Annotated in this window: 39 protein-coding genes and 1 pseudogene (1 of these 40 running past the window's edge); 16 read left to right on the forward strand and 24 right to left on the reverse strand. The window is 62.8% G+C overall.

Annotated features, from left to right (window positions below; genetic code table 11):
• Positions 1–100: 100 nt before the first annotated feature.
• From AT302_RS26825 to AT302_RS26855, 7 genes are all read right to left on the reverse strand, one after another.
• Positions 101–1111 carry a branched-chain amino acid ABC transporter permease gene (locus AT302_RS26825; protein WP_237172026.1) on the reverse strand — a complete coding sequence of 337 codons (1011 nt, stop codon included), beginning with the start codon at positions 1109–1111 and terminating at the stop codon, positions 101–103.
• Positions 1112–1122: 11 nt separating this feature from the next.
• The gene (locus tag AT302_RS26830; RefSeq protein ID WP_058376602.1) at positions 1123–2007 is read right to left on the reverse strand and encodes a branched-chain amino acid ABC transporter permease; all 885 of its coding nucleotides are present in this window, start codon (positions 2005–2007) and stop codon (positions 1123–1125) included.
• An 88-nt stretch (positions 2008–2095) separates the two neighbouring features.
• Complete coding sequence (locus AT302_RS26835) at positions 2096–3295, reverse strand: ABC transporter substrate-binding protein (RefSeq protein ID WP_058379977.1); 1200 nt, start codon at positions 3293–3295, stop codon at positions 2096–2098.
• Between the two features lie 95 nt (positions 3296–3390).
• A complete protein-coding gene (locus tag AT302_RS26840) occupies positions 3391–4140 on the reverse strand; it encodes an ABC transporter ATP-binding protein (RefSeq protein WP_058376603.1) in 750 nt (249 codons plus the stop codon).
• An 8-nt stretch (positions 4141–4148) separates the two neighbouring features.
• Positions 4149–4928: an ABC transporter ATP-binding protein gene (locus tag AT302_RS26845; protein ID WP_058376604.1), complete on the reverse strand. Its 780-nt coding sequence runs from the start codon at positions 4926–4928 to the stop codon at positions 4149–4151.
• Positions 4929–5460: 532 nt separating this feature from the next.
• The gene (locus AT302_RS26850) at positions 5461–7095 is read right to left on the reverse strand and encodes a GMC family oxidoreductase (RefSeq protein WP_058376605.1); all 1635 of its coding nucleotides are present in this window, start codon (positions 7093–7095) and stop codon (positions 5461–5463) included.
• Between the two features lie 140 nt (positions 7096–7235).
• On the reverse strand, positions 7236–8744 hold the full coding sequence (locus tag AT302_RS26855) for a CoA-acylating methylmalonate-semialdehyde dehydrogenase (protein WP_058376606.1): 1509 nt from the start codon (positions 8742–8744) through the stop codon (positions 7236–7238).
• Positions 8745–8982: 238 nt separating this feature from the next.
• Here AT302_RS26855 and AT302_RS26860 point away from each other — a divergent pair, with 238 nt between their 5' ends.
• From AT302_RS26860 to AT302_RS26880, 5 genes are all read left to right on the forward strand, one after another.
• Positions 8983–9858 carry a LysR family transcriptional regulator gene (locus AT302_RS26860; protein ID WP_058376607.1) on the forward strand — a complete coding sequence of 292 codons (876 nt, stop codon included), beginning with the start codon at positions 8983–8985 and terminating at the stop codon, positions 9856–9858.
• Positions 9859–10108: 250 nt separating this feature from the next.
• On the forward strand, positions 10109–11506 hold the full coding sequence (gene fumC / locus AT302_RS26865; protein WP_407668814.1) for a class II fumarate hydratase: 1398 nt from the start codon (positions 10109–10111) through the stop codon (positions 11504–11506).
• Positions 11507–11559: 53 nt separating this feature from the next.
• The gene (locus AT302_RS26870) at positions 11560–12462 is read left to right on the forward strand and encodes a LysR substrate-binding domain-containing protein (protein ID WP_058376609.1); all 903 of its coding nucleotides are present in this window, start codon (positions 11560–11562) and stop codon (positions 12460–12462) included.
• 215 nt (positions 12463–12677) lie between these two features.
• The gene (locus AT302_RS26875; RefSeq protein WP_058376610.1) at positions 12678–13967 is read left to right on the forward strand and encodes an MFS transporter; all 1290 of its coding nucleotides are present in this window, start codon (positions 12678–12680) and stop codon (positions 13965–13967) included.
• Between the two features lie 117 nt (positions 13968–14084).
• Positions 14085–15317 carry a metal-dependent hydrolase family protein gene (locus AT302_RS26880; RefSeq protein WP_058376611.1) on the forward strand — a complete coding sequence of 411 codons (1233 nt, stop codon included), beginning with the start codon at positions 14085–14087 and terminating at the stop codon, positions 15315–15317.
• Positions 15318–15417: 100 nt separating this feature from the next.
• Here AT302_RS26880 and AT302_RS26885 read toward each other — a convergent pair whose 3' ends face one another.
• Positions 15418–16797, reverse strand: a complete 1380-nt coding sequence (locus AT302_RS26885; protein WP_058376612.1) for a DASS family sodium-coupled anion symporter — start codon at positions 16795–16797, stop codon at positions 15418–15420.
• A gap of 378 nt (positions 16798–17175) precedes the next feature.
• Between AT302_RS26885 and AT302_RS26890 the strand changes: the two genes are divergently transcribed.
• Positions 17176–18309 carry a hypothetical protein gene (locus AT302_RS26890; RefSeq protein ID WP_157125885.1) on the forward strand — a complete coding sequence of 378 codons (1134 nt, stop codon included), beginning with the start codon at positions 17176–17178 and terminating at the stop codon, positions 18307–18309.
• A 106-nt stretch (positions 18310–18415) separates the two neighbouring features.
• Here AT302_RS26890 and trpS read toward each other — a convergent pair whose 3' ends face one another.
• A complete protein-coding gene (gene trpS / locus AT302_RS26895) occupies positions 18416–19444 on the reverse strand; it encodes a tryptophan--tRNA ligase (RefSeq protein WP_058376614.1) in 1029 nt (342 codons plus the stop codon).
• 314 nt (positions 19445–19758) lie between these two features.
• Complete coding sequence (locus tag AT302_RS26900; RefSeq protein ID WP_058379978.1) at positions 19759–23364, reverse strand: indolepyruvate ferredoxin oxidoreductase family protein; 3606 nt, start codon at positions 23362–23364, stop codon at positions 19759–19761.
• Between the two features lie 248 nt (positions 23365–23612).
• Here AT302_RS26900 and AT302_RS26905 point away from each other — a divergent pair, with 248 nt between their 5' ends.
• The 6 genes and pseudogenes from AT302_RS26905 to AT302_RS26930 form a co-directional block, all read left to right on the forward strand.
• Positions 23613–24074, forward strand: coding sequence for an Lrp/AsnC family transcriptional regulator (locus AT302_RS26905; RefSeq protein ID WP_058376615.1), 462 nt, complete (start codon positions 23613–23615; stop codon positions 24072–24074).
• A gap of 527 nt (positions 24075–24601) precedes the next feature.
• Positions 24602–26893 (forward strand): TonB-dependent hemoglobin/transferrin/lactoferrin family receptor, encoded by a 2292-nt coding sequence (locus AT302_RS26910; protein ID WP_058379979.1) that lies wholly within the window; start codon positions 24602–24604, stop codon positions 26891–26893.
• Positions 26894–27035: 142 nt separating this feature from the next.
• The gene (locus AT302_RS26915) at positions 27036–28142 is read left to right on the forward strand and encodes a hemin-degrading factor (protein WP_058376616.1); all 1107 of its coding nucleotides are present in this window, start codon (positions 27036–27038) and stop codon (positions 28140–28142) included.
• Between the two features lie 29 nt (positions 28143–28171).
• Positions 28172–29131, forward strand: a complete 960-nt coding sequence (locus AT302_RS26920; RefSeq protein ID WP_058379980.1) for a heme/hemin ABC transporter substrate-binding protein — start codon at positions 28172–28174, stop codon at positions 29129–29131.
• A 31-nt stretch (positions 29132–29162) separates the two neighbouring features.
• On the forward strand, positions 29163–30278 hold the full coding sequence (locus AT302_RS26925; protein WP_058376617.1) for a FecCD family ABC transporter permease: 1116 nt from the start codon (positions 29163–29165) through the stop codon (positions 30276–30278).
• A gap of 102 nt (positions 30279–30380) precedes the next feature.
• Positions 30381–31211, forward strand: a pseudogene (locus AT302_RS26930) (ATP-binding cassette domain-containing protein); the annotation flags it as partial.
• 11 nt (positions 31212–31222) lie between these two features.
• Here the strand turns inward: AT302_RS26930 and AT302_RS26935 are convergent.
• The 4 genes from AT302_RS26935 to AT302_RS26950 form a co-directional block, all read right to left on the reverse strand.
• Positions 31223–32194, reverse strand: coding sequence for a delta(1)-pyrroline-2-carboxylate reductase family protein (locus AT302_RS26935; RefSeq protein WP_058376619.1), 972 nt, complete (start codon positions 32192–32194; stop codon positions 31223–31225).
• Between the two features lie 230 nt (positions 32195–32424).
• Positions 32425–34842 carry a penicillin-binding protein 1C gene (pbpC, locus tag AT302_RS26940; RefSeq protein ID WP_084656493.1) on the reverse strand — a complete coding sequence of 806 codons (2418 nt, stop codon included), beginning with the start codon at positions 34840–34842 and terminating at the stop codon, positions 32425–32427.
• The gene (locus AT302_RS26945; protein WP_064675012.1) at positions 34730–35527 is read right to left on the reverse strand and encodes a lysoplasmalogenase; all 798 of its coding nucleotides are present in this window, start codon (positions 35525–35527) and stop codon (positions 34730–34732) included. The genes pbpC and AT302_RS26945 overlap by 113 nt, the downstream gene beginning before the upstream one ends.
• 19 nt (positions 35528–35546) lie before the next feature.
• Positions 35547–41591, reverse strand: coding sequence for an alpha-2-macroglobulin family protein (locus AT302_RS26950; RefSeq protein WP_058376620.1), 6045 nt, complete (start codon positions 41589–41591; stop codon positions 35547–35549).
• Positions 41592–41786: 195 nt separating this feature from the next.
• Between AT302_RS26950 and AT302_RS26955 the strand changes: the two genes are divergently transcribed.
• Positions 41787–42302, forward strand: a complete 516-nt coding sequence (locus tag AT302_RS26955) for an FUSC family protein (protein WP_058376621.1) — start codon at positions 41787–41789, stop codon at positions 42300–42302.
• Between the two features lie 102 nt (positions 42303–42404).
• On the opposite strand, the gene AT302_RS26960 is transcribed toward AT302_RS26955, so the two are convergent.
• Entirely contained in the window at positions 42405–42917 is a 513-nt protein-coding gene (locus tag AT302_RS26960) for an Lrp/AsnC family transcriptional regulator (RefSeq protein WP_058376622.1), read from the reverse strand.
• 141 nt (positions 42918–43058) lie between these two features.
• On the opposite strand from AT302_RS26960, the gene phhA reads away from it, so the two are divergent.
• Positions 43059–43904: a phenylalanine 4-monooxygenase gene (gene phhA, locus AT302_RS26965; RefSeq protein ID WP_058376623.1), complete on the forward strand. Its 846-nt coding sequence runs from the start codon at positions 43059–43061 to the stop codon at positions 43902–43904.
• A gap of 212 nt (positions 43905–44116) precedes the next feature.
• Entirely contained in the window at positions 44117–44422 is a 306-nt protein-coding gene (locus tag AT302_RS26970; protein ID WP_058376624.1) for a 4a-hydroxytetrahydrobiopterin dehydratase, read from the forward strand.
• A gap of 130 nt (positions 44423–44552) precedes the next feature.
• Here AT302_RS26970 and AT302_RS26975 read toward each other — a convergent pair whose 3' ends face one another.
• The 7 genes from AT302_RS26975 to AT302_RS27005 all read right to left on the reverse strand — a co-directional run bounded on the left by AT302_RS26975 (position 44553) and on the right by AT302_RS27005 (position 53837).
• Entirely contained in the window at positions 44553–45005 is a 453-nt protein-coding gene (locus tag AT302_RS26975; RefSeq protein WP_058376625.1) for an SET domain-containing protein, read from the reverse strand.
• Positions 45006–45164: 159 nt separating this feature from the next.
• The gene (locus AT302_RS26980) at positions 45165–45806 is read right to left on the reverse strand and encodes a MarR family winged helix-turn-helix transcriptional regulator (protein ID WP_058376626.1); all 642 of its coding nucleotides are present in this window, start codon (positions 45804–45806) and stop codon (positions 45165–45167) included.
• Positions 45807–46279: 473 nt separating this feature from the next.
• Complete coding sequence (locus AT302_RS26985) at positions 46280–46549, reverse strand: hypothetical protein (RefSeq protein WP_058376627.1); 270 nt, start codon at positions 46547–46549, stop codon at positions 46280–46282.
• 585 nt (positions 46550–47134) lie between these two features.
• On the reverse strand, positions 47135–48250 hold the full coding sequence (locus AT302_RS26990; RefSeq protein ID WP_058376628.1) for a YbdK family carboxylate-amine ligase: 1116 nt from the start codon (positions 48248–48250) through the stop codon (positions 47135–47137).
• Between the two features lie 3 nt (positions 48251–48253).
• Positions 48254–49459 (reverse strand): cation:proton antiporter, encoded by a 1206-nt coding sequence (locus AT302_RS26995; RefSeq protein ID WP_058376629.1) that lies wholly within the window; start codon positions 49457–49459, stop codon positions 48254–48256.
• A 512-nt stretch (positions 49460–49971) separates the two neighbouring features.
• Positions 49972–52056: a bifunctional tRNA (5-methylaminomethyl-2-thiouridine)(34)-methyltransferase MnmD/FAD-dependent 5-carboxymethylaminomethyl-2-thiouridine(34) oxidoreductase MnmC gene (gene mnmC / locus AT302_RS27000; protein ID WP_058376630.1), complete on the reverse strand. Its 2085-nt coding sequence runs from the start codon at positions 52054–52056 to the stop codon at positions 49972–49974.
• Positions 52053–53837: a ClcB-like voltage-gated chloride channel protein gene (locus AT302_RS27005; protein ID WP_407668815.1), complete on the reverse strand. Its 1785-nt coding sequence runs from the start codon at positions 53835–53837 to the stop codon at positions 52053–52055. Before AT302_RS27005 ends, mnmC begins: the two co-directional genes overlap by 4 nt.
• An 838-nt stretch (positions 53838–54675) precedes the next feature.
• Here AT302_RS27005 and AT302_RS27010 point away from each other — a divergent pair.
• Entirely contained in the window at positions 54676–55131 is a 456-nt protein-coding gene (locus AT302_RS27010) for a MarR family winged helix-turn-helix transcriptional regulator (protein WP_058379983.1), read from the forward strand.
• Positions 55132–55211: 80 nt separating this feature from the next.
• On the opposite strand, the gene AT302_RS27015 is transcribed toward AT302_RS27010, so the two are convergent.
• Positions 55212–56159: a DedA family protein/thiosulfate sulfurtransferase GlpE gene (locus AT302_RS27015; protein ID WP_058376631.1), complete on the reverse strand. Its 948-nt coding sequence runs from the start codon at positions 56157–56159 to the stop codon at positions 55212–55214.
• A 142-nt stretch (positions 56160–56301) separates the two neighbouring features.
• Positions 56302–57671 carry the 3' portion of a DHA2 family efflux MFS transporter permease subunit gene (locus AT302_RS27020; protein WP_058376632.1) on the reverse strand. 196 nt of this gene lie beyond the right edge of the window, so 1370 of the gene's 1566 nt are visible here — the last part of the coding sequence; its start codon lies beyond the right edge, outside the window; the stop codon is at positions 56302–56304.

The following is a 57671-nucleotide window of genomic DNA, read 5'->3' on the forward strand; positions in this document are numbered from 1 at the left end:
CCCCTACGGATGGGCATTTTTCCGACATTCGTGCGCCGGGGTGGCGCTGGGCACCGGTCAGACGCCCCAATTCGGTGCAATCCCCGGCATCCGTTGGCTGTCATGACTGTTGCGCCACACCCCGGAAGAACTTGCTGCGCGCGATCAATTCCCCCACCAACCCGCGCCGGAACGCCAGCACGCAGATGATGAAGATCGCGCCGATGACGATCGTCACCGACTCGCCGAGCGTCTGGAACCACGTCACGCCGGTAGCCGTCGCCAGCCAGTTGCCGATGTCGCCCAGCTTGTTCTCCAGCACGATGATCAGCACGGCACCGACCACCGGTCCGAGCATCGTGCCGAGGCCGCCGACGAGCGTCATCAGAATCACCATGCCCGACATCGTCCAGTGCACGTCGGTCAACGTCTCGAAGCCCAGCACCACCGTCTTGGTCGATCCCGCGAGTGCCGCCAGCGTGGCCGACAAAACAAACGCCAGCAGCTTGAACCGGTCGACGTCGTAACCCAGCGAGATGGCGCGCGGTTCGTTCTCCTTGATCGCCTTGAGCACCTGACCGAACGGCGAGTGCACCACGCGCATGATGAGCAGGAAACCGAGCGCGCAGATCGCCAACACCACGTAGTACAGCGTGAGGTCCGAGTCGAGCGGCAACACACCGAACAGGCTGCCGCGCGGCACGCCTTGCAGACCGTCTTCCCCGCCCGTGAACGGCGCTTGCAGACACAGGAAGTACAGCATCTGCGCGAGGGCCAGCGTGATCATCGCGAAGTAGATGCCCTGACGCCGGATCGCCAGCAAACCGATCACCAGCCCCAGTGCCGCACCCGCCACCATGCCGGCAAGAATGCCGACTTCCGGCGTGAAGCCGAGGTTGCGAATCGCGTAGCCCGTCACATACCCTGCGCTGCCGAAGAACGCGGCGTGCCCGAACGACAGCAGCCCGGTAAAGCCCAACAGCAGATTGAACGCACAGGCGAACAGCGCGAAGCACAACACCTTCATCACGAAGACCGGATACGCCCCGGCAAACGGTGCCGCGATCAGCGCCAGTAGCAGGAGCGCATAAAGCACCCGCTGATGCACCCGTTGTTTCATACGTTGTTGCATTGCTGTGCCCCTTACTTTTGTTTGCCGAACAGCCCTGCCGGGCGCAGCAGCAGCACGATCACCATGATCACGAACACCACGGTCGCCGACGCTTCCGGGTAGAACACCTTCGTGAAGCCTTCGATCACACCCAACATCAGACCGGTGATGATCGAGCCCATGATCGAGCCCATACCGCCGATCACGACCACTGCGAACACGGTGATGATCATCGACTGGCCCATCAGCGGCGAGATCTGGATGACCGGTGCGGCGAGCACGCCCGCAAATGCGGCCAGCCCGACACCGAAGCCGTACGTCAGCGTAATCATGAGCGGCACGTTCACACCGAACGCCTCAACGAGCTTCGGGTTTTCCGTGCCCGCGCGCAGATACGCGCCGATCTTCGTCTTCTCGATCACGAACCACGTGGCGAAGCACACGATCAGCGAAGCCACCACGACCCAGCCACGATAGTTCGGCATGAACATGAAGCCGAGATTGGTCGCGCCCGACAGAATTTCAGGCGCGTCGTAAGGCTGCCCGGACACGCCGAACATCGAACGGAACACACCTTCCAGAACGAGCGTGATACCAAACGTGAGCAACAGCCCGTAGAGGTGATCGAGCTTGTAAATCCAGCGCAGCATCGTGCGCTCGATGATGATGCCGATAATGCCCACCACGATCGGGGCGAGAATCAGCATGACCCAGTAATTGAGGCCAAGATAGTTGCCGCCCATCCAGGCGAGCATGGCACCCAGCATGAACAACGCGCCGTGCGCGAAGTTGATCACGTTGAGCAGACCGAAAATCACCGCCAGGCCAAGACTCAGCATGGCGTAAAACGAGCCATTCACCAGTCCCAGCAGCAGTTGGCTCAACAGCGCCGGCAGGGGGATGCCTAGTAATTCCATCGAAATCGATTCTCTGGGAGAAAGACCGCGACGGGACACACGTCCCGCCGCTTTTCAGTGCACTGTCAGATGACGATGCGAACCCGGCTTACTTCTTCATCAACGGGCAGGTCGATTCCGCCACGGTGGTGAACGCCTTGTCGCCCGGAATCGTCGCGACCACCTTGTAGTAGTCCCACGGCTCTTTCGATTCCTTCTTCGACTTCACTTGCATCAGGTACATGTCGTGGACCATCGTGCCGTCCTTGCGGATGTAGCCCTTGCTATACATGTCGTCGATCTTGATCTTGTGCAGCTCGTCCATCACCTTGTCGGCGTCGGTGCTGCCGGCGGCCTGCACCGCCTTCAGATACGTCATCGTGGCCGAGTAGTCACCCGCTTGCAGGCTCGACGGCATCTTGCGCATCTTGTCGAAGTAGCGCTTGGCGAAGGCACGGGTCTTGTCGTCCTTGTCCCAGTACCAGCTGTCCGTCAGGTACATGCCTTCGGTGTTGTCCAGACCGAGCGAGTGAATGTCGTTGATGAACACCAGCAGACCGGCGATCTGCATCTTGCCCTTGACGCCGAATTCCTTGGCGGCCTTGATCGCGTTAATGGTGTCGCCACCGGCATTGGCCAGACCCAGCACCTGTGCACCCGACGACTGCGCCTGCAACAGGTACGACGAGAAGTCCGACGCCGAGAGCGGGTGCTTGACCGCGCCCTTGACCGTGCCGCCATTGGCCTTGACCACGTCGGCCGTTGCCTTCTCCAGCGCATGACCGAACGCATAGTCGGCGGTCAGGAAGAACCACGACTTGCCGCCCGCCTTGACCACGGCCGAGCCGGTGCCGCGTGCGAGTGCGACGGTGTCATACGCGTAGTGCACGCCGTACGGCTGGCACTGATCGTTGGTGAGGGCGTCCGAGCCGGCACCCACGTTGATGTAGACCTTCTTCTTCTCGGCCGAGACCTTGTTCATCGCAAGGCCGGTACCCGAGTTGGTACCGCCGATGAGCATGTCGACGCCGCCGCGATCGAACCATTCGCGCGCTTTCGACGCGGCCACGTCGGCCTTGTTCTGGTGATCGGCCGTGACCAGTTCGATCGGCTTGCCGAGCACCTTGCCGCCGAAGTCGGAGATTGCCATCTTGATGGCTTCCGCACCGCCTTGTCCGTCGATATCGGTGTACAGACCCGACATGTCGGTAATGAAACCGATCTTCACCGTGTTGCCATCGGCCTGGGCCTGCGAGGCCATTGCCGCAAAACCGATCGCAGCCGCAACCGCCAACGCCTTCATCCGCATCGTCATCTTCGTCTCCTTCGTGGATTTATATCGCCTGGGTCCATCGCCCGGCGTGCGCGCCATGCAACGCACGGCAACGCGCCGGGTAGCTCACCTCATACGCCCAACAATTCGTGCAGCACCGGCATCTTCGTTTCCAGCTCGGGCGCGCCAAAGCGCTCCACGATCTTGCCGTGCTCCATCACATAGAAGCGATCGGCAAGCGGTGCTGCAAAACGGAAATTCTGTTCGACCATCACGATCGTGTAACCCCGCGATTTGAGCGTGGTAATCATGCGGGCAAGTGTCTGCACGATGACCGGTGCGAGACCTTCCGAAATCTCGTCGAGCAGCAGCAGATTCGCGCCCGTGCGCAGAATGCGCGCGACGGCCAGCATCTGTTGTTCGCCGCCCGAGAGTCGCGTGCCCTGACTATGACGACGCTCTTTCAAGTTGGGGAACATGTCGTAGATCTCTTCGATCGACATGCCCTTGCCGCCGTCTTCGCGCCGATTGCCGCGCATGCCGATATACGGCGGCAGCATCAGGTTCTCTTCGCACGACAGGCTCGCGAAGATGCCGCGCTCTTCAGGGCAGTAGCCCACGCCGTGATGCGCGACCTTATAGGTCGGCAGATGAATCGTTTCTTCGCCGGCCACACGAATCGAGCCCTGACGCTGACCGGTCAGGCCCATGATCGCGCGCAGCGTGGTGGTGCGGCCCGCACCGTTGCGACCGAGCAGCGTGACGACTTCGCCACGGCCCACGGTCAGATCCACGCCGTGCAGGATGTGCGATTCGCCGTACCAGGCTTGCAGTCCTTCGACTTCGAGTGCGGGCACATTGCCGCCGCCGTTACCGTACATAGCCGTCCTCACCCGTGGGCTCCCTGCAATTCGCTGTCCGCGGTGCCCATATAGGCTTCCATCACTTGCGGATTCTTCGAGACTTCGTGATACGGCCCTTCGGCCAGCACCTCACCGCGTTGCAGCACGGTGATGGTGTCGGAGATGCCGGCCACCACGTTCATGTTGTGTTCGACCATCAGAATCGTGCGGCCGACCGACACCTTCTTGATGAGTGCCGTCACACGATCCACGTCTTCGTGACCCATGCCTTGCGTGGGTTCATCGAGCAACATTAGTTCGGGTTCCATAGCAAGTGTGGTGGCGATTTCCAGCGCACGCTTGCGGCCGTAGGGCAACTCGACGGTGAGGGTGTGAGCGAATTCGGTGAGTCCGACTTCAGCGAGCAACTCCATGGCGCGCGCATCGAGCTGATGCAGCGAATCGCTGCTGCGCCAGAAGTGGAATGCCGTGCCGAGGTTGCGTTGCAGGCCGATGCGCACGTTCTCCAGCACCGACAGGTGCGGGAACACGGCAGAGATCTGGAACGAGCGGATGATGCCGCGCCGCGCGATCTGCGCAGGGGCTTCACGCGTGATGTCTTCGCCGTTGAACGTGATGGTGCCGGCGCTCGGCACTAGGAATTTGGTGAGCAGGTTGAAGCAGGTCGTCTTGCCTGCGCCATTCGGCCCGATGAGTGCGTGAATGGTGCCGCGCGCAACGCGCAGGTCGACCCCGTTCACGGCGGTGAAGCCACGAAACTCTTTGGTGAGTCCGCGGGTTTCGAGAATGTAATCGTTGTTCGCCATGTCTCCTGCCACATTCCTGGTTGGCGGTGTGAGGCGATTGGTTGGCCCCGGCACCATCGTCTGTGACAACCGCGAGGCACTCAGGTGACGCTGTCATTTGCGTTGCCCGACGAATCTCTCGCGTCCCTCGCGTCGCGCCGAATTCTTGGTTCGGTCGCACATAGGGAAACGTTATTGTGGGCGGATTGCTGCAACGCGATCATTGGGATTTGCACTAGGCTTCGCACCCCTTGAAACACGCATGTCTGCACGTGTTGCAGACCACTCGGTAACAATGCGCACGCACCTCTCCCGGCCTTGTGGCATAAGGCTTTTGCGGCACACGCAAATGCAGGTGCGATAGCTAAATTCGATGAGCGCGCAGCGGGGTGCGCGACCAACATTAGGTATTACTACGTAAGTTTTAGCGGCGAGCCGGAGAAATCCGGAAATCCGGAAAGACAGATAACGCGCTGACGTTCGCTCCACGGCGAACGATTCAGCGCGTCCAGACATCCCCACGACATCGACTTCATATCGATGTCCGGCACTGTCACCGCCCTGCTTTTCGCGCCGCGCGAATCATGTCGCTCGCGCGCTCGGCGATCATGATCGTCGGCGAATTGGTGTTACCTGAGGTGATCACCGGCATGACGGAGGCATCCACCACGCGCAGGTTCTGCACGCCGCGCACGCGAAGTTCGGCGTCGACCACCGCATTGCGATCGTCGGCGCGTCCCATGCGACACGTCCCTACCGGATGGAAGATCGTCGTGCCGATATCCCCCGCAGCGCGCTTCAGATCCTCATCGCTCTGATACGACGGCCCCGGCAGATACTCGCGCGGCTCGTAGCGCGCAAATGCCGGCGCGCCCACGATGCGGCGTGTGAGCTTGATGGCATCGGCGGCCACCGCAAGGTCGGCTTCCGTCGACAGGTAGTGCGGTGCGATGGCCGGCGCTACACGCGCGTCGGGCGACGTCAAATGCACATTGCCGCGCGACGTCGGTCGCAGGTTGCATACCGACGCCGTGAACGCATTGAACTTGTGCAGCGGCTCGCCGAACTTGTCGAGCGAGAGCGGCTGCACGTGGTATTCGAGATCGGGTCGCGCCACGTCTTCGCGGCTCTTCGCAAACGCGCCCAGTTGCGACGGTGCCATACTCATCGGCCCGCGCTGCGCGAACGCATACTGCATGCCGATCTTGAGCTTTCCCCACAGACTGTTTGCAGTGAGATTGAGCGTCGTGACGCCGCGCAACTTGTACACCGTGCGCAATTGCAGATGGTCCTGCAAGTTCTCGCCGACACCGGGCAGATCGGACACGACGTCGATACCGAAACCCCGCAGACGCTCGCCATCGCCAATGCCCGATACCTCAAGTAGATGCGGCGAATTCACCGCGCCCGCCGCGAGAATGACTTCGGCACGCGCGAGTGCCGTGTAGTCGTCATTACCACCGCGATACGCCACGCCCGTGCAACGCGTGCCTTCGAACAACAGCTTGCTCACGCTCGCGCCCGTAATCACCGTCAGATTCGGTCGCTCGCTGGCCGGTCGCAGAAAGCCCTTCGCCGCACTCCAGCGCACACCGCGCCGCTGATTCACTTCGAAGTAGCCGATGCCGAAGTTATCGCCGCGATTGAAGTCGTCGGTTTTGGGGATGCCCATTTGCTCGGCGGCATCGGCGAAAGAATCGAGCACGCGCCACGACAAGCGCTGCTTCTCGACGCGCCATTCGCCGCCGCTGCCGTGAAATTCCGAACCGCCTTTGTAGTGATCTTCGCTGCGCTTGAACAGCGGCAGCACGTTGTCCCAACGCCAGCCATCGTCGCCGGTCGCGTCGGCCCACACATCGTAATCTTCGCGCTGACCGCGCATGTAGATCATGCCGTTGATCGACGAACTGCCGCCCAGCACACGGCCGCGCGGATACGCGAGCGAGCGGCCATTCAGGCCCGCTTCGGCTTGCGTGCGATAGAGCCAGTCGGTGCGCGGATTGCCGATGCAATACAGATAGCCGACGGGAATGTGAATCCAGTGATAGTCGTCTTTGCCGCCCGCTTCGAGCAGCAGCACGTTGACGTCACGGTCCTGCGTCAGACGATTGGCCAACACGCAGCCGGCCGATCCTGCCCCCACGATCACGTAATCGAAGGTCTCTTCCTTTGCAGCCTGCTTGCTCATTCCCGCCTGTCTCCGTCGATGGCGCAGCGTTCGCCAGATAGCGACGCCGGCTCTGGTGCGGCGCCCGAGTGGGGTGGACTGCCGCCACCACCATCGGGTTCATTTTTATCGTGTCGTGTGACGCAGTCTATCCCGTCGCGCTACTTCGCCACCGGCATGGTGAATTCCGCGCCCTTCGCGATGCTGTCCGGCCAACGCTGCATCACGCTCTTGAAGCGCGTGTAAAAACGAACGCCTTCTTCACCATAAGCATGGTGGTCGCCAAACAACGAGCGCTTCCATCCGCCGAACGACTGCCACGCCATCGGCACCGGAATCGGCACGTTGATGCCGACCATGCCGATCTTCACCTGACGCGAGAACGCACGCGCCACGCCGCCATCGCTCGTGAAGCACGACACGCCGTTGCCGTACTCGTGCGCATTGACGAGGTCGATGGCCGCTGCGAGATCGGGCACACGCACCACCGCGAGCACCGGCCCGAAAATTTCTTCGCGATAAATCGTCATGTCGGACGTCACGTGATCGAACAGCGTGCCGCCGATGAAAAAGCCCTTCTCGTGTCCCGGCACCTGCAAGCCGCGACCGTCGACCAGCAACTCGGCCCCCGCTTTCACGCCCTCGGCGATATAGCCCTCGATCTTCGCCTTGTGCGCGCCCGTGACGACGGGGCCCATCTCCGACGCGTCGTCAGAACCCGGCCCGATGCGCAGCGCCTTCACGCGCGGCACCAGCGCCTCGACGAGGCGATCGGCCACCTGCCCCACCGCAACCGCGACCGAAATCGCCATGCACCGCTCGCCGGCCGAACCGTAGGCGGCACCGATCAACGCATCGACCGCCTGATCGAGATCGGCATCGGGCATCACCACGAGGTGGTTCTTCGCGCCGCCGAGCGCCTGCACGCGCTTGCCGCGTCGCGTGCCTTCCGTGTAGATGTATTCGGCAATCGGCGTGGAGCCCACGAACGACAGCGCTTCCACGTCGGGGTGCGCGAGCAGCGCATCGACCGCAACCTTGTCGCCCTGCACCACGTTGAACACACCATCGGGCAGGCCCGCTTCACGCAGCAATTCCGCCATCAACAGACTCGCCGACGGGTCGCGCTCGGACGGTTTGAGCACGAACGTATTGCCGCACGCGATCGCCACCGGGAACATCCACATCGGCACCATCGCGGGGAAGTTAAACGGGGTGATGCCGGCGCACACACCGACCGGCTGACGCAGATGCCAGTTGTCGATGCCGCCGCCGATGTTGTCGCTGTGCTTGCCCATCAGCAACTGCGGCGCGCCGCACGCGTATTCGACGATCTCGATGCCGCGCGTGACTTCGCCACGAGCGTCGGAAAACACCTTGCCGTGCTCGCGCGAGATGATCCGGGCGAGGTCGTCCTGATGTGCGTCGAGCAGCGCCTTGAACTTGAACAGCACGCGGGCGCGCTTGAGCGGCGCCGTTTCCGACCACGCGGGCAAGGCCGCCTTCGCTGCGGCGACCGCGGCGTCGACATCCGCCTCGCTTGCCAGCGCCACTCGGGCCGTCACGGCGCCTTCCGCGGGGTTGTACACATCGGCAAAGCGCTCGCTGCGGCCGGCCACCTGCTGGCCGCCAATGAAGTGCTGCACGGTTGCAATATCAGCGCTACTCATGTTGGTTTTCCCTGAATCCGGTCTCTGCGTGGAATGGCAAGATGGCGGGAGTTGACGTTGTGCCGCACCGCAACACAACGCTATTCGCCAAAGTGATTGCCTAGCGTACTGCCGGACGGCGGTGCGATCCAATGAGAAATTATGAAAAGCAATATAAGATGCCCTTATATTGCGGGGCATGAAGCGGTGGATTTCTGCGCTTCGCTGCCCCGTTTCAACGCTCTCTGCCTGCCGTCGCATGGAACTCGCTCATCTTCGCGCCTTCGTCGCCATCGCCCATGAGGGCAACCTCACGCGTGCCGCGCAGCGCCTGCATCTCACGCAGCCGGCCGTCAGCCTGCAAGTCAAAGCGCTTCAAGAGGCCCTGCGCCTCACGCTCTTCACACGCACCGCTCAAGGGCTGGCGCTGACGCGCGACGGACAGGCGTTGCTCCCGCTCGCCGAACGCATGCTGGCCGCGCTGGCCGATCTGCAACAAGCGGCGGGCGCGTTGCGTGAAACGGTGCGCGGCCGGTTGCGCATCGGCACGATCCTCGATCCGGAATTCACGCGGCTGGGCGCCTTTCTCAAGCGTCTGGTTGAGTCGTACCCACAGATTGAAACGGCGCTGCGCCACGGCATGTCCGGCTCGGTGTTGCAACAGATTGCTCGCGGCGAGCTGGACGTGGGCTTCTATCTAGGCCGTCCCGAGGGCGATCGCTTTCACACGATTACCCTCACGCCGTTCTCCTATCAGGTGCTCGCCCCGGCGGGCTGGCGCGAGCGCGTGGCCCGGCGCGGCTGGCGCGAGCTGGCCGCCCTGCCGTGGATCTGGACACCGCCCGAGTCCGCCCACAACCGCCTGCTCTCGGCGCTGTTCGGTGCATTGGGCGTCTCACCGGTGAAGGTGGCCGAGGTCGATCAGGAGCCGTCGATGCTCGATCTGGTGAAATCCGGCATCGGCCTGTCGCTCATGCGCGACTCGATTGCGCTGCGCGAAGCCCGCGCCCACGGGCTGGTCATTGCCGACGGCGTAGCCGTGCCCACTGAACTCACCTTCGTCACGCTGGCCGCCCGCCGGGAGGAACCCGCCATTGCCGCTGCGCTGCAACTGGTCGCGGCGGTCTGGGCGTGACAGAATACCGGCGGCTGGAAAGTGGCTGTAAAGCGGCTGAAAGATGGCTGAAATAGCAGCCGAATCACCACCAGACGTGGCCTCAGAGCCCGCAAAAGCCGCTACCCGAACACGCGAGGCCCCCGCAATTCATTCCCATGACACGGTTTTCCACCGGGATGCCTGTCATGTCGAATCGTCACTGAAGTTCTACAATTCAGAGTCCGCCCCTACCCATTTGAACGGGGCAGGCGCTTGTCTCTCTACAAGGATGTTGATCATGTCTGTGAGAATGGAACGCGATACTTTCGGCGAAATTGCAGTGCCTGCCGATCGTCTTTGGGGTGCGCAAACGCAGCGTTCGCTGCAAAACTTCAAGATTTCCTCGGAAAAGATGCCGCGCGAGCTCGTGCGCGCACTGGCTCGCGTCAAGCGCGCCGCCGCCGAAGTCAACAAGGGTCTGGGCGTGCTCGACGCCAAGAAGGCCGATGCCATCATCAAGGCCGCCGACGAAGTCGTCGCCGGTCAGCATGACGACGAATTCCCGCTGGCCGTGTGGCAGACCGGCTCGGGCACGCAGTCGAACATGAACATGAATGAAGTGCTCGCCAACCGTGCCAGCGAACTGCTCGGCGGCGTGCGCGGCGAAGAGCGTCTCGTGCACCCCAACGACGACGTGAACAAGGGCCAGTCGTCGAACGACGTGTTCCCGACCGCCATGAGCGTGGCCGCCCTCGACGCGCTGATCAACCACCTCAAGCCGAGCGTCGGCCAACTGCGCGACACGCTCGCCGCGAAGGCCCACGCGTACGACAACATCGTCAAGATCGGCCGCACCCACCTGCAAGACGCCACGCCGCTCACGCTCGGTCAGGAAATCTCAGGCTGGGTCGCGCAGATCGATCACGGCCTGAAGCACGTCGACGACGCCCTGCCCCACGTAGCAGAGCTCGCGCTCGGCGGCACCGCCGTGGGCACGGGCCTGAACGCCCATCCGGAATTCGCGCAGAAAGTGGCGGAAGCACTCGCCCGCGACACCGGCCTGCCGTTCATCACCGCCCCGAACAAGTTCGAAGCGCTCGCCGCCAACGACGCCATCGTCAATGCGCACGGCACGTTGAAGACGCTCGCTGCCAGTCTGATGAAGATTGCCAACGACGTGCGCTGGCTCGCCAGCGGCCCGCGCTGCGGCATCGGCGAATTGCAGATTCCGGAAAACGAGCCGGGCAGCTCGATCATGCCGGGCAAGGTCAACCCGACCCAATGCGAAGCGATGACCATGCTCTGCTGTCAGGTGCTGGGCAACGATGTGGCGATCAACATCGGCGGCTCGATGGGCAACTTCGAGCTGAACGTGTTCAAGCCGATGCTCATCCACAACTTCCTGCAAAGCGTGCGCGTGCTGGCCGACGGCTCGGTGAGCTTCAACGATAACTGCGCCATCGGTATCGAGCCTAACCGCGCCCGCATCGGCAACCTGCTCGAAGAGTCGCTCATGCTGGTGACGGCGCTCAATCCGCACATCGGCTACGACAAGGCGGCTGCCATCGCCAAGAAGGCGCACAAGGAAGGCACCACGCTCAAGGCAGCGGCACTGGCCTTGGGCCACGTCACGTCCGAGCAGTTCGACGCCTGGGTGCGCCCGGAGCAAATGGTTGGCAAGCGCTAAGCATTACGCTGATTAAGCTGCCACCCTAACGCTCACAGGAGACCCCGCCGCGCATGCCCATCTCGCCGTTGCCGCCACTGCACTGTCTCGTCGCGTTCGACGCTGCCGTGCGGCACGCGAGCTTCACCCGCGCGGCGGCGGAGCTCAATCTCACGCAAAGCGCGGTCAGCCGTCAGATCGCGCAGCTTGAAGAATTTCTCGGCCGCACGCTCTTTACCCGCGAACATCGCACGCTGCGCCTCACCGTCGCAGGCCAGCGCTACGCCGAGCAGATTCAACGCCTGCTCAACGAATGTGCCGAGGCTACCGCCGACCTGATGAAGCGTCGCGGCGACCTCGAATTGACCGTTGCCTGCTCATCCGGCGTCGCCGTGTTGTGGATGACCCCGCAACTCATGCGCTTTCGCGCGGCCCACCCCGACGTCAAGATTCGCGTGATCGTCAAAGACGGCCTCACCTCGCTCTCCGCGTCGGAGTTCGATCTCGGCGTCTATTACGTGCGAAACGATCTGCCGCCCGACTTCGCGGGCCGGCGGCTCTTCGACGAAGAAGTCTTTCCCGTCTGTTCCCCCGCCTATCTCGACGGCCGCACGCTCAAACCCGCCGATCTCGTCAACGAAACGCTGCTCTTCATCGAAGACGGTCAGCGCAAGTGGATGTCGTGGCAGGACTGGTTCGAGCTGCAAGGCGTGAGCGCGCCAAAATCGCCACGCATGGTCAGCGCCAATTACTATCCACTGCTCGTGCAGATGGCCATCGAAGGCGGCGGGCTGGTGATGGGCTGGCGTCACATGATCGACCCCTGCCTTGAGGCGGGCCTGCTCGTCCCGGCGTGCGACGCACGTGCGAGTCTGGGCGGCGGCTACTATCTCGTGTGGCCTGCCGAGCGCCATGAGCATGCGGCAGCCCGAATTTTCCGCAATTGGATTTACTCGCAAACCCGTTTGCCGTCATAGGGTTAGAGGGCATCTGACAAAGTTGCCATGCGCTGCACGCATGGCAACATGCGGAATTATCGTTTTTCCTGTCATTTTGTCTGACCTATGTTGTGGTTCATCCGCGCATGTTCGTGCCGTAGGGCGAACGTGATCCGACAAAAAAGCAGGCGTATTACCGGCATGACGTGACTTCTCGCACGCAACGGACGCCACCCATCCTCCGGGAGACCCAGATGCAGGCGACGTACGCAGTGCCTCAAGCCAACCTGGACCGCCAACGCCGTCACGCCATTGTGGCGACGGTGATCGGCAATGGTCTGGAATGGTTCGACTTCACCGTCTATAGCTTCTTCGCGGCGATTATCGCCAAGCAATTCTTCCCCACCGGCGACGACCTCTCGTCGTTCCTGCTGGCCGTGGCCACCTTCGGCGTGGGCTTCTTCATGCGCCCGGTCGGCGGCATCGTGCTCGGCGTGTATTCCGATCGCGTCGGCCGCAAGGCTGCGCTGTCGCTCACCATCCTGTTGATGGCAGCGGGCACGGCGATGATCGGTCTCGCACCGACCTACGACCAGATCGGTCTGGCCGCCCCCGTGATCATCGTGCTCGCACGTTTGCTGCAAGGCTTCTCGGCCGGCGGCGAAATGGGCGGTGCGACGGCGTTCCTCACCGAATATGCACCGGCGAATCAGCGCGCCTATTACTCCGCATGGATTCAGTCGAGCATCGGCTTTGCCGTGCTGCTCGGCGCGGCCGTGGGCACGTTCGTGACGACAGAACTCGACAAGGCGTCGCTCGAATCGTGGGGCTGGCGTGTGCCGTTCATCGTGGGCATGCTGATCGGCCCGGTCGGTTTCTACATCCGTAGCAAGGTCGATGAGACGCCGACGTTCCAGCACGCCGAGAAGTCGAATACGCCGCTGCGCGACGTGTTCTCGAAGTACCCGCGCGAAACGCTCGCAAGCTTCTCGATGGTCGTGCTGTGGACGATCTGCACCTACGTGCTGCTGTTCTACATGCCGACGTATGCCCAACGCGTGCTGAAGTTGCCGGCCGCCAATGGCTTCACCGCCGGCATGGTGGGCGGCGCCATGATTCTGGTGTTCGCACCGGTCGTGGGACGTCTGGCAGACCGCTACGGCCGCCGTCCGTTCCTGTCGGGCTCGGCGCTGATGATTCTGTTGCTCGCATGGCCGATGTTCACGTATCTGAACGTGGCCCCGGGTCTGCAATCGCTGCTGACGTTCCAGATCGTGTTCGGCCTGCTCATCGCCTGTTACACGGGCCCGATTCTCGCGGCATTCTCGGAGCTGTTCCCGCCCCAGGTGCTGTCGACCGGCCTGTCGGTGGCGTACAACTTCGCGGTCACGATCTTCGGCGGCTTCGCTGCGCTCATCATCACGTGGCTGATCGCCCGCACGGGCAGCAACATGGCCCCGGCGATCTACGTGATCATCGCGGCGGCCATCAGCTTCGTGGGTACCCGCTTCGTTAAGCCGCTGCCGTACAAAACGAAGGCCTGATCGTTTTATAGAAAAGGCGCGCCCTCACCGGCGCGCCTTTTTGTCATTTCGCTGAATTTCGCTGCAAATCGCTGCACCTCTGCACCAACACTCCAACAACGTCCAAGGAACTCCCCCATGTCCGTTACCCTGCTTCGCGGCGGCAATGTGCTCGACGCTGCCGCCGGCCGCTTGCTCGCGCGCCACGACGTCGCCATCGAGGGCAACCGCATCACCGCCGTCTCCGCGACGCCGCTCGACATCGATGGTGCGACCGTCATCGACGTGACCGGCAAGACCGTCATGCCCGGCCTGATCGACTGCCACGTGCACGTCCTCGCCTCGCATCCGAACCTCGGCACCAACGCCAGCCAGCCCAACGTGCTGACCGTGCTCAAGTCGCTGCCGATCATGCAAGGCATGCTCAATCGAGGCTTCACGACCGTGCGTGACGCGGGCGGTGCTGACTGGGCGCTGCAACAAGCCATCGAACAAGGCGTGATCCCGGGCCCGCGTATTTTCCCGTCGGGCAAGGCGCTTTCGCAGACCGGCGGTCACGGCGATTTCCGCCCGCGCAGCGACACGCTGGAGCCGTGTTCGTGTGCGTTCCGTGCGGGTGCGATCGGCCGTGTCGTTGATGGTGTCGATCCGATTCGTCTGGCCGTGCGCGAAGAAATCCAAATGGGCGCCACGCAGATCAAGCTGATGGCGTCGGGCGGTGTCGCGTCGCCGGTCGATCCGATTGCGAACACGCAATATTCGGAAGACGAAATCCGCGCAGCGGTGGCGGAAGCCGAAGCCGCGCAAACGTATGTGATGGCCCACGCGTACACGCCGAAGGCGATCGCACGCGCCGTGCGCTGCGGCGTGCGCACCATCGAGCACGGCAACCTGTGCGATGCCGAGACGGCCAAGCTCATGGCCGAGAAAGGCGCGTATGTAGTGCCCACGCTCGTGACGTATGACGCACTCGCCAAGGACGGCGAATCGCTGGGCCTGCCGCCTGAATCGGTAGCGAAGGTCGAGAGCGTGCAACGTGCGGGCCGCGAGTCGCTGTCGATCTATCGCGACGCGGGCGTGAAGATGGGCTTCGGCTCCGACCTGCTGGGCGACATGCACAAGTACCAGTCGGATGAACTGACGATTCGCGCCGACGTGCTTGGCGCTGCCGACACGCTGCGCTCGGCAACCGTCATCGGTGCCGAGATTCTGAATCGCGTGGGCGAGCTGGGCGTGATCGCCCCGGGCGCACTCGCCGACGTGCTCGTCGTCGACGGTAATCCGCTGGAGACCATCGGCGTGCTGACCGGTCAGGGCGTAGGCATTCAGTGGGTGTTCAAGGACGGCAAGGTCGCGAAGCAGCCGAAGTAATTGCCGCTGCGACATCGCTTTCGATGGCATGAAGAAAACGCCGTGACGTTCTACACGTCACGGCGTTTTGCATTGCGTGGCGACGCTGATGTGTTGTGACCTATCGCCACAACGTCCATGCAAATGCGGTGATAACGACCACGCAAATCAGATTGATGAAAAAGCCTGACTGCACCATCCGACGTTGTGGCACTTGCCCGGTGCCGAACACGATGGCGTTGGGTGGTGTCGCCACCGGCAGCATAAAGGCACACGACGCACCGATACCGATCACCATCGTGAGCAACGCCTCTGGAAATCCTAAGGATACCGAAATAGTTGCAAAGATCGGCACCAGAATTGCGGCGCTTGCGGTGTTACTGGTGAGTTCGGTCAGAAACACAATGAACGCCGCAGTGATCAACAGGACCGCCAGTGTGTGGCTCATCGCAAAGACGCTTGAAACGCCCTCCGCCATCACCACACTCGCGCCGGAATTTCGCAGCACCACGCTCAACGTTAAACCGCCACCGAACAACAACAGCACGCCCCAATCGGTGTGCTCCTGAATCTGCTTCCAGCTCGCCACGCCAGTCATGCCGATCAAGACCGCCGCTGACAACGCAATGAGCGTATCCAGTTGCTTTACGCCACCGAGTAACTGGCTGATCTGCTGACTGAAGATCCAGCTGAGTACCGTGCCGGAAAAGATCGTCACAGCGACGACGCGTTGTGTGGTCCAGACCATGGGTTCCGTTGTCGTCTCGATCCGATGGTCTAGTCGCGGACGCAGCACGACGTAGATCGTCACCACCATCAGCGGCAACAACACCGCCACCAGCGGCACACCAAATTTCGCCCACGTCAGAAAGTCGATACCCAGATGCGTGGCCACCATCGCATTGGGCACGCTGCCGACGATAGTGCCCAAGCCGCCGATGTTGGCGCTGTATGCGATACCGAGCAGCAGGAAGGTCACCGTGTTGCGGTCTTCACGCGTGTCGAGTTGCGCGAGGATGCCGAGTGCGAGCGGCAACATCATCGACGTCGTCGAGGTGTTGTTCACCCACATCGACATCGCAGCCGTCGCCCCGAACAACATCCACGCCGCGCGGCTCATGCGTCCGCCCGCCAGATGCAACAGACGGTTGGCGAGAAAGCGGTCGAGTCCCTGCACGCGCAGGGCCGTTGCCAGCGCGAAACCGCCGAAGAACAGAAACACGATGGGATGCGCAAACGACTGCAATGCCGCCGGTGTTTCCAGAATGCCCAGCAAAACCGCCAGCACAGGCACCATCAGCGCGGTCATGGTGAGATGCACCGCTTCTGAAAGCCACAGCACCGCGACGAACGCGGCCAATGCGAGACCTCGGTTGGTTTTGTCTTCGAACGGCAAGACAAGAATCATCGTCACCATCATCAGGGCACTGGCGGCCAGCACCCACATATCGCGTGTGGACACGGCCCAGGTGCGTGCCACCTTTCCAACAATATCGTTCATCTCCTGATACCTCGATCCCTATAGTCATTTTGGTTGGCGGCGCCCGGACCGCTTTGGGGGGGTGATCGAGGGCCACACGGCGAGCTCTCCAACCGCTTTACATCCAGCGAAGCAAAGCAGCAGTGACTCGCGCGCGTACGTTAGATGGCTATTTGCCGAAGTAACGCCAAGGGAAAAGGCCCAAACACGTTTTGGGCGGGGAATCAGGGTGGGAGCGCAGAGGGGACTGGCAATGTCCACTTGGCGAAACATGAACAGGGAAACCGAAAGCGCGTCGCTTCGAACGGCCGAAGAATTGGCCCCGCTACGTCAGATAGCGCAGGCACGTGACGAAGCATTTCCTGATACCGAGAACGCCGTCAGAGGACGCTACTCAACATGTCATCCGAATTTTCATTCACCCCATGGAAACCCTGGAGTTCAGATGTGTATTCACCGTTGGACGCGTCGCTGCTCGACGCCCAAGTCCATCCCCCCTCGGTCGCCGGAGGTCGATCGACCAATGCGCTCCATCGCGACATCGTCGCAAAGCTTGAGGGAATGAAAAACGTCGCATGGCAACTGGGCGAAAGCCGTTTCGAAGCAGTGCCGGCAGCGCAAATCGATGCGGCGATCGACGGTCTTGCCAAAGCGATGAGGAAGATCGATGAGACGGTATGGGACAAGACGAGCACGCCGGGACGTCATCTCAATCCGCTGCATTGCTTTCGTCGGTATGCGCGCAAACAGAGTGATGTACGCGACACGAAAGAATTATCAAAGTCTGCCCGCCATCTTCACGAGAGCCTGCAGCAGATCGACGGTGCTTTGAACGGTCTGTTGAATACCACGTCGACGTTGTGCGATGGCAAGGAAAGCGCGGACAACGTTGTGACGCAGGCCAATTTGATCAGTGACGTGCGAACGCATCTCGACGCCGCCCGCAGATGCCTGCCCTCGTCAAAGAATCGGTTCAACACAAAGGCCGTGGTGGTCGCATTGCTTGCGGCCGCGTCGATAGCCATCACGGTCTGCGCGTTTGTCGCATCCGGCGGGACCATCGCTGCCGCGCTCTTTGCAATCGGTATCGCAGTCACGTTAGCCAGTTCGATCAACACCATCCTCAACCAACGCTTTTACCAACGCGACACCGGCTGGAACGAGTTGTCCAAAGCCGTGGACAAGCTACACGATCTGACCATCACACAACTGGAGCAACGCATGAACACCGTAAATTCCTATCGCACGCTCAAAGGCATCGAACATCTCACACAAGAAACTGGAAACTTGCGCAATGACATCGGTCATGTCAGACGCGCAACGGATAGTATCGACAAACGAACGACAACGATGGGGAATGACATCGCGGGGCTTCGTGCCGCATTTACCGGTCACAGTAGTGACCTCGCCGACATTCGAACCACGCTCAATGGGCAGAGCAACGACATCAGCAACCTTCGTTCCTCAATGGACGCGATGAATGCCACGATGGAGCGCATGCGAAAAGATTTTGAAGCTGCCCGCTTGACGTAAATTTGATGGCATCAAGAAAAAGGGGCAGCCCTCGCGGACTGCCCCTCTCGACATCTGCAGCGCGTGCTTCACATGAATATCGCGCTTGTGTCTTGCTCGTAAGACGTTACTTCTTCCAGCCCGGTGTGACGAATACCGAGCGCACGTCATCCAGCGTTTGCGACACAGTTTCGCGGGCCCGTTCGGTGCCGGCGCGCAGCATATCCCACACGTATTCCGGGTTCTTCGCGAACTCCTCGCGGCGCTCACGCATCGGACGCAGCATCTCTTGCAGACGCTCTTCCAGACGCGCCTTCACCTTCGAGTCGCCCAGACCGCCACGCACGTAGTGGTCCTTCATCGCTTGCACGCCTTCCTTGTCTTCATCGAACGCATCGAGATACGCAAACGCGACGTTGCCTTCCAGATGGCCCGGGTCTTCCACGCGCAGGTGCAGCGGATCGGTGTAGCAGTTCTTCACGGCTTTGCGAATCTCGTCCGGCGACGACGAAATGTTGATCACATTGCCGAGCGACTTGCTCATCTTCGCCTTGCCGTCGATCCCCGGCAGACGGCCGATCGGCGGCACGAGGGCTTTCGTTTCAACCAGAATTTCGCGATCGGCCAGACGGTTCAGACGCCGCACGATTTCGTTCGTCTGCTCGATCATCGGCAGTTGGTCTTCGCCCACCGGCACCAGCGTTGCGCGGAATGCCGTGATGTCGGCGGCCTGGCTCACCGGATAGGTGAGGAAGCCGGCCGGAATATCGCGTTCGAAGTTACGCAGCCCGATTTCCTGCTTCACGGTCGGGTTGCGCTCGAGGCGCGCCACCGTGACGAGGTTCAGGTAATAGAAGGTGAGTTCGGTAAGCTCGGGCAGCCACGTCTGCACGCAGATGGTGGTCACGTCCGGGTCGATGCCGACGGCCAGATAATCGAGCGCCACTTCCGAGACATTGCGATGCACCTTGCCGCGATCATCCGTGTTGTCGGTGAGCGCCTGCGCGTCGGCCACGAGGACGAATTGCTTGTATTCGTGCTGATAAGCGACGCGGTTCTTCAGACTGCCGACGTAGTGACCCAGGTGCAGCGGGCCAGTCGGGCGGTCACCCGTGAGAATGACCTTGCGGTCCGCAGGCGACTTCGAAACACTCATTTTTCTCTCCATAATCAACCGCTTACTCAACCGGTTACTTAGCACATTGGTGGGCTGACCACACCCGCCAAGCCGCGCCAAAACCCTCCGTCGCATGCTCAGCGGGCATCGAGTCTACCCACTCGCGTAAACCGTAACTCCCGAATGGTAGCGCGTTGGCCGGATGCCGGTATGGAAACGGCGTTGTGGGGTGGCAATTCAGATCGCGCTGGAGGACCGCTTTGCGCGGCCCAATAAAAATGCCGTTCAGTCTTGCCACTGAACGGCATTTGCCAGCTTATCACCTGCGGATTGCAACGTCGGATGTCGCCCGCTTAGCGCGCCGTCACCACCGGAATGCCCTTGAGGGACTTGCCGCTGCTGCGCGCGTGGGCCAGTGCCTCGGTCACCGCGTCACCGGTGGCCGGTGTCACGTCGAGACGACCGGCAATGGTCGCCTCGACACGTTTCGCCATCACCAGATTCGCCAGCTTCACATGGCCGTAGCCGCGAATCTTTGCCGGGACTTCCGCCAATGCCGCCACATCCGCCAGCGTCTCGGCATTCAGACCTGCCAGCGCCTGACCGATGGTCGCACGGTAGTCCGCAATCAACTGACGCTCCATGCGGCGCTCCAGCGTGTAGCCGAACACATCGAGGGCACCGCCACGCAGGCCGCGCAGCTTCGCCATGCCGCGCAACACGGGCCACAACCACGGGCCGATCGTGACCTTCTTCGGGGCACCACCGTCCTTGCCGCGCGCGATGAGCGGCGGGGCCATGTGGAACTCCAGACGGAAGTCGCGCCCCGGCTTGCCGTCGAACGTCTCGCCCAGCGCATCGGTGAACGACGTCTCGGCATACAGACGCGCCACTTCATACTCGTCCTTGTACGCCATCAGACGCGAAAGCTGCTGCGCCACGGCGCGCGACACACGGCCCGGTGCACCCGCCACGCGCGTTTCCGCATCGGCGACCTGCTTCACAAAGCTCGCAAACTGCGCCGCATACGCCGCGCTCTGATACTTCGTCAGCAAATCGACGCGGTGTGCGACGAGTTCGTCGAACGACATGTCCGCCGCCACCGGCGCATGCACCGGCTGATTCACGGCCTTGGCCGTCGTTTGCGTCAGTGCCGTCGGATCACCCGCTGCGAGGCGGCCAATGGCCAGCGCCAACTGGTTCATCGGCACGGCAACGTTGTTCAGTTCGATCGCACGTTGCAGCGCGTCCAGCGACACCGGCACGAGACCCAGTTGCCACGCAAAGCCGAGCATGATGATGTTCGCGCCCATCGTGTCGCCGAGGAAGCGCTGCGCCAACGCCTGCGCGTCGCACGCGTCGAGCTTCTCGTTGCCGGCCGCATGACGCATCTTCGCGAGCAACGCGTCGGCATGCAGGTTGGCATCGGGGTTCTGCACGAACGTCGCGTTCGGAATGGCATGCGTGTTGACCACCACACGCGTGCGGTCGCGGCGCACGGTTTGCAGCGCATCGGCGCTCGCCCCCACGACCATGTCGCAGGCCAGCAGCACGTCGGCCTGCTGCGTGTCGATACGCACCTGATTGAGTGCCTGCGGCGTATTAGCAAAGCGCACGAACGACAGCACAGCGCCACCCTTCTGCGCAAAACCCATGAAGTCGAGCACCGAAGCGCTCTTGCCTTCGAGGTGCGCCGCCATCGTGATGAGCGCGCCAATCGTAACCACGCCCGTGCCACCCACACCCGTGACCATGATGTCGAACGGTGCATCGCCAGCAAGTGCAGCCGGCTGCGGCAGCGCGTTCAGACGCCCTTCAAACGCCGCCTGATCGAACGCCGCAGCGAGCGCCTTCTTCAGCGCCGCACCCTTGACCGAGACGAAGCTCGGGCAGAAGCCGTTCACGCACGAAAAGTCCTTGTTGCACGACGATTGATCGATGCGGCGCTTGCGGCCCATCGCCGTTTCCACCGGCTCGACCGACAGGCAGTTCGAGGCCACGCCGCAATCGCCGCAGCCTTCGCAAACGGCTTCGTTGATGAATAGACGGCGATCCGGATTCGGGAATTCGTTTTTCTTCCGACGACGGCGTTTTTCCGCCGCGCAAGTCTGGTCGTAGATGAGCACGGTCGCGCCCGCAATCTCGCGCAGCTCGCGCTGCACGGCGTCGAGTTCGCTGCGGTGATGGAACGTCGTGCCCTTCGGAAACTGACCTTCGTGTCCGACGTATTTCTCGGGCTCGTCGCTCACCACCACCAGCTTGGCGATCCCTTCGGCCTCGACCTGACGCGCAATCTGCGGCACCGAAATCGAACCGTCGACGGGTTGCCCGCCGGTCATCGCCACGGCGTCGTTGTAGAGAATCTTGTAGGTGATGTTCGCCTTCGAGGCGACCGCCTGACGAATGGCAAGCAGGCCCGAGTGGAAGTACGTGCCGTCGCCCAGATTCTGGAAAACGTGCGGACGTTTGGTGAAGTTCGAATGCGCGGCCCAGTCGACACCTTCGCCACCCATCTGAATCAGGCCCGTGGTGTCGCGGTCCATCCACGACGCCATGAAGTGGCAACCGATACCCGCCTGCGCAATGGAGCCGTCAGGCACCTTGGTCGACGTGTTGTGCGGGCAGCCCGAGCAGAAATACGGCACGCGGCGCACGCCATCGGCTTCGTTCGAGAGGATGTCGTGCGCCACGAGATCGACCACGCGCTCGCGACGATCGAGCGACGGGCGATGCTTCGCGATCCATTCGGCAAATACCGGCAATACGCGCGACGGACGCAGTTCGCCGAGTGCGGACAGCAGCGCGCGGCCCTCGGTGTCGGTCTTGCCAAGCACGATGGGGCGCGAGCCGGTCGTGCGGTTGTACAGGTATTGCTTGATCTGCTGCTCGACCACCGGGCCCTTCTCTTCGATGACGAGAATTTCCGTGAGGCCGGCCACAAAGCTGTCGAGACGCGACATCTCCAGCGGGAACGACTGCCCTACCTTGTAGATGCGCACACCGGCGGCGGCGAGGTCTTCGATGGTGATGTCCAGACGGCGCAGCGTCTCCATCAAGTCGAGGTGCGCCTTGCCGCAGGTGACGATACCGATGTCGGCGTCCGGCGTGGGGGCAATCCACTTGTCGATGCTATTCACGCGAGCGAACGCGCGCACGGCGTCGAGCTTGGCAGCCAGACGCGTCTCGAGCGCGAGGCTCGGCAGGTCGGGCCAGCGGTTGTGTAGACCGCCTTCAGGCGTCACGTAATCGAGCGGTTCGGCCCAGTCGGTGCGGATCTTGTCGAGGTCGACGGTGCCGCGCGACTCCACGGTTTCCGAAATCGCCTTGAGGCCCGCCCACGCACCGGAGAAGCGCGACAGTGCATAGCCGTAGAGACCGAATTCGACGAGCTCACCGATGTCGGCGGGGTTTAGTACGGGCATGCTCCACGACATCATCGTGAAGTCACTCTGGTGCGGCATCGACGACGACACGCAGCCGTGATCGTCCCCCGCCACCACGAGTACACCACCGTGGCGCGACGCACCGTAGGCATTGCCGTGCTTGAGCGCATCGCCCGCGCGATCGACTCCCGGGCCTTTGCCGTACCACATGCCAAACACACCTTCGACGGTGCGCTCCGGGTCGTCTTCCACGCGTTGCGTGCCCATGACGGCCGTGCCGCCGAGCTCTTCGTTGATCGCCGGCAGAAACTTGACCTTGGCCGCGTCGAGCAGCTTCTTGGCCTTCCACAGTTGCTGATCCACGCCGCCGAGCGGCGAGCCGCGATAACCGCTGATGAAGCCCGCCGTGTTCAGGCCGCGCGCGGCGTCCAACTGGTGTTGCATCAGCAAAATGCGCACGAGCGCTTGCGTGCCGGTCAGGAAAATCTGACCACGGCGTGCGGTGAGCGCGTCGGAGAGCTGATAGTCGGGATGGGCCAGCGGGTTGGCCGTGGGCGTCGCAAGCGCGGCGCGCATGGGGGCATTCATCGTGTATCTCCTGATCCCCGTGCGGCCCGTTCCAGCATCTTGCGATCAGAGAAATGATCAATGCGGGCCGTGCTTCGGGGGCGTGTCGTTATGTTCGTTGTCGCGCCCGGCCCAGCAGGACAGGCGAGCGTCCGTATGGAAGCAGTGTATGGGGAGGCAGGAGAAAGATTTTTACTATTTCACTCGGTTTGGCGCAGAATAAGAAACGTTCATTTCGAAATAGGCCATTTTGCAAAATGGAATTACTCGACAACTTTGCGCGGCAGATCCTGCGCCTCTTGCAGATCGATTCGCGCCGTTCGGCGCAGGAACTCTCGGAAAACGTCGGGCTGTCGGCGACCCCGTGCTGGCGGCGCATCAAGGAGATGGAGCAGAACGGTGTGATCCAACGCTACACGGTGCTGCTCGATCGCGAGAAGCTCGGGCTGCACGTGTGCGCGCTGGCGCATGTGCAACTCACGCGCCACACGGAAGGCGGCACGGAACAGTTCGAGCGCGAGATCCGCACCTGCCCTGAGGTGACGGAGTGCTACAGCACCACCGGCGAGGCCGACTACATCCTGAAAATCGTAGCGCCCGACATCAAGGCGTACGACGCCTTCCTGCACGAGCACATCTTCCGCCTGCCCGCCGTCGCCCACGTCAAAACCAGCGTGGTGCTGCGCGAAATCAAGTTCGATACCAGCCTGCCGGTCTGACGCCAAGCACGATCACAAGGCGGGGTTCCCAGACGCCGCCGTGCCTTGCCGCTCCTTCCCGCTCCTTCCCGCCCATTGACACCGTCGAGGAAATTCCCCCTTGACGCCGGTTTCATTTATCGTTAAAAATGCGAATGATTCTTATTTAAGTTCGTTGTCCCGAGGCCGAAAAACATGCGGCCGGGTGGCACGAGATTTCGCCAGCCGCGCCTGCCAGCGTGTTTCGCCCGGTCGTTTTCGACATCGGGGGAACACGACGATTGCCACGAGCGCTTGCCAGCCAGCAACGGGGTTTTTTGCACTGGGAGCCAGCAGTGAAGCAGTCGTCGAGCGGCGGGGACCGCCAATTTGTCATGACCACGCGCCGGGGAAACGGCGCCAACCCTTCGATTCGTGCCAGCCGCATCGCCGGCAACCGTATCGAAGACTCGCGTAGCGAACGCGCTCGTGAGAACCACCGGCGTCTGCGTCCGCTGGTGCGTGCGGTGTTTGCCGCTGTCTGGCTGCCTGCCGGGCTCACCGCCGGAATGACTGCCGCGTATGCGCAGCAGGCACCGGCGCAGGCTCAGGCTCAGGTCGAAACGACGGCTGCGACAGGCACGGCGGCCCAATCCGTCCCGGCCGTCCAGCTCGCGCAGGCATCACCCAAGGCACCGTTGCAGCTCGCCGAGGCCAACCTCAGAGAGGTGAACGTCACGGCCACGCGCACGCGCACCGAATCGGACCGCACACCGGCCTCGATCTCGGTCATCACCGATCAGGATCTCGAAGAGCAGCAGGCGCAAGACATCAAGGAAGCGTTGCGCTACGAGCCCGGCGTCACCGTGCGCCGCGCGCCCTATCGCCCCGGTTCCGCGGCATTGGGCGGCGGGCGTGACGGCAATTCCAGCATCAACATCCGAGGTCTCGAAGGCAACCGCGTCGCCCTTTTCGAAGACGGCATCCGCATGCCGTCCGGCTACTCGTTCGGCCCGCTCGAAGCGGGTCGCGGCGACTACATGAGCATGGACATCCTGCGCCGCATCGAAATTCTGCGCGGCCCGGCGTCGTCCCTCTACGGCAGCGACGGTCTGACCGGCGTGGTCAACTTCCTGACCAAAGACCCGCAGGACCTGCTCGACACTTTCGGCAAGTCGACTTACTTCTCGCTGCGCCCGTACTACAACTCGATGGACCGCAGCTTCGGCACCACCGCTCAAGCCGCCTGGGGCGGCGAGCAGTGGCAGGGCATGGTGATCATCGACGGCAACAAGGGGCACGAGCTCGACAGCAAGGGCACCAACAACTCCGCCAGCACGGCACGCACGACCGCCAATCCGCAGGACAGCAATGGCGACTCGGTGCTGGGCAAGCTCGTGTTCAAGGCCACGCCGAGCTCCACCTTCAAGCTCACGGCGGAGAACGTGCGCCGCCGTGTGGACACGCAGGTGTTGTCGGCGGTGAACCCGCCCACGACGCTGGGTCTAGCCACCAGCGATCGTCTCGAACGTAATCGTGTCAGCCTCGACTACGACTTCAACGACGCATCGCAAGCGTATGTGCAGAACGCTCACGCGTTGCTGTACTTCCAGGATGCGAAGAACAACCAGTACGCGTATGAAAATCGCACGGCGGGTGCCCGCACGCGCGACAACACGTACAAGGAGCGCACCATCGGCGGTTCACTGCAAGCCGAGAGCAACTTCGCGACCGGCCCGCTCGCGCACAAACTGGTGTACGGCACCGATGCCAGCAGCGCGTTCATCACGAGCTATCGCAACGGCACCGTGCCGGGTGCTGGTGAATCGTTCCCGAACAAGGCGTTCCCGGATACCGACTACACCCTCTTCGGCGCGTTCTTGCAGGACGAAATCCGTTACGGCGCACTGACCGTCACGCCGGGCATCCGCTACGACGCGTACTGGCTCTCGCCGAAACAGAACGACCCGTTGTACGTCTCGCAATCGGCTAACGGTAAGCCGGTTGCGCCGACCTCGTCGAACGACTCGGCGTTCTCGCCGCGTCTGGCAATCATGTATGAAATCGCCCCGTCGCTGATTCCGTATGTGCAGTACGCACGCGGCTTCCGCACGCCGACCCCCGATCAGGTCAACAACGGTTTCTCGAACCCGCTGTACGGCTACATGTCGATCGCCAACCCGAACCTGAAACCGGAAACGAGCGACACGGTCGAGCTGGGTCTGCGCGGGCGTCTGGCCACCACGTTGGGGCCAGTCACGTATAGCACCGCCGTGTTTGCCGGCAACTATCGCAACTTCATCTCGCAGCAGAACATCAGCGGCTCGGGCCGCCCGAACGATCCGCTCATCTATCAGTACGTGAACTTCAGCCGCGCCCGCATTCAGGGCTGGGAAGGCCGTGCCACGTGGGCGCTCAAGGGCGGTGTAACGCTGCGTACGGCGATGGCCTACACGCACGGCACCACCGAGGACGAAGGCTCGAGCAGCCAGCCGCTCAACACCATCAACCCGTTCTCGATGGTGCTCGGCGTGCGCTATGAACCGAACAGCACGTGGTTCGCGCAAGCCGACCTGCTCTTCCAGGCCGCCAAGTCGCAAAGCCAGATCGCCAAGACCTGCACGTCGGGTATGCAGCAAAACCAGACCTGCTGGGCGCCGGGGTCGTCGATCGTGCTCGACCTGTCGGGTGGATATCACATCAACAAGCACGCCACGGTTTATGCGGGCGTCTACAACGTGTTCGACCGCAAGTACTGGAACTGGTCGGACGTGCGCAACATCGCCGAAACGTCGAACGTGAAGGACGCGTATTCGGCACCGGGCCGCAGCGTGGCTGTGAGCCTGAAATTGCAGTACTGACCGATCGAATCGTCAGTTTGACGAGATTTTTCGCGAGATCCGATTAGTCAGATAAGTCAGACCCAGTCAGACGATGTGCCCGCCGCCGTGCGGGCACGTGCCAGCCACCTGCCAGCAAGCTACCGCAACAAAGGAATTTGCCATGATGAACGCTCAAAACGCCTCCGCGACCGCCTCCGCCACCAAGCCGGTCTTTCCCGCCCTCGCCGACGTCACCCGTCTGCGCAGCGAATTCCAACGCCTGAAATCCGAGCAGAACCTGCGCGATCGCGACGCTGCGGCGGCGCTCGGCGTGTCGGAAGGCGAGACGGTCGCCGCGTTTGTCGGCGAACACGTCGTGCGCCTGCGCCCGGACTTCATCGAAATTGTCGAAGCCCTGCCCACGCTGGGCCGAGTGATGGCGCTCACGCGCAACAACGCTGCCGTGCACGAGAAAGACGGCCCGTACGAGAAGCTCTCGCACAACGGCACCATCGGTCTCGGCCTCGGCAAGGAACTCGATCTGCGCATCTTCTATCACCAGTGGGCCTTCGGCTACGCCGTGGAAACGCCGACTGACAACGGTCCGCGCCGCTCGCTGCAATTCTTCGACAAGACCGGCACGGCCGTGCACAAGATGTTCCTGCGCGATCACAGCGACGTGGCCGCATTCGAAGCCCTCGTCGCCAAATTCCGCGCTGACGATCAGACGCCCGGCGAACACGTGGTTGCCGCCGACGCCCCGAAAGCCGAGACGCCCGACGCCGACATCGACGTCGCCGCGTTCCAGCGCGATTGGCTCGCCATGACCGATACGCACCAGTTCTTCGACATGCTCCGCCGTCACGGCGTGTCGCGCGCACAGGCCCTGCGTCTGGCACCCGCCGATCACGCACAAAGCATTCCCGCGTCGTCGGTGCGCGCGCTGCTCGAAGATGCCGCCGGCACCGATCTGCCGATCATGGTCTTCGTCGGCAACGCCGGCATGATCCAGATTCACACCGGCCCGGTGAAGAACATCCGCGTGATGGGCCCGTGGGTCAACGTACTCGACCCGGGCTTCAACCTGCACCTGCGCGAAGACCTCGTCGACACCGCATGGATCGTGCGCAAGCCGACCTCCGACGGCATCGTGTCGTCGCTGGAACTGCTCGACGCGTCGGGCATGGTGATCGCCATGTTCTTCGGCGAACGCAAACCGGGTCAGGCCGAACGCGAAGACTGGCGCGAGACGCTGGGTCGTGTGGCCGCCGCTGGAGCCACCGCGTGAAAACGACATTCGACGCACGTGAGGCCGTCATGGACACGTCATCGGGCACGTCATCGATTACTGCGGCACGCGTGCCGGCCAAGCCTGCCCGGCGTGCCCTGCTCGCGGGCGGTGCCGCCCTTGCAGCGGGCGCATGGCTCTCGCCCTTCTCCATGATCGCTTCGGCGCGGGCGGCAACGGCCGCCGTGCCCGCCAACGCCGCTGGCCCGAAGCGGGTCATCGTCGCAGGCGGCGCGCTGACGGAGATCGTCTACGCACTCGGCGCGCAGGACCGCGTGGTCGCCAACGACCTGACGAGCCTGTACCCCGAAGCCGCGACCAAGCTGCCCAAGATCGGTTATCTGCGCACGCTCTCGGCTGAGGGCGTGCTGTCGTTGCATCCCGATCTGCTGCTCGCCGGTGCGGAAGCCGGACCGCCGAATGTGCTGACGCAAATTGCGGCGGCCGGCGTACCGGTGAAACGCTTCACGCACGGCTACACCGCCGAACTGGTGCGCGACAACATTCGTGATGTCGCCACCGCGTTGCGCGTGAATGACGACGGTGCGCGCGTGGCCAATCGCTTCATGGCGGACTGGCAGAAGGCACGCGACGAGATCGCCCAACGCTATGGCAAGCAACGTCGCCCGCGTGTGTTGTTCATCTTGGGTCACACCGGCAATCAGGTGATGGTCGCGGGGCAAGATACCGCCGCCGACGCGATGCTCGCCTTCGCCGGTGCCGAGAATGCGTTGAGCGGTTTCACGGGGTATCGCCCGCTGACGGCAGAAGCTGCCGTCGCGGCACAGCCCGACGTGCTGCTGACCACCACGACCGGTCCGTCCAGTGTCGATCCTGCCGCCACGCTGCTGGCACACCCCGGGCTGGCGAATACGCCTGCCGGACGTGCCAAACGTGTCGTGAGCTTCGACGCGCTCTATTTGCTCGGTTTCGGCCCGCGCCTGCCGCAAGCGGTTGCCGAACTGGCGCAGCGCGTGCACGCGGCGTAAAGCTGCTATTGGTCCGCTATTGAACAAAGACATGTCAGCCGCTCCCCCGATCAACACAACCAATACGCTCAACACCCTCACGCAACCTGCGACCGGCATCGCTCGCCGACGTCCACCGCGTTGGCTGGTGATGACGGTACTCGTCACACTGCTTGCGCTGGCGGTGCTCACGGCGCTATGTGGCGGCGCGTATCGGATTGCCCCCAGCGAGGCCATCATGGCGCTGTTTCGCGGCGCCAGTGGCGATTTTGCGCAGGATCAGGCGCGCAGCGTGATGTTGCAGATCCGTCTGCCGCGCATCGTGCTCGGCATCCTCGTGGGTGCCGGGTTCGGCGCAGCGGGTGCGGCGTTGCAGGCACTCTTTCGCAACCCGCTTGCCGATCCCGGTCTGATCGGTGTGGCGAGCGGTGCGGCGCTGGGTGCCGCCGGGGTCATCGTGATGGGCGGCGTGTTGTTGCCTGCCGCGCTCGCCGCGTCCCTCGGTCTCTGGATGCTGCCGCTGGCGGCGTTCGTCGGTGCGCTCGGTGTCACCGCACTTGTCTACCGGCTTGCGGCCGGACGGGGGCGTCTCGCGTTGCCATTGTTGTTGCTCGCTGGGATTGCGATCAATGCGATCTCCGGCGCCGCCATCGGCTTGCTGACGTATCTCGCTAACGACACACAACTGCGCACGCTCACGTTCTGGACGCTCGGCAGTCTGGGCGGTGCGCAATGGTCGATGCTGGCCGTGATCGTGTGGCCGGTGGCGTTGGGCATCATCGTGCTGGCGAGCCAGTGCCGCTCGCTCAATGCGCTGCTGCTCGGCGAAGCGGAAGCCTTGCACTTGGGTGTGGCCGTGCAGTCGGTGAAGCGTCGCGTGATGGTGGCGTGTGCATTGTGCGTTGGCGCGCTGGTGGCGTCGAGCGGGATGATCGGCTTCATCGGCCTGATCGCGCCGCATATCGTGCGCTTGGTGGTCGGTCCCGATCCGCGTGCGGTGTTGCCGGCGGCGGCGCTGTTCGGCGCGATTCTGACGCTGCTCGCCGATCTGGTGGCGCGCACGTGGGTCTCACCGGCCGAATTGCCGCTCGGCATTCTGACGGCGCTGCTGGGGGCGCCCTTCTTCCTCATGCTGCTGTGGCGACGCCGTGGCCAGTTCGGGCTGTAGAACGGGACCGAAACGTGCAACGACACCCGACAGGAATTCAATATGCTTAGCGCCCACGATCTGACCATTGCCCACACCGATTCGCCCGTGCTCGACGGCCTGTCGCTCGATATCCGTCCCGGCGAATTGCTGGTCTTGCTTGGACGCAATGGCGCAGGCAAGAGCACGTTGCTCAAGGCGCTCGCCGGTGAGCCAATGTCGCCGCGTGCGCGCGTGTCTGGCGCCATTACGCTCAATGGCGCGCATCTCGCGCAATACACCACGGCAGCGCTGGCTCGGTTGCGCGCTGTGTTGCCGCAAACGGCGCAGTTGTCGTTTCCGTTCAGCGCGCTGGAAATCGTGACGATGGGACGTTTGCCGTTCGCCACACCGCGACGCGGCAACGCACGGGGTGCGAGCGATACGGAGATTGCAACAGCGGCGCTGGAGCGCGTAGGGGCGGGGTCCTTGCTGCATCGCGACGTGACGACGTTGTCCGGTGGCGAATGGGCACGCGTGCAGTTCGCGCGGGTGCTGGCGCAGTTGTGGCCATCGGATGCTTCGGATGCTTCGGATGCTTCGGGTGCTTCGGGTGCGTCGAAGGAGACGGCGGCTTCAGTACCACGCTATCTGCTGCTCGACGAGCCGACGGCGGCGCTCGACCTCGCGCATCAGCATCATTTGCTGTCTCTCACACGTGAGCTCGCGAAGTCATGGGGATTCGGTGCGATGGCGATCGTGCACGACGTCAACCTCGCGGCGCGCCATGCCGACCGGATGGCGCTGCTGGCCGACGGCCGCATTCTTGCGACAGGCACGCCGCGCGAGATCATGCGCGCCGATCTGATCGAGCAGACGCTCGGTCTGCCGGTGCATGTGATTACGCCCAACCTCGCGCACCTTTCTCATGTCTCTGCGGGGGCGGCGGGCGTGCCGATTGCGCTACCGGCGTAGTCAATCGCCACTCAAGCTTCCGGCACGCCGTCCTTTTTGAGATTGGCCCGTGCGCACAGCACGGCGGCCAGATCCCAAAGCGCGTAACCCACGCTCTTGAACAGCACCGGGCCGCTGGCGCGGAAACGGTCGGGGGTGATGATGGCGTCCATCAACGGTGCGGCACGGCCCCAGTCGATCGCGGCGTGCAGCAAATCGCCAGCTTCGTGTTTGACTTCCCACGTGTCGACCACCAGCGTGCCGCGCACGGCGGCATCGCGGCACAACTGCGGTGGCAGTTCTCGCATGTCGGGGCGGAACGCACCGACACCCGCGACAAAAATGTCGTCTCGCCACCGCATCGCATCACTGTCGGGCAACACCGGCTCGCTGCTCGTGGTGGCCGTGATGACGATGCTCACCGTACTCAGCACCGGCTCAATGGCATCAACAACCGTCGCCTCCACACCAAGCGTCGCGGCATGATCGGCCAACGCATGCGCACGCTCCGGGCTGCGCGAGAAAATCATGAAGTGACGGGTGCCCATACCGGCCGCAAAGGCTTCGAGATGCGCACGCGCCTGCACACCCGCGCCGACGATCAGCACCGGGCCCTGCGGTCGCGGCGCAAACTTGCGTGCGGCAAACAGTGTGACGGCTGCCGTACGGCGCCCGGTCACCGTGGGTCCGTCGAGCAACATCAGACGCTCGCCGGTGTGCGGATCGAACACCATCACTTCGCCGATGATCGACGGCTTGCCCGCGCGACAGTTCTCGGGATGCACCGTGATGTGCTTGGTCATCGCAACATCGCGATTGGTGGCGGGCATGACCAGCAGCACACCGCCGCGACGGCCGCGTTCAGGTTCGGTCAGGGGAAAATGCAGACGCTCCGGCGCACGCGCCGTGCCCGAGCGCATCTCCATGAGCATGGCCTCGATACCATCGGCCAATTGCGGATAGGGTAGCAACTGCGCAGTTTGACGCGCATCCAGCGTGATCATCGATGTGTCTCCGCTACAGGGCGTGTACGCACAGTCCGATGGCGTTTCGACTCGCTACCGACACATCGCGTCACGTATTGCCAACATTGCTATGTCTGATTTTTAGTGTAGCGCGCATCGCGTCGACGCGTCTGCTTCATCAAAAATTAATCAGGGCAATCCTTGTGGCGGAATAAGCACATCCCGAGCAGATTCCAGGCGCATGTAATCCATGAGCAGCGCACATGCGCTCAGCGACTCGCATTGCGCATGCGCTTGCCGTCATTCACGCTCGCTCCGCGTACCTCGAAACGAACGCTATCGCGCACCGTGCCCGACGCATCGACGAGTTCGAGCGTATGACGTCCCGGCCACGGCAACCAACTCACGCGGGCACTGCCACTCAACGGCTTGCCATCGAGTCGCCACGCCGCTCCCTTGGGCCATGCCGCAGCCACCTGAAACCACAGACGCTGGTTGGCCGGGGGGATATCGGGGTCGAGCGCGACGATCGTGCCGTCGGCCGGACCGGAAATGCGCCACAGCGGTCCGCCCGGCGCTTTCGATGCGAGCGACGACAAGGCAATGGTGCTTTGCCCGGTGCCCGCGAGAAACCACTCTTCGCGCGCGGGTTCGACGTGTTCGGCATACTGCACTGCGACATGCTCCACGCCCGCCGGTGGCGTTGGTGGCAAGCTGGCCGTGCGGCGGTGCAGATAGTCCATCACGCGATGCCAGATCGGTGCGGCCCCCGAGACACCGGAGACGTCCCACATCGGCGCACCGTCCGCATTCCCCACCCAGACACCGACCGTATAGCGGCGCGAATAGCCCACTGCCCAGTTGTCGCGCATGTCCTTGCTTGTCCCGGTTTTGACGGCGGTCCAGTAGCGCGTGGAGAGCGGACTATCGAGCCCGAACGTGCGCGTGCGCGCCTGCCGGTCGGAGAGCATGTCGGACACGATGAAACTCACCTGCGGTGAGAAAACGGACGTGCGTACGTTGGCGTTGGCGTTGGCGTTGGCGTTGGCGTTGGCGTTGGCGTTGGCGTTGGCGTTGGCAGCGAGTTTGCCGGTGCCGGTGCGGGATACCAGCGGCATCTGATCCTGCGTGCCGCTCGCCACGCCATTGTTGGCCAACGCGCGATAGGCATTCGTCAGCGAGAGTAGCGTGACGTCGGCGCTACCCAGTGCAAGACTAAAACCGTAGTAGTCGCCGCTTTGCGTCAGCGGCAAACCCAACGACACCAGCGTCTGCGCGAAACGGCGCGGCGTCACCATCACCAACGTGCGCACCGCAGGCACGTTCAACGACGACGCGAGTGCCGTGCGCGCGCTGACCCAGCCCTTGAAGTGGCGGTCGTAATTCTGCGGGATGTACAAACCGCCACCCGTCGGCAAGTCGAGCGGCGAATCGTCGAGCAACGTCGCCGCCGTGATCCGCTGTTCAGCGATTGCCTGCGCGTACAGGAAAGGCTTGAGCGTCGAACCCGCCTGACGTAGCGAAGTCACCCCATCGACCTGTGCCGCCGCCGAGAGCGCGCCTGACGAACCGACCCACGCGAGAATCTCGCCACTGGCGTTGTCGATGACCACCAGCGCACCATCCTGCACGTTACGCGAACGCCCGGGCGCACCAAGCTCACGCAGCGTCTGTTGCAGCGTGGTGACGGCCATGCGTTGAAGATTCGCGTCGAGCGTACTCGTCAGTCGCGTTCCTGCCGGTGGCCGGCTCGCAGCGAACACACGGCGTGCGAAATGCGGTGCCAGATTAACCGCGTCGCGCGTGGTCATGACGGCCGCAGGACGTGAGAACACAAGTTGCGTGTAACCCTCAAGTCCGTTGCAGTCGTTGGCCGCCCCTCCCGCACCGCCCTGCGCCATATCGCGGAGAATGCCGCACGCGCGTTGCGACACCCGTGCAGCTGGCGCATTCGGTGCACGCAACAACGCCACGGCTATCGCGGACTCGCGTGCGTCCAGTCCGATCGGCAGCTTGCCGAAGAGCGTCTGCGACACCGCCGAGAGCCCAACCAGTTCTCCCCGGAATGGCACGAGATTCAGATACGCTTCGAGAATCTGATCCTTGCGCCAGCGTTGTTCCAGCCACACCGCCGTCGCGGCCTGACCGACCTTCTGCGTCATCGAGCGATTGCGCGTGTTCGGCCGCAAATCGTCGTCGAGCAAACCTGCCAACTGCATCGTCAGCGTCGATGCACCGCGCGTTCGTGAGTGCCATAGATTGCCCCACGCCGCCGCCGCAACGCCCCGCCAGTCGACGCCACTGTGCTCGTAGAAGCGCTTGTCTTCGGAGACGATCAACGCCTGTCGAAACGCGGGCGATACATCGGCCAGCGTGACCCAATCGCCACGTTGCGCGCGCATGTCGGCACGCAAACGCTGTAACGGCTGCCCGTGTCGGTCGAGCAAGATCCAGTCGGACGCGCGCCAATCCTGCCGCACCTCATCGAACGACGGCACAGCATGCGCGGGCTGCACCGCCTGTAGCGTGCACAGCGCGAGCGCGACGACGGCCGACGCCGCCAGACGACGAAGATCAGGCACTGCGAGCGTCTCCACTATTTCCACCACCGCCACCACTTTCACCGCTTTCAGCGCGTCCACTGCTGCTGCCGTTTCCGGTGTTTGCACCAGAAGCGCGTACGTCATTGCCCGGGCGTTTGGCCAAGATTCCAGCCGTGAGCAGCAACTGCGCCAACGCGTAGAGAATCCAGATGGCGTATTCCTGTGCAGGCACGCTGCCAACGAAGCGGGTGGTGCCGATCAGCGCATCCGAAACGGTGAATAGCAGCGCACCGACGGCAGCCCATTCGCCCCCGACACCAGCGAGCAGCGCCGCCGATGCCATCATCGCCAGTACGATCACGTAACAGGCCACGGGGGCCTTCAATTCGCCCATACCGGGCCAGTACATCACGTAGGCGAGCGCCGCCGTGATCCACACCAGCACAATCGCAACCCGATGCCATGCGGGCACTTGCGACCACCGGCGTCGCACGCGCCAGAACAGAACGAAGTAAGCAAGATGCGCCAACAGGAACGCGCCGAGTCCAAGCACAAAGCCCTGTGCCATTCCCGGCAATGCCAGCAGCACATCCCCCGCCCCCGAGAAGACCAACGCCGCGCACAACCACACGCGCTCGCGGTGTTCCCGGTGATAGAGCGCCGCGAACAGCAACATCACACACAGGAAGACCTTGGCGACGGCCTGATCGGGATACGGCGCACCGCGCAACGACACCGCATAGGCGGCCCCGGCGGCCGCCGCGAGCCACCAGAAGCGCCGTGCTTCGCGCGGCATCGCCGCCGCAGGCTGGAAGAAGTTCGACGTCATTGCGCCCTCAAGCTCCGATTCATTTGGCCGGAATGACCTGCACCACAGCGTTGGGCGACTCGCCATACATGGCCGGTTCGTACATCGCTTCGACACGCGTCGGCGGTGTCGCAAACTTGCCGACGTTGTTCAACCGCACGGTGTACTCGATGCGATGCTGGCCCTTCGGCAGATAGTCGTAGTACGCGCGGTAAGCATCCTGCGCGCGTTCTTCGAATGCCGGCATGGCGCCTTCGCTGCGCTCGCCCTGTGTCGCAATGGCGGAGTCACGGCCCAGCCCGCCACCCAGTACCGTTGCACCGCCCGGCAGCGGATCGCTCACCACCACCCAGCGCATATCCGCCTGCGCATCAATATCGAGACGCACACGCAGCACGGCACCGCGCATATAGCTATCGCCCGATTTGTCCGCCGCATCCTGCACCTGCACGCTGCGCGTGACCCGATAGCCGGCCGAGAACGGTGCCTTGAGCGGTACCGCCGCAAGACTCTGGATCGTCGCCCACGGTTTGCCCGCGCCGGTCTGGTCAAGACGCAACACGTCGCGGCCATTGTCGGCGCCCGTGGCAGCCTGCGCGAGCCACGGCAGCGATACCGCAGGCGGCACCGTGCCCGCTTTCAGCTTGTCCCAGTCGACCGTTTGCACGCCACCGCTCGTCTGGTTGTCGCGCTGCCATTGGATCGCCGTCTGGCCCGTCGGCGTGTCGCGTTCGAAACGTGCCGAGAAGCGATCCACGGCCAGCCCACCCCACACGTTCGCCGTGGTCGTCGACCACGCGCCGCGCGACTGCAAGCCAAGCAACCCGATGACGAGACGCGGCATTTCATCCTTCCATGCCGGGTTTGCGTTCATCAGCAGCGCCAGTCGCGCCGCGTTGGTTTCCGGGCCCACCATCAGCCACCAGAGCCCGTCGCTGGACTGCGTCGAGAAGCCCACTCGCGTGCCCTGATACGACAGCCGCGCCCGCAGAATCTGCTCGGCCTGCGCCATTTGCTCCGCGCGCTGCGGCACATCGGGCAAGCGTTGCAGAATCGCGTACCAATCGATGACGGCCGAGGTCGGCCAGTCGTTCGGCGCAATCGTCAGCGAACTCAGCATCCGAGCGTTGGCGCGGCCATAACGCGACAGCGCTTCGATCGCCGTGAGCTTACGCAGCGTCAGGTCGTCGCGCGGTGCCCAGAACTTGCGAGTCAGGCGACCTTCGACAAACGCCGCCAGCCCGTCTTGCATGCGCGCAAGCGCATCATCCGGAATGGCGTACGCCGGGTCGAGTGCCTTGGCTTCATTGCTCACCGCCAGCAGATAGGCCGTCAGCGTGTCGCTGCCTTGATTGGCAAAACCTTCCTGCGGCGGGAAGTAACTGGCCAGACCGTCTTCGTCGAGATACGACGGCAACGTCCCGGTCACCCGCTTCCACTGCGCGACATCACGCAAGCCCAGCGCCTTCGACGCCTGTTGTTCGAGGCACGCATACGGATACAACTCGAACCAGCGTTTCACCCCCGGCAACCCTTGCGACAGTCGCGGCTGCAAGCTGACGCGAACGCCGCCTCGCAACTTACCTGTGCTGTCGGCCACGGCACCGGCAGGCGCCGCCATCGGCAACGTGAGGCTGCCCTCCACTTGCGTGAGAACCGACTGCTGAACGCTCGCGGGCAATGCCGGCTGAATGTCCTGGCCGACCTTGATCGCATCGCTCGCCGCTGCCGCGCCACTCACACCGGGTGCCTGTGCGGAGACTTCCCAGAGCACGCGTTGCGCGCGGGTATCCGCCAGCCCAGTCGGCGCGGTGACTTCCCACGCCACTTCGCGCGATTCGCCCGCCGGCACGTCGATGCGTTGCGGTGCCAGCGTGAGTTGCGTCGCACGGGCGGTCAATTGCACCTGCATGGCGTGCTGCGTCGTGTTGCGTACCGTGAATTGCGCGCGATAGTTGTCACCCTCGCGCACCAGCGGCGGCAGCCCCGAGATCAGTTGCAAATCCTGCGTGGTGCGGATCGTCGCCGTGCCCGTGCCGAACCAGCCGAGCGCCTTGGCACTCGAATCGCCCGGTTTACCGTCGTCGGCAATTGCCACAATACGGAAGCTCGATATCGCGTCGTTGAGCGGCACATCGACGCTCGCCTCGCCCTTGTCGTCGAGTACCACGCGCGGCTGCCACAGCAGCAATGTGTCGAACAGCTCACGCGTCGGGCTCTTGCCGCCACCACCGCCGGCCGGCACCGCCTTGCGGCCATAGTGTCTGCGGCCGATGATCTCCATCTGCGCCGTGGCAGTCGTCACGCTATAGCTGCGGCGCTGCCACATGGCGTCGAGCAGATTCCAGCTGGTGTTCGGCGCCAGCTCCAGCAGCGCCTCGTCCACGGCGGCGAGCGCCACTTCAGACCCCGCCGGCATCGGCTTGCCGTCCGGCTGCGTCACCTTGATGCGCACCTTGGCATGACCGCGAACCGGGTAGGTCGCCGCATCCGGTTTCACTTCGACGCCAAGACGCTGGCCAGCCGTGCCCACACGAAGCTCCGTCACCCCGAAGCGATACGCGGGTTTGCCCAGATCGACCAGCCCCGTGGGCGCCTGATATTCGCGTCCCTCGTACCAGAACGCCCGGAACCATTCGAGCGGCTGTTTCCAGCCCCACTGGAAGAAGGAATACCAAGGCACTTCGTGAATGCGTCCACGCACCGCCAGCACCGAAACATAGACGTTCGGGCCCCACGACGGATCGACCTTCAGCGAGATGTTCGGCTCCTTCCCTGAAATCTCCATCGTGCGCGTCTCGATCACGCCCTCGCGTTCGATCGACACGAGTACGGTCGCCGTACGGAACGGCATGCGCACCTGCAACTTGGCCGTCTCACCCGGCTCGTAGTTGCGGCGCTCAGGCAGTACATCCATGCGATCGGTGTTGTCGCCGCCGAACCACACTTCACCGCGTCCGGTCACCCAGACGCTGGTCGTGGCCGTGCTCAGATTGCTCTTGTCGTCCTTGGCCTGCGCGACCAGTGTGATTTCGCCCGGCTGGGTGAGCGACACATCGCACGACAGCAGCCCGCGATCGTCAGTCTTGCCGCTGCATACGGTCCCGAGATCCTTGACCTCGGTGCGGTTGTCATAGGCGTAGAAGCCCCCCACCATCCGCTTGCGACTGCTGGTGGTAATGCGCGCCTCAGCACGCACATCCATCGCCACGCCGGCCTTGGGCTTGCCTTGCAGATCCAGCGCGATCGCCTTTACGGGCAGCTTGTTGGTCACCGACACCCAGCTTTCACTGCGCACGCCCGTAATCAGATTGGCGGGCCACAGCGTGCCGTTGCCGCGTAGCGTCTGAATCTCGCCATTCGGATCGGCAAAGCTCGCTTCCAGCACCAGATCGCTCGGCCGATCGACCTTCGGCAGATCCTTGAGCGTGAGACTGCCCGCCCCATTGCGATCGAGCACCAGCCGCTGCTTGTCGGCGACGAGCTTCTGGTCGCTCGCCCCAGCGCCATCGTCGCCATTCTGGTCATCATCATCCGACGCCCCCGTCTGTGCCGACGGCGGACGATAGGGCGTGAAGCTGAAATCGTCATATCCGTCGAACGTGAGATCGCGCGGACGCAACAACGCGGACACGCGTACCGGCAGATTCCCCGCCGGGCCACCTGCCACGTAGTTCACCTGCACATTTAATGGCGCTTCTGTCTTGTTGATGAGCGGCGACTTCGCCGCGTCGCGCACGCCGATGCTGCCCGCCAACACCGGCAGGCGGAAGGCTTCGACACGGAAACGACCGGCATCGAGCGACGCCGGGTAATTCGGTGGCCGCTTGTCGCCATCGGCGTAGTCGAGCGAGACCGAGTACTCGCCAAGCTTGGCGCCTTGCGGAATCTGGAACGAGTTCTCCGCCAGCCGGCCATTGCGCCAGGTCACGGGCAACGTATAGGTCTGCCCCGATCCCTCATGCGTGATGGTCAGTTGCGACGGCAAGCCACCGGGCAACGACAGGCCTTGCATCGTTTCCTGACGGATGAAGTGCTTCATCGAGACGGTTTCGCCGACACGGAACAACATGCGGTCGAACACCGTTTGTGCTCGCACGGTCGGGCTGCTGCCGCCATCGGTCGGCACGTGGAAACGCCACGGCTCGATGCCGCGATTCCAGTCCGACGAAACAAATGCCATGTCGGGGTCATCGCCCTTCGTGCGAGCAACGACGAAGTAGCCCGACCGGCTGGTCCTCTCGCAGTACTTGTAGCTCTCGAACGGCTTGTCGATCTTCGCGACACCCGTCTTGTCGGTCACGGCAGTGCCGACTTCATTGCCGTCGCAATCGAGCACACGCACGCTGGCGTTGGGCACGGGCTGCCCTTTGTCGAGCGTCGTCACCCAAGCCACAGCGTTATCACGGCCCATCTTGAAGTGCACACCAAGGTTGGTCACAAGCACGGTGGTACGCACATACATCGGCACCGCTTTACCCAGCAGCGCCGCCGCCAGTGAAGGCGATGCGAGCTCCACCACGTAGAAACCCGGTTTCTGGAACGGGATACCGACGACCTCGAACGGACGCGGGTCTTTCTCCTTCGGCACCGGCAACGTCAGGGCCTGCACGCCCGGCAGGCCCGAGAGCAGCGACAGGCTGCGCGTGTCGTAACGCGTCACCTTGTTTTCGACAATGGCGGCAGCGTTCGGACCGAAGCTGTCCTTGGCGGCCGGCGCCGTGAGGATCGACGGCATGTCTCCGGCAATCTGCTTGCGCGTCATCCATGTCTCGTCGAAACGGCGCACTCGCGACAGCCACTCCAGCACCTGCGTGTCGTCCTCTACGCGCAGTTGCAAGGTGCGCCCGTTGGCGGCCGCTTCTCCCGCGACGCCAAGACCGTTGATCTGCAACGACGGTTCGACCTTGCGCAACGTGACGGGCAACATCGGCGGCATACCGGGTTCAGCAAAACGCTCGACGATACCGAACGGCGCCGCGGCAAACTTCGCCAGCGGCGGCATCGTCGACGTCTTGGTATGCAGCGGGAACTCACCGGCATTGGCCAGCGGACGTCCGCTGTCATCGGCGAAGCCCTTCGGCAGCGTAATGGTCAGTTCCGCTTTCTCGGGAAACGGTGCATCGAACGTCACGTCGGTCACACTGGCCGAGCGATCCGTGGCATCCATCTTCGGACTGCGCTCTGCCCCCGCGCCGGTAACGCGCAGCTTGGCAGCCATCTCTCGTGCGACCGGCGAGTTGAACGTCAGTCGCAGCGGACGCAATGGGGTGCACGGCGCATTGGCGTTCTCGCGCTCGCAACTGAAGCTGGCGGTGAAGGGTTCACGCACCTCATATTCGAACGGGCGCGCCTTGCGCGTCGCCACGCCGGACGGCGTCGCGATGCCCGCGCCCCAGACCAGATGCATCTTCGCGCCAGCGGCCAGCGTGCGATTGCATTGCAGCATCACCACACGAGAGGCCTGCTTATCCAGATTGAACCGCTTGAGCAGCGCCGTGCGCGCGTCCCCCTCGATCCACTTCACACCGATGCGCTCACCAATACCTTCGGTCTCGCACCATGCGTTCTGACGCACGCTGGCGGGGTCTGCCTCGCCATTGAGCGTGAGGACGAAGATCTGGTTTTCGTCGATGGGGCCATACGACGGGCGAATCCCCGTCACGGCAGGGCCGCCGGTGTTGAACGCGTAACGTGTCGTACCGTACACCGCCGTGCCCGAGACGGCGGATAAACCGCTGCGCAGCTCTACCGCACACTTCGCGCCGGGAGGCAGTGACTGCTTGAAGTCGTACACCCAAATTTTGGGTTCGAGCCAATGACCGTCACCGGTGAGTTTGGCGTCGGAGCAGCGCACGGTTGCCGGTGCCTGCGCCCGGGGATCTCCCGCCGGGACGATCGCTTCGTCGAATTTGACGACCACCTGATCGACGCTGGCGACTTCGCCCTGCGGACTCACGCTCGTCACACGCGCCGCGTGTGCGGGCGACGTCGCGAAGACGCCTAGACACAGTGCCGCCAGCGCCAAAGGCGCGGCCGGCCAGACTCGTTGCGTTCGCTGCGTTCGTTGCGTTCGGCTTAGCATGCCGGACTCCTCCCGGTTTCTGGTCATCGGATTCTACCCCGCACCTTTTTGCATCTCGAACCATTTCCCAGTGACAACGGCAGGTATTCATGGCAATTCGGATTCCAGAGCACGGCGATTCGGACAATCGGCCGGTGGGCCACGGACGCGGCCTATGTCACACTGCCAACTTCCCGTCTTCGCGCCACTGCCCCCATGTCCATCGCCTTTCTCCATCCGAAGAAGAATGCGCTGGTCTATCTGGTCAAGATTCTCGCCGGGTCGCTGATCGTCTGGTTCGGCCTGCGGGCGGCCGGCTTTCCCGAGCCGTATTGGGCGATGATTTCGCTCATCATCGTGACCGAGCCTGACCCGTTACAGGCGCGCAGCAACTTCAAGGCGCGCTCGATCAATACGATCAGCGGGGCCATCGTGGCGTGTATTGTCTTGCTGGTCATGGGGCCAGGATTGGCGGCCATGCTGGTAGGAATTACTATCGCCACGCTCGCGGCGATGCTGGTGCAGAACTATCCGGCCAACTGGCGGCTTGGGCCGGCCACGGTCGTCATTCTGATGTCCGCTGCGCTGAGCGGTCAGGGACAGGGGCTCCACGAGGAGCTGAGCCTCGCGATGCTGCGCGTGATCGAGGTACTGGTCGGTTCGACCGTCGCGCTCATCATGTCGCTGATCTACGGACGTTTCGTCAAACCCTGGTTGATGCCGGGTGACTGATGCCGGGCGACTAAGGCCGGAGCCGAAGACAAGCGCCTGCGCCGGGCGACTATGGCGGTCGATGCGAAGCGGGCCAGGTTGGGCCAGGTTGGCCCAGCCCGATCAGTCGTCCGAGCCGACCACCCGACGCACACCCGTGCTGCGTGCGAGATAGTGCAGCGGCAGCGAGTTGCTGCGCTTGAAGGCACTCAACACGATATTCGAGCGCACGTTCTCGACGCCCGGCACCTGCATCAGGCGCTTCATCACGAAGGCCGACAAAGCATTGAGGTCCGGCACGACGATGCGTAACAGGTAATCGGCCTCGCCGACCACCGCATGGCATTCGAGCACTTCAGGCAATAGATCGATCTCGGCCTGAAAACGCTCGATGACGTGATCGCCGTGATGTTGGAGGCGCAGCGTCGTGAATGCCGTCACCCCAAGGCCCAACACCTCAGGGCGCAACACCACCCGATACCCCTCGATGATGCCCGCCGCTTCGAGCCGCTGAAGCCGCCGGCCGATCTGCGACGCCGAGAGCGCCACATCTTTGGCCAACTCATGATGCGTGGCCCGTCCGTCCTTCTGCAAGGACTCCAACAGGGACAGATCGTAGCTATCCAGATCAACCATGACGATTCTCCGCAATAAATCGCTTATTTTTGCGAACTTTATGCAAACGGCTTTCACCACAGGCGCATTATGCGCCCATTTCGCATGCCATGCGCACTACACTTTCAATCATTGTTACTGCCTGATTGAGACGTAAGCATCATGTCCACCACCGCCATGCTCCAAGAGCAATTCGACGCCGGTCTCACGACCCGGCCCGACTTCACCATCGATCAACCCGTCGAGCAATACGGCGCCGTTGATCACGCGGTGTGGCAACAACTTTACGAACGCCAGACCGCCATGCTGCCGGGCCGCGTATGCGATGCCTTCATGGACGGCATTCGCGCTCTCGACATGGACGCCCGCCGCGTGCCGGAGTTCGCCCGTCTGAACGAAAAGCTCATGGCGTCCACCGGCTGGCAAGTGGTGGCAGTGCCCGGTCTCGTGCCGGACGACGTCTTCTTCAACCATCTGGCGAATCGTCGCTTTCCCGCCACGTGGTGGATGCGCCGCCCCGACCAGCTCGACTACCTGCAAGAACCTGACTGCTTTCACGATGTGTTCGGCCACGTGCCGCTGCTCGCCAATCCGGTATTCGCCGACTTCATGCAAGCCTACGGTCAGGCCGGCAAGGTCGCGCAGGAAATCGGGGCACTGCCGCTGCTGGCGCGTCTGTACTGGTACACGGTCGAATTCGGTCTGATGCGCGATGGTGACGGCCTGCGCATCTACGGTGCCGGCATCGTCTCGAGCCGCGGCGAAACCGAGTTCTCGCTGACCTCGAACGAACCGAACCGCATCGGCTTCTCGCTTGACCGGGTACTGCGTACCGAATACCGCATCGACACGTTCCAGCAAACCTACTTCGTCATCGACGACTTTGCGCAACTGTTCGACGCCATGCGCGCCGACCTGCCCGCGCTGTTCAAGGCGCTGGCGGCCGAGCCGTCGTTTGCCGCCAACGCTCGCCTGCCGGAAGATACGCAGATCATTCTGCCGGCATGACGCGCCGGCCCGGTCGATGTTGAGCAAGACCGGGCCGCTTCCGATGTTGCTACCCGATGTTGTTACGCGCCGCCTGAGGGTTCTGCCCCCTCCGGGCGGAACTTGCGCACGTCACATCTGCCTGTGAAACAATAGCCATTCGACGGGCTCAAAAGGCGCGTCGATTCGATATTCGATTCGTACGGTACTGAATACGCTTTGAAAGGAATGCCATGACAACACGACTCTCATCCGAGACGCGCGCCAGCCTGGCGGAAGTGCTGCCCGAGTGGCACCAGGTGGTTGGACGCGACGCGATCCAGCGCAGCTTCACGTTTCACGATTTCAATGAGGCTTTCGGCTTCATGGCGCAGGTCGCGCTCAAGGCCGAAAAGATGAATCACCATCCGGAGTGGTTCAACGTCTACAACAAGGTCGACATCACGCTTTCGACGCACGATGCCGATGGTCTTACCCAGCGCGACGTCGATCTGGCGCTCGCCATCGATCAGTTCGCGGGCGATCGCGCCTCGGCCTGATCTCAGCCGGATTTCAGCCGGATCACGACGTCTCACTTCTCCACTTTTCACCCAGCATCGGACGGTATCGCGGCCACTGAGGGCCCGGTCCGCACCGATGCCGCGGGTTGATATCCCGATCGATATCCCGTCAGTTCTTCGGTGCGAGCAATGTGCCACGGCACTGTTTGCTGCCGCAATGGCAGGCGTACTCGCGCTTGAGTTTGGCCGTGTAACGCGCGTCGATCACTAATCCGTAATCATAGAAAAGCTCTTCGCCGGCGTCGATCTCGCGCATGGCGTAGATCTGTACGTGCTCGCCCTCTTCGCGCGCTTCACAATTTGGCGCGCACGAGTGGTTGATCCAGCGCGCGTTGTTGCCGTCGACTTTGCCGTCGATGCAGCGCCCGTCTTCCAGGCTGAAGTAGAACGTATGCGTGGGGTGCGCCGGGTCGTGCGGATGACGACGCAACGCTTCTTTCCACGAAATGACCTCGCCCTTGTACTCGATCACGCGTTCGCCTTTTTTGAGACGCCTGACCGCGTATACGCCCTTGCCGTGGACGCCGGATTTTCTGACTTCGATTCTGCGCTTAGCTGACATGTATATGCGACGAGGTTTCGTGGGTACAAAAGAGCGCAGTGTACAGGGCCGCGCCGGTCATGTGCATGACAAGTCCCGACGAAAAAAAACGCCACCCATGCCGGATGGCGTTCCCCCCTCGTTCGCGCCGCCTGGGCGTTGCGACGAATGCCCGGTCGCTCAAGCCTTGCTGTAGAGCTTCCAGACCTTGCGCTGTGTGGCGATGTCCGCGTCCTCGTGCGAATTGCAGTCGAGAGGAATACGCGATTCGTCGTAAGTCGCATTGAAATGATTGCAATGGAACTGGCCCTTGCCGCGCGGCGCCGCTTCGAAGTGCGAGCAGGTCAGACACATGCGCTGCGGCGGCATGTCGCCGCGCTCTTGCATCGTGAAGACCAGTTTGAGCAGCGCGCGATAGAGCTGGGCACATTCCTTGTCGCCCAGCGAGTCGGCCGCTGTCGTCAGGAAGTTCGGCCACTGCGACGCCCGCTTGGCGGCGGTACGGCCGCGTGCAGTCAGTCGAAGTGCCAGTGCCCGGCCGTCGTTGGCATCGCGCCGTTTCTCGACCAGTCCCTTGGATTCCAGTGTGCTCACGGCCTCACTGACCGTGGCCGATGTGAGTGCGGCATCTTCCGCAATCTCACCTAATCGCATCGGCACGCCACGCGAGAGCAGGAGCGTCAGAATCTCTCCCTGCGTCGGCGTCAATCCAGCCAATGCCGCGCCCTCCCAGGCGTGGCTCCGTAACGCCGTTCCCATGCGCAACAAACCTGCCGTTACGCGCTTGGAGAGCGCTTCATCTAGTGGGGTCGGAGTAGCCATGATTTTCGTTAGGATTTCTAAAAACTATACGTCGGTAAAACAGCTTGTCAAATTTACTATCAGGCGGTGCATCACACGAGTTGCCTTGCCTTTCCAACAATTTCGGCGCCCCGCCCGGGGGAAACCCTGACCCACTTCCGTGTCGATACGCGACGGCAAGTCGCTGTTGAACCTGCCTTCCCGCCACGATTCCATTGTGTGTTCTGAGTCGAATTTTGGCGTATCAGTTCTTGTACTGATCTCCCAGATCCTAGGCGCGATGTTTACAAAATATTGGGGTCCTGCTCACTCGGTGCGCGAATCGTGACAGCGTCAAAAACATTTCGCATCCCATGCGAATTCACACGCCAAGCCAATAGATGTAACGCCGCGTCTTGTCTCGCACCCCGCACCAATTGCACGCATCCGTGCAAAGCCACGCCGGACTTGGCTCGCAGGCCGTAGCGACGCTTTTTGTTTGACAGGCGTCCCTGTTACGTCCCCTGGAAAAATGCCTCGAATATCGAGAGATCCGCTTCGCTTTGGCGCATGCGCTGGCGTATACGAAGCGCGCGTACGTTTCGGACAGAACGCAAATGTTCTGAAACACGAACGACGACCCTCAGTCGCATAACGACCCGTTCGGCGAAAAATTCGGGGAATGAGCTGATCGGCATGTCCGGTGAGAGCACCTTTTTGACATGCGAAGTGAAGAAATGGACGACGACCGCGATTTCGCGCGTTACAGCCAATAAAACCAACATCGATCACTTCTGACAACACGCGGGGTACGTCACAAAAACGGAGTGGCGAGATTGTAGCCGCGAACCTCACCGACGAAGTGAGAACGTCAAAATTATCCACAAAACCGTGTTTCCGAGGGTCCGTTGCACAATATTTAGGCGCCTGTGGATAACTTTATGGATAACTTATCGGAGTACATGTGCATGGGTTCGGGATAACTTGCGAATCTTTCCACAGGGGGCAAAAACTGTTCAGAGTTGTTCTGCAGATACCCGCTGTTTGTCCATCCAGTTCTCAATCGGGCAAGTTGATGTTTACAAGGCGTTAACTGTGGTTATCCACAGCAGTGGGCTGCCTTTGTTAACTACTACTATGTATACATACAGTAAACCTATTAAAACCTTAAAAGCATCCTACGAGCGGCGCAAAAAGCCCGAAAACCCGGTAGGGACGAACAGTGGAAAACGCAGCGCTTGCGATGCGGCTGACACACCTGACAATCCATGCAGGCAATAAAAAACCCCGCCAAGGCGGGGTTTCTTTACACCGATCGCAGAACCAAGGCTTCATGACACCCTGGTAAGCGCTCCAGAAGGGCTACCGCGTCACGACGCCCACCGCAGACACTGCTGACGGACCATCTCGTTGAGCGACTTCGCATCCGCGTGGATCTGACGCAGCCATACAGCATCGTTCATGCCCGAGGCCACCAACTGGCGGATCTGTTCGCACGCCGCTTCGGCTTCCAGCACCGCTGCGTGAGGCTTGATGACCTCCAGCGTCTGAGCGATGTGCTGCCCCAGCGTGGTCCGCTCACCGCTTTGCGGATCGACGTAAGCGCCTTCCAAACCGAAACGGCAGGCCTCGAAGCGGTTGAACGTGTAGACCAGGTAATCGTCCTCGCTCAGCGTGAACGGGCGCTCCTCGAGCAGATAGCGGGCCAGAGACTGGATGTAGCAGGCGATGGCAGCCGCCCGATCGACCGATAGGGGGGTATCCATCACCCGCACTTCGATCGTCCCAAAACCCGGTTTCGGACGGATATCCCAGTAGAAATCCTTCATGCTCTCGACGACGCCCGTTTTGACCATCTTGTCGAAGTACGTCTCGAAGTCTTCCCACTTGAGCACGAACGGCGCACGGCCCGACAGCGGAAACGCGAACACCGAGTTCAACCGCGCCGAGTGAAAGCCCGTGTCGACACCTTGCACATACGGCGAGGAGGCCGACAGCGCAATAAAGTGCGGGATATAACGCGACATCGCGTGCAGCAGGTACAAGGCGCTATCCGGATCGGGACAGCCGATGTGCACGTGCTGACCGAAGACCGTGAACTGCTTGGCGAGATAGCCGTAAAGCTCGGAGAGAAAATGAAACCGCGGCGAGTCGTAGATCGTGCGCTCGCTCCAGCGCTGAAACGCGTGGGTGCCGCCACCGCACAAGCCGACGTTGAGCTGTTCGCTCGCGCCGATCAGCACGTCGCGAACCCTTCGCAGTTGCGAGACGGCGTCGCTGTGGTGGTGGCAGATATCGGTCGAAAGCTCGATCATGCTTTCGGTCATTTCCGGTTTGATTTCACCCGGATGTGTCTCCTTCGCCACCAACCGCATCACGTCCGACGCAGCTTTGGTCAGGTCGTAATCGTGACGATTGACGATCTGCATCTCGAGCTCGACACCGAAGGTGCACGGCTTCGAGGGAATGAATTCTTCTAATGACATGGCTTAATCCTTCCGTTCACCGACGAGGGCCAATGCCCAATAGACCACCAGCGGCCCAACCAGTTGCAGCAACGCGATGGTGCACATCACCACGGCCTTGAGCATCGGATCGAACTGCGGGTAGATGTCGTACGTGTCGGCAACGAGTACGAGCGCAAGACTGGCCATCGGACAGAGTGCGAGCCCGAGTGCGATGGCCTGTTTGTAGCTGATGCCGGCCGGATGGGCGACGGCGACCGTCCCGACCACCTTTGCCAGCAGACGCACAACGATGATCGCTGCCGCGGCCAGACCGCCGATCATCACGTATTGCCACTGGAATGCCAGCGACGTCAGCACGAACAACACCACGGCGAGCAGCCAGCCGGCCGTGCCGAAGTACGCCGGCCAAAGCTGCGGACGCTCATCCAGATTCCGGAAAATGATCCCGGCAAGCAGCAGCGTGAGCGAGTTGGGCAGCTTGAGCATGTGCACCAGCGCGACCATCAGCATGATCAGGCCGATCAGCATCACGAACGCATGATGATCCTGGCTGCCGAATTTCCGGAAGACCAGGTTGCACGCCTTGGCGAGGACGAAGGCCAGCACGATCGAGCCGATCAGCAGGTACAGCGGATGGAACAGCACCACCCAGAAGCTCGAGTGGTACGTCTGGTGCATCCAGCCGTAGACCAGCTTGACGGCCACCACCGCGTAAATGCTGTTCAGCGCCGCCAGCGCCAGCAGGCGCTCGGTAACCTGGCCTTCGGCGCGCAGTTCGTTCTTCAACTGGACGACAACGGCCGGCGACGTGGCCATGCTGATCGACGCGATGAGCATCGATGTGAGCGGCGCCACGTTGAACAGCCGCAACACCGCGTAGACCGCGATGAGCGTGAGTAGCGCCTCAAGTGCACTCGTGACGATGAGCCACGAGTTGGCCCGCATCCATTTCAGATTCAGGCGGCTGCCGAGTTCGAACAGCAGCAGGCCAAGGGCCAGATCGATCAGCAGCCGGATGGCCGCGCTCGTTTGCGCGTCCAGCATCGACGAGAGACCCAACGTACCGCCGACCAGCCCGACCACCGCGTAACCGGTGATGCGCGGCAGGCGCAGTCTCCGGAAACAGATTTCTCCTGCCAGACCGGCAAATACCAATGCCAGACCAGCGAAGAAAACGGGATCAGGCGCCGGCGGCCAGCCCGGGAAAAGGGACAGTTCCGACGTCATATTGCTCGCTTTGCGCCGCTTGACGGCGCATCAAGTGGTGGAAAGGAAAAGAATGTCGCGCGCGGGGTTGCAGAAATAAGGACAAATGCGCGACGAACCCTTAGGGTTGGGCCCATTTTGCCACACTCGGTTTGGAGGGCTCTGTCAGGGGGCGCGGCACCCCGGGAAGCCTCTTGTGACGGGACTTCGTCATTCCCCCCTTCCTGAAGACACGATGGCCGGCCGATTCCGGGGCGGTCGCCCGGCCGGCAAGGCAAAAAGTGCCGGAGGCAAGCGCGCAGCGCGTCGCCTCCGCCCGTGGCGGGCCTTGAACTCTATGGGGGTCAGATTCGATTTATTGGGAATGACAGGGGCTACGTGATAAACGGCCGGTCGGCCGGTTTTATCTGACGAAGCTAGCCGTCAATATCGCGCGGCGAGGTGAGCGCGCAGGCGGCACTGGGCCGCCCTGCACGGGGGTGGGGGCGGATCAAGGCGTGGATTTTTCGGAGACTTCCGAGCGGCCCGGCTGCTCAGGCCTTGCGAAGCGCCTGCAACAGAAAGCGCGCCGGGTCGATAGCGTCGGCCAGATCGCTGCCCACGGGCCATGGCTCGCCTTCAATCTGACTGGCGACCAATTCCGCGCAGAGCGCTGCGAAGGCCAGACCGCGAGAACCGAACGCAAAGCTCGCGTACAGGCCTGGCAGCCGGGGCAGGTCTCGCAGGTGGCCGCCAGCCAGCCGGCGGCCCTGCGGGTCGCTGCTGGCGATTGCGGGCATATCCGGCAGTTGACCGGCCATCGGCAAACGGTCGGTGACCAGCGCGCGAAAGGCGGTCCGCCCGCCAAGCTGGGCGGCGGCGCTGGCACTGCCCAACCCGTCTTCCCCGTCGCCAAACGCCTCGGCATGGGCGGGCAGCAGCGAAGCAAGGCGGCGCAGGTTGGCCTGATGGTCGCCGACCCGTACGCCGGTGGCCGGATCGTCGAAACCGTACGTGGCGCCCGTGATCGGGCCTGCCCCGCCCAGCGGTGACGGCGCGACGTAGCCCTCGCCGCAGACCGGTATGCGCAGATCTGGGAGTGAATCGGGTGGCAGAAACGTCAGTTGTCCGCGCACCCGTTGGATGGGTATGAACGCCGGTGGGAGATACGGGCCGAGCAGTCGTTGCGACTCGTCGGCGGCGGTAACGATGGTCACGGAGGCGTCTGCCAGCACCCGTCCGGTTTCATCGATGGCCAGCCAGCGGCCGTCGCGCCGTTCCAGCCGCTCGACGCTCACGCCGTAGCGGGCATCGAGCGACGGGCCGGCGGCGACCAGTTCCGCGCGGCACAGCATCGCCGGGGCCAGCCACCCGCCCTCGGGGAACCAGAGTCCGCCGTGCGCCAGCGTTTCCCCGGCAAGGGCCGAGGCTTGGGCCGCATCGACCCATTTCACGTATTCCTCGGGATAGCCGTGGGTCGCGACGAGTTGCGCGAGGCTGCGCGCCTCGTCGTCGTCCGAGCCGACTTGCAACAAGCCGTCGGCGCGTCCCGGCAGACCGCCCGGCAGCGTGCGCCATTGCGAAAGCGCGTACAGGAAGCCCGCGCGCGTCAGACGAGAGAGCACGTTGTCGTCCGCCGACAGTTGCGGGTGAAAGACACCTGCCGGATTGCCCGAAGCCGCCGAGCCAGGCGCTTCCGCCCGCTCGAACAGCTTCACCCGCCAGCCGCGCGCGACGAGCCGCAGCGCCATGGCGGCGCCAGCCATCCCGGCGCCGATGACGATAGCGGTATTCGGCGCGGCATCCGATGCGGCATCGGATTCGCCATCGTCATCGGCGTCGGCAGTCGCCCGGAACTCACGCCATGACGGCGCAGCGGGCGGATCGTAGCGGCGCATCCGGTAAGGCGGCGCATAGACACCGGCCAGCGTCTCGCCCGCGTGTGCGTCAACCTCGCGGCGCGTCATCTCGAAGCCCGCAGCGGCTAGATCGCGTGGGATCTGCCCGGCACTGGTGTACGTCGCAAGCGTCGCGCCCTCGCGCGCCAGCTTGCCCAGCGTCTTGAAGACTTCGGGCGTCCACAGGTCGGGGTTCTTGGCTGGCGCGAAACCGTCGAGAAAAAACGCGTCCGCGCCTACGCGCAGGTCCGGCATCAAGGTGGAGAAGTCGCCGAATCCGACGCTAAGTACGACGCCGGGTGCCGGTTCCAGCCGGTGCCAGCCCGCGACGGGCAACGGCCAGATGTCGCACAGCCGCTGCACGAGCGGCGCGAGTTCGGTCATGCCGGGCTGCACCAGCAGGGGCGCCAGCGTCTGGCGCAGGTCGCGCGGGCGGAACGGGAATTTTTCGACCGACACGAAGTGCAGGCGTTTGGGCCGTTGTGGATCGTCGCGCCACGCGGCCCACGTCGCCAGAAAATTCAGTCCCAGCCCGAAGCCGGTCTCGACGATCACGAACTGCTCACGACCCTGCCAACGCTGCGGCAATCCATTGCCACCGAGGAACACCTGACGCGCTCGCTCGAGTGCGCCGTCTACGGGCAGATAAGCGTCGTCGAACACGTCGGAGTACGGCGTGCCGTCGTCGGCTTTGACCGGTTCCGCCGGCACGATCGGGCTGAAACCGGGGCGGCGCTTCATTCGCTCCCCCGTTCTTCGGTCACGATCTCGATCAGCCCCGGCAGCGACACCACGCCGAGCCAGCGGCCGTCGGCCGCCGCGACCGGAATCCAGTCGGCATGCAATTTCGCCACCGCGCGCAGTGCACTGACCAGCGCCATCTCACCATCGAGCGCCTTGCAAGGGGCGACGATCTCGGTCCATTGCGCCGGCTCGCCCGTCGCCTGCCTGCGCCACCAGCTTGCTGCGTCGAGCATGCCAACCAGACGGCCGTCCTCGGCACGCACGACCAGATTGCGGTAGCCCGTCTCGACGAAGCGCTCGCCGATGGCCGCCGGCGACAGGTCGGCCTTCACCACGGCATCACTGGCGTCCGGATCGACGACCAGCGACGACAAGCGCATCTGGCTTGCCTCGCCGGTCATCGACAACCAGCGCCCGGCCACCAGATTGCGGCGCAGCGACTTGGCATACACCGAGTCTTCACGCAACGTATGCGCGGTGAGATACGCCGTGACGCAGGCCAGCATGAGCGGCAGCACGACCTGATAACTCAGCGTCATCTCGAAGATCATCAGAATCGACATCAACGGCGCATAGGTCGTGGCCGCAAGAAACGCCCCCATGCCGACGACCGCATAGCTGCTCGCGACCGACGCCGTGGCCGGGGCGAGCGCATTCATGGCGAGTCCGTAGAGACTGCCGAGTGCCGCGCCGACGAACAGCGTCGGCGTGAACACGCCGCCCACCGCGCCCGACCCTGCCGACGACGCCGTGGCGAGCACCTTGAATACGAGCACCATGGCGAGTGCCTGCCACGCCCAATGCGTGTGCAGTATCGAGTTCACCACGCTGTACCCATTGCCCCAGACCTGCGGCACTTGCAGGGAGAGCACCCCGACGACCAGCCCGCCAAGCGCGAGCCGTACGAACAACGGCACGGGCAACGCGCCGAAGCGTTGTTTGGCGGTGTCGAGCAAACGCAGGAACAGCGGCGCGAGCACGCCGGCGAGAATACCCAGCCCGACGTAGAAGAACACTTCCCAGCCCGACACGAAGTCGAAGCGCGGCATCTGATACACCGCCTCGTAGCCGAGAAACTGTCGGATGACGATGTTGGCGATAACCGAGGCGACGACCAGTGGCCCGAGCGTCGCGGTCGAAATCGAGCCATAGACGATTTCGGAGATGAACAGCGCCCCGGCAATCGGGGCGTTATAGGCGGAGGTGATGCCGGCGGTCGCGCCGCAGGCGACGAGCAACCGCAGCCGCTCAGGCGGGAACGCGAGCGCGCGCCCGACCAGCGAAGCGAACATTGCCGCGAGTTGCACCATCGGCCCTTCCCGGCCGATCGACGCGCCCGAGGCCACGGAGAACAGCGACGACGTGCTCTTCACCAGCGTCTGACGCAGGCTCAGCACGCCAGTGCCGATGGCGATGGCTTCCATGTAGTCGTCGGAGCCCTTCTTGGGCACCCAGAGCGTGGCGTACTGGAGGATCAGCCCGGCGATGAGACCGCCGGTGGTCGGCAACAGCAGGCGCTGCCACCAATTGAGGTCGAGTGCCAGCTCGACCATGCCGCTGTGATGGCCGGCGAGGAGAAATTGCAGGCCGGAGAGCGCTTCGCGAAACGCGACGGTGGCCAACGCGCCCAACAGACCGACGATGCCGGCGAGCAGCAGCGTGATTTGCAGGGTGTTGGGCGCGAACTGACGGCGCACCCACACGACGACGGGCAACTTGGCCCAGGCGGACACTGCTGACACGGATAGGAGACTGTCGTGATCGAAATTGGGTCCCATGGTATCGACCGACGACTTAATTTGAAAGCGCGGGACCGGTGCGCCGGGCACCGGGAAGAAGCGATTTCCCGCGTGAAGGGACATTTTTGGCCGGAAAGGGATTTGGGACTCCCTTCCAATCGGCCAAAACTGAGCAATGCTCATGTAAGGTATTTTTTAGGGGTACTCGTCCCCTATTTCGTAGCGAGTTGTCGAGATGACGCCGACGTGAAGTTCTTTTTTGGACGGCTGAATCGATTTCGATCTACACGGATTTCAAATCGCGATGGATCAGCGCCGACCGGGAATCAAAACCCGGGCGCGAAGGCGATTTCAGCCAACGGCTTATTTCTGGTGCCCAAGCGAATTTGGCCTGCCGATTTTCGGCAAAAACTGAGGCATCCTCAGATAAGCGGGTTTCGAGAACCCGTTCAGGTCGCTACGCACCGCTTTCTCGATTCCGGCGCGACACCTTCCTGACGGCATTTTTTCGAGAGCGATTTTCCATAAGCGCCCGCCATACGCCGACTTCTGAGGATGATTCAGATAAAGGTAATTTCTGAGGCGCTGGAACCGCATTGAACCGGTTGTGGCGTGATTTTTTGCCGTTTGCGGTGTGGTGTATTTTCCACCGCCTATTTCCAGCGTCGTGGCCATCCGCGAGCATTGGCGCGACGTTGCCGCCAAGCGGCGTACGGGCACCGAACGCGCTCGCCGAAACTGCGGCACCCGCATGGCGCGGCCCCCGAAAAAACATGCGTCACGAATCTGTCATGCACGCACGCATTCAACTGGTCACATTCCATTCAGTGAAATAGAATGGCACGCAATTGAAATGGAACTGAAAAGCACCACCCGAATGGCAGTCAGCAAAAAAGGCACACAAAAATCACCCGTGTGTCTCGAAGAGCAGTTGGGTTTCGCGTTGTACTCGGCATCGCTTGCCATGACCAAAGCGCACAAGCCGATGCTCGATCGGCTCGGGCTTACGTACTCGCAATATCTCGCGATGGTTGTGCTGTGGGAGCAGGACGATATCGCCGTCAATCAACTCGGCGCACGTCTCGGGCTCGATTCCGGAACACTCACGCCGTTGCTGAAAAGACTGGAATCCATGGGGCTTTTGACGCGTCGACGCGGTCATATCGACGAACGTCAGGTGTTTATCGATCTGACGCCGCGTGGCGTGAATCTGCGTCGCGAAGCGCGTCAGGTGCCGGCGCAAATTCAAGCTGCTACCGGTCAATCCGACACGGCGCAAAAGACCCTGCGCAATCTACTTCTCCAACTGCGAGACGCCCTCGGCGAGGCGTGAAAAAACAAAACGCGTGCCGTTCTTCGGAAAGGCACGTGTCATTGAGTTGCACGCAATCTAATCGGCAATCGGTGAAGAGATCAGTGCGCGGGCATCAGCATCTCGAAGCCTGCAATCTTCTCTACGTTGTAGCCGGCGTCGCGCCAGGCATCCAGTCCGCCGAGCAGCGGACGCACTTCCGCAAAGCCCTGTTGCCGCAATTGCTGCGCGAGCCGTGCCGCCGTGACTTCGTTCGGACAGGCGCAAAACACCACAATCCGGCGATCGCGCGGAATATCCCTGAGTTTGCTGGCGATATCGTCCGGCTCGATGGCGATCGCGCCCGGAATCGTGAACGGGTCGATGGCGCGGCGTGCTGCCGAGCGCACGTCGATCACGACCGGCGTGATCTCGTCCTTCATCCAGGTTTCAAGCGTTTGCACGCCGATACGTGCCATGCGCAGCGAGCGCAGCAAGCGGTAACGATTGAGCCAGCGGTTGAGCAGGTAAAGCGCGAAGACGACCACCACCAGCCAGAGCACGCCTCGGCCGAGGGTGTCGAAGGCGTCGAGCACCAACACAATGTGCGACGAGAAGCCCACACCGAGTGCTACGGCCACGCCCGACCAGAGCATCGCGCCCAGCGCGTCGTAGAGCAGAAACTTGCGCCACGACACGCCCAGCGCTCCGGCCATCGGCACCGACAAGGCCGAGAGGCCCGGCACGAACCGCGCGAACAGCAGCACGCGCACGCCGTAGCGGCCCATTGAGCCCTCGGTGCGGCTCACGCAGGTGTCGGGCGAGATCGACAGGCGGCACATCAGCCGCAGGATGTGATGGCCGTAGCGGCGCCCGGCCAAAAACCAGATGACATCACCCAGCAGCGCGGCGGCAGCGGCCAGCGCGATGATGCCGAGGGGCGGGAACAGCGCCGTCGACGCGGTGACGATGAGGGTGGGATACGCCGGCAACGGCAGGCCCAGCGCCTGTCCGAAGATATTCAGAAAGACGAGCCAGAGGCCATAGCGGGCAATCAGATCGAACAGCATGCCGGTACCTGAGCGAGTTTGCGCAATAACGCATGGTAGCCCCCGGCCATGACGGCCAGAAGCCCGTATCTCGAAAAGTATTGTTGCTCTTTTGGAACGATCGCGGGCAAAGTCGCCCTCAATGCCGTCTTCCGTGCCGCCCTTAGTGTCCCATCGACGCCTTTGCGCCCCGCTTGGGCTTGGTCATCCACACCAGCGCCGCCATGGCGAGGAACACGTAGCCGGACAGGTGGAAGATGTCGTTCGTCGCCAGCATGAACGACTGCCGTGTGACCAGATCGTTGAGCACGCCGATTTCCGCCCCATTGGTGAGGCCCAGCCCCTGCCGCAACTGGTCAAGGTAACTTGTCGTGGCGTCGGAATAAGGCGTGACGCTCTCGGCGAGGCGCGCGTGGTGGTAGATCGCCCTGTCCTCCCACATCGTCGTGCTCACGGCGGTGCCGATGGCGCCCGAGAGCGTGCGGAAGAAATTCGACAATCCCGACGCGGCTGCCAGCCGGTCGTCGGTGATGCTTGAGAGCGTGATCGTCGTCACTGGCACGAAGAAGCATGCGATGCCGATGCCCTGCACCAGCCGCGGCTCGATGACTTTCGCAAACGACAGATTCAGCGCGAAGTGCGAGTTCCAGAACGACACCCCCGCAAACACAAAGAAGGCGAACGAGGCGACGGCGCGCAAGTTCAGCTTGTCCATGTTCTGCCCGATGATCGGCGAGAGAATCAACGCCAATAAGCCCACTGGCGCGGTCGCCAGCCCGGCCTTACCCGCCGTGTAATCCATCACCGTTTGCAGCCATAGCGGGAAGATCACGACGGACGCGAAGAACGTCATGAAGCCGAACGAGATCACCACCACGCCGAGCGCGAAATTGCGGTCTTTGAACAGTGTGAGATCGACGATGGGTTTGTCGGACGTTAGCTCCCAGAGAATCAGCGCTGACAGGCAAACCGCCGCCGTGATCGCGAGCGTGACGATCAAGCCGTTGTTGAACCAGTCGCGATCCTTGCCGAGGTCGAGCATCATTTGCAGCGACCCCACGCCGATCGCGAGCAGCGCCAGACCGACCAGATCGATGGGAATGGTTTGGGTTTTGGTTTCGTGCCCGCGCAGCAGCAGATAGCACGCGACGGCCGAGAAGATGCCGACCGGCACGTTGATATAGAAGATCCACGGCCAGGTGTAGTTGTCGGTGATCCACCCGCCGACCACGGGGCCGAAGATCGGCGCGACGATCACCGTCATGGCCCATAAACCGAGCGCGAGACCGCGCTTCTTCTCGGGAAAGCTGCGCAGCAGGATGGTTTGCGAGAGCGGCACCATCGGCCCCGAAACCAGCCCTTGCAGCAACCGGAAGAACACCAGCGATTCCATATTCGGCGCGAGGCCGCACAGCATCGAGGCGATTGTGAACAGCGTGACCGACGTGACGAACAAGCGGACTTCGCCAACGCGCCGGGCCAGCCATCCGGTCAGCGGCACGGCAATGGCGGCGGCCACCGCATACGAGCTGA

The sequence above is a fragment of the Pandoraea norimbergensis genome, from assembly GCF_001465545.3.
GTDB classification, from domain to species: domain Bacteria; phylum Pseudomonadota; class Gammaproteobacteria; order Burkholderiales; family Burkholderiaceae; genus Pandoraea; species Pandoraea norimbergensis.

Excerpts from the sequence above, each read along its gene's own strand:
- AT302_RS26990 (WP_058376628.1), bottom strand. The coding sequence starts at position 48,250 with ATGTCATTAGAAGAATTCATTCCCTCGAAGCCGTGCACCTTCGGTGTC.
- fumC (WP_407668814.1), top strand. The coding sequence starts at position 10,109 with ATGTTGATCATGTCTGTGAGAATGGAACGCGATACTTTCGGCGAAATT.
- AT302_RS27005 (WP_407668815.1), bottom strand. The coding sequence starts at position 53,837 with ATGGGACCCAATTTCGATCACGACAGTCTCCTATCCGTGTCAGCAGTG.
- AT302_RS26925 (WP_058376617.1), top strand. The coding sequence starts at position 29,163 with ATGTCAGCCGCTCCCCCGATCAACACAACCAATACGCTCAACACCCTC.
- AT302_RS26980 (WP_058376626.1), bottom strand. The coding sequence starts at position 45,806 with ATGGCTACTCCGACCCCACTAGATGAAGCGCTCTCCAAGCGCGTAACG.
- AT302_RS26970 (WP_058376624.1), top strand. The coding sequence starts at position 44,117 with ATGACAACACGACTCTCATCCGAGACGCGCGCCAGCCTGGCGGAAGTG.
- AT302_RS26985 (WP_058376627.1), bottom strand. The coding sequence starts at position 46,549 with ATGTTGGTTTTATTGGCTGTAACGCGCGAAATCGCGGTCGTCGTCCAT.
- AT302_RS26960 (WP_058376622.1), bottom strand. The coding sequence starts at position 42,917 with ATGGTTGATCTGGATAGCTACGATCTGTCCCTGTTGGAGTCCTTGCAG.
- AT302_RS27010 (WP_058379983.1), top strand. The coding sequence starts at position 54,676 with ATGGCAGTCAGCAAAAAAGGCACACAAAAATCACCCGTGTGTCTCGAA.
- AT302_RS26880 (WP_058376611.1), top strand. The coding sequence starts at position 14,085 with ATGTCCGTTACCCTGCTTCGCGGCGGCAATGTGCTCGACGCTGCCGCC.
- phhA (WP_058376623.1), top strand. The coding sequence starts at position 43,059 with ATGTCCACCACCGCCATGCTCCAAGAGCAATTCGACGCCGGTCTCACG.
- AT302_RS26905 (WP_058376615.1), top strand. The coding sequence starts at position 23,613 with ATGGAATTACTCGACAACTTTGCGCGGCAGATCCTGCGCCTCTTGCAG.
- AT302_RS26825 (WP_237172026.1), bottom strand. The coding sequence starts at position 1,111 with ATGCAACAACGTATGAAACAACGGGTGCATCAGCGGGTGCTTTATGCG.
- AT302_RS26840 (WP_058376603.1), bottom strand. The coding sequence starts at position 4,140 with ATGTACGGTAACGGCGGCGGCAATGTGCCCGCACTCGAAGTCGAAGGA.
- mnmC (WP_058376630.1), bottom strand. The coding sequence starts at position 52,056 with ATGAAGCGCCGCCCCGGTTTCAGCCCGATCGTGCCGGCGGAACCGGTC.
- AT302_RS26845 (WP_058376604.1), bottom strand. The coding sequence starts at position 4,928 with ATGGCGAACAACGATTACATTCTCGAAACCCGCGGACTCACCAAAGAG.
- AT302_RS26995 (WP_058376629.1), bottom strand. The coding sequence starts at position 49,459 with ATGACGTCGGAACTGTCCCTTTTCCCGGGCTGGCCGCCGGCGCCTGAT.
- AT302_RS26835 (WP_058379977.1), bottom strand. The coding sequence starts at position 3,295 with ATGCGGATGAAGGCGTTGGCGGTTGCGGCTGCGATCGGTTTTGCGGCA.
- AT302_RS26950 (WP_058376620.1), bottom strand. The coding sequence starts at position 41,591 with ATGCTAAGCCGAACGCAACGAACGCAGCGAACGCAACGAGTCTGGCCG.
- AT302_RS26890 (WP_157125885.1), top strand. The coding sequence starts at position 17,176 with ATGTCATCCGAATTTTCATTCACCCCATGGAAACCCTGGAGTTCAGAT.
- AT302_RS26920 (WP_058379980.1), top strand. The coding sequence starts at position 28,172 with ATGGACACGTCATCGGGCACGTCATCGATTACTGCGGCACGCGTGCCG.
- AT302_RS26915 (WP_058376616.1), top strand. The coding sequence starts at position 27,036 with ATGATGAACGCTCAAAACGCCTCCGCGACCGCCTCCGCCACCAAGCCG.
- AT302_RS26875 (WP_058376610.1), top strand. The coding sequence starts at position 12,678 with ATGCAGGCGACGTACGCAGTGCCTCAAGCCAACCTGGACCGCCAACGC.
- AT302_RS26855 (WP_058376606.1), bottom strand. The coding sequence starts at position 8,744 with ATGAGTAGCGCTGATATTGCAACCGTGCAGCACTTCATTGGCGGCCAG.
- AT302_RS26900 (WP_058379978.1), bottom strand. The coding sequence starts at position 23,364 with ATGCGCGCCGCGCTTGCGACGCCCACGGCCAACCCGCTGGCCCATCCC.
- AT302_RS27015 (WP_058376631.1), bottom strand. The coding sequence starts at position 56,159 with ATGCTGTTCGATCTGATTGCCCGCTATGGCCTCTGGCTCGTCTTTCTG.
- AT302_RS26935 (WP_058376619.1), bottom strand. The coding sequence starts at position 32,194 with ATGATCACGCTGGATGCGCGTCAAACTGCGCAGTTGCTACCCTATCCG.
- trpS (WP_058376614.1), bottom strand. The coding sequence starts at position 19,444 with ATGAGTGTTTCGAAGTCGCCTGCGGACCGCAAGGTCATTCTCACGGGT.
- AT302_RS26975 (WP_058376625.1), bottom strand. The coding sequence starts at position 45,005 with ATGTCAGCTAAGCGCAGAATCGAAGTCAGAAAATCCGGCGTCCACGGC.
- AT302_RS26860 (WP_058376607.1), top strand. The coding sequence starts at position 8,983 with ATGGAACTCGCTCATCTTCGCGCCTTCGTCGCCATCGCCCATGAGGGC.
- pbpC (WP_084656493.1), bottom strand. The coding sequence starts at position 34,842 with ATGACGTACGCGCTTCTGGTGCAAACACCGGAAACGGCAGCAGCAGTG.
- AT302_RS26910 (WP_058379979.1), top strand. The coding sequence starts at position 24,602 with ATGACTGCCGCGTATGCGCAGCAGGCACCGGCGCAGGCTCAGGCTCAG.
- AT302_RS26850 (WP_058376605.1), bottom strand. The coding sequence starts at position 7,095 with ATGAGCAAGCAGGCTGCAAAGGAAGAGACCTTCGATTACGTGATCGTG.
- AT302_RS26885 (WP_058376612.1), bottom strand. The coding sequence starts at position 16,797 with ATGAACGATATTGTTGGAAAGGTGGCACGCACCTGGGCCGTGTCCACA.
- AT302_RS26955 (WP_058376621.1), top strand. The coding sequence starts at position 41,787 with ATGTCCATCGCCTTTCTCCATCCGAAGAAGAATGCGCTGGTCTATCTG.
- AT302_RS26830 (WP_058376602.1), bottom strand. The coding sequence starts at position 2,007 with ATGGAATTACTAGGCATCCCCCTGCCGGCGCTGTTGAGCCAACTGCTG.
- AT302_RS26945 (WP_064675012.1), bottom strand. The coding sequence starts at position 35,527 with ATGACGTCGAACTTCTTCCAGCCTGCGGCGGCGATGCCGCGCGAAGCA.
- AT302_RS26870 (WP_058376609.1), top strand. The coding sequence starts at position 11,560 with ATGCCCATCTCGCCGTTGCCGCCACTGCACTGTCTCGTCGCGTTCGAC.